Genomic DNA, 56,373 nt, shown 5'->3' on the forward strand with positions numbered 1-56,373 from the left:
GCGGAAAGAGGTCTTCGGACACGGCCGCGCAACGCGCATTGCCGACACAGCCTGACTTTTCGATCCGGATTTTCATGGCGCCTCTCCAGCGATGCTTGGTCTTGTTAGAAAGGAGAATGGGGCGGCGATCAACACGGTGTGGCGCTCAATCGCCGCCACGATGCTGGCGCTTCCTGCCGCCGCAGTACAATCGTCCGTGCGTTATCTGGGGGGGGGCGGGCGCGCGAACATTTGCCTTTGCCATGAGTGCGGGCGAAACCGGCCTGAACCCTTGTAGCCGGTGTTGCCCCAAGGGAGCGGATGATAAGCCAAGACACCCGGAGAATCCCATGGTCCACGCCATCTTGAGTCCCGCCGCCGACAAGCCGGCCCATGTCCCCGATGCGCTGGTCTATGATTTCGATATTCATGCCGATCCGGGCCTGCTGACCGATCCCCATGCGCGCATCCTGGATCTGGTGCACAATGCGCCGCCGGTCTTCTGGACCCCGCGCAATGGCGGGGGCTGGGTCGCACTCAGTCACGCGGCCAATTATGAGGCGTCGCGCGATACAGAGGTCTTTTCCAGCGAGTTCGTGCCGCAGGCGCAGATGAAGGCGATGCTGGCGTCGCTGCCGCCGGGCGCGCCGCACATCCCCCAGCCGATCCCCATCACCCTCGACCCGCCCGAGCACACCAAATATCGCCAGCCGCTGCAAAAGGTCTTCTCGCCCAAGACGATCGCTGCGCTGAAAGACGGTATCCGCGAACTGGCGGGCGAACTGATCGATGCGATCAGGCCGCAGGGCGGCTGTGAATATATGGCGGCGGTGGCCGAGCCGCTGCCGGTTCAGGTGTTCCTCAAGATGCTGGGCCTGCCGCTTGATCGCCTGCCCGAATATCGGGCGATCGTGAAGGAGCATATGGAAGCGATCGACAGCGATCGGGCGGGCGCCATGCGGCGGCTCCAGACGATCGCGGCGGCCATGCGCGACACGATGCTGGACCGGAAAGATAACCCGCAGGACGACATCATCTCCATGCTGTGGAAGCTGGAAATTGACGGTCAGCCGACCACGCTGGCCGATATGGAAAATTACGGCGTCCTGCTGTTCATCGCCGGGCTGGACACGGTGATGAACGGGATTGGCCTGGCTATGCGGGGACTGGCGCTGGACCCGGCGCTTCAGGCCAAATTGCGCGCTGATCCCAAGCTGGTGGCCGAGGCATCGGAAGAGATGCTGCGCCGTTACACCTTCACCGTGCCGATGCGGGTCATCCGCAAGGAAACCGTGCTGGCGGGCGCCCGGATGATGCCGGGGGACATGCTCAAACTGTTCCTGCCCGCGGCGGATCTGGACGCGCAGGAATTTCCGCAGCCTGACAGCTATGATCTCGACCGCGAGAATAATGTCCACATCGCCTTTGGCGTCGGGCCACATCGCTGCCTGGGGTCGCATCTTGCCCGTGTCGAGTTGCAGGTGCTGTATGAGGAAATGCTGGCGCGGCTGCCGCAATTCCGGCTCGACCCCGCGCATCCGACCGTCTTCCATGGCGGCCATGTAATCGGCATTGAATCGATGCATCTGGTCTGGGAGGTTTGAAGATGGTGTGGCAACGCTCGCGGCCTCGGCTGGACAATGACAACCGTGCCTTCTGGACTGGCGGGGCGGAGGGGAAGCTCAATATCGCCCAATGTGGGGATTGTGTTGGCTTCATCCATCCGCCGCGCGAAATCTGCCGCCATTGCCAGTCGGAAAATGTCGCGCCGCATGCGGTCGCAGGGACCGGGGTGATCGACAGCTATACGATCAATCACCAGGCCTGGGCCAAGGATATGGAGGTGCCCTTCGTCATCGCGCGGGTGAAGCTGGACGATGCGCCGGGCGTGTATCTGACGACCAACATCGTCAATTGCGCGGTCGATGCTGTGGATATCGACGACAAGGTGCGGGTGGTGTTCGAGGAACAGGATGGCATCTGGTTCCCGCTGTTCGAGAAGGTGGACGCAGCATGACGGGTGAAGCCTATATTACGGGCATCGGCATGTCGGAGGTCGGCGTGCGCCTGACCCGATCGGCGCTGGGGCTGACGCTGGATGCGGTCAGGGAGGCGATCGCCGACGCGGGGTTGACGCTCGATCAGATTGACGGCGTTGCGACCTATCCGGGCAAAATGCCGTCGTTTCTTGGTTTTTCGCCCGTCAGTTCCGACGATCTGATCGAGGTGCTGGGCCTCAAGACCCGCTGGCATATCGGCGCGGCGGAGGCGACGGCGCAACTGGGCGCGATCGTAGAGGCGGCCAATGCGGTGAAGGCGGGGCTGGCGCGCCATGTCCTGTGTTTCCGCACCGTCTATGAGGCGGCGGCGCTGGCCCGGCCCGAGGAGTTTCCACCGCTTGAACGGCGCAAGGATGTGACGGGCAATTCGCAATGGGTTTCCCCCTTTGGCGCATTTTCCGCTGCCAACTGGACCGCGCAGTTCGCGATGCGGCACATGAAACGCTATGGCCTGACGCGTGAGCAACTGGCGCAGGTGGCGCTGAACGACCATGCCAATGCGGCGATCAATCCGCGCGCACTGGTCAAGAAACCGCTGACGATGGATGACTATATGTCCGCGCGGCTGATCAGCACGCCTTTTTGCCTCTATGATTGCGACCGGTTCACCGACGCATCAACCGTGGTGATCGTGTCGGCGGGCGATGCGCTGGGTGAGGTGAAGACGACGCCCATCCGTATCGCCGCGAGCGCCGGATCGGTGGAACGCTATAGCTGGGATCAGGCGGAATGGGCAGGTGCCTATCCCACCGGCCGGGATCTGTGGAAGAATACGGATTACCAGCCCAAGGATGTGGATACCGTTCAGTTCTATGATGGTTTCGCCTTTCAGCCGATCACCTGGCTGGAAGGATTGGGCTTTTGCGATGTCGGCGAAGGCGGGCAGTTTCTGGAGGGCGGCAAGCGCATCGCTCGCGACGGCGACCTGCCGATGAACACAGGCGGCGGCCAGCTTGGCTGGGGGCGGCTACACGGCTTTGGCTTTGCCTATGAGGCGGTGGTTCAGTTGCGCGGGGAAGGCGGCGCGCGGCAGATTGGTGGCGATCCCACGGTCGCCATCGCCACGTCGGGCGGCGGGCCAATGGCGGCGGCGCTGCTGCTGGCGAAGGACTAGCGATGATGGCGGTGTTCGACGCGTTGCCGGGGTTCCGGCGTCGCTTCGTCGTTTCGCCCGCGCCGGACCGGGTGACGGCGGCGGTCGAGGACGACTATCACTGCATGGCCGTCACGCTGCATCATGACGGCGCAATCGTCACCGCAGTCGATGCGGTGATGGATCGCGCGCCGTGGACCACCTGTCCCGGCGCGCCTGCGGTGCTTGGCGCGACGTTCACCGGCGTTGCGCTGACGGAAGTTGCCAAGCGCGGGGAAAAGCAGGCCAACTGCACGCATCTGCATGATCTGGCGGTGCTGGCCGCAGCGCATGCGGGTGACGCGGCGCCGATGCGTTATGACATATTGGTATGCGATCCTGTGGAGGGGCTTGTCACGGCCGAGATCCGCCGCGACGGGCAGCCGATCCACCGGATCGTCCATCGGGGCGACATCGTCATGGACCCTGCGGCGATCACCGGCCTTTCGCTGTTCAAGCTGCGCGACTGGATCGGCGGGTTGAACGGCCCGGAGCGGGAGGCTGCGCGCTTGCTGCAATGGGGCGCGATCCTGGCGCATGGACGCCTCATTTCCATGGAACGGCAGTCTGATGCCAACCGTATGCCGCCAAATTGCTACACCTTCCAGCCCGAGAGGAAGGTTCATGCCCAACGAGTGGGTGAGGTGATCGACTTCACCGCTGCCGATCGCCAACCGTTGGATCATTTCGACGGTGCGGGTTTTTCCATGGTGCGTTGAGATGTTTGCATGAAAGAAGGCCCGACAATTTCTTGTCGGGCCTTCTTTCATGTGCGTTGCCGTTCGGCTCAGAGGGTCAGGTTGTAGAGCTTGCAGGCGTTATCCTGGAGGACCTTCTTCTTGGTGGCGAAGTCATAGCCGCCCAGCGTGTCGATGACATGCGCCTGGACGCCGGGATAGAGCGAGGTGGGATGCGGGAAGTCGGTTTCGAACATCACATTGTCGACGCCGATCGTCTCCAGCAACTGCTTGGGACCGACCTTCTCGAACCAGTAGGTCACCCAGAAATGGTCGCGGAAATATTCCCATGGCCGCTTGTGGAGTAGATGCGCCTTGCTGGGCAGCATTTCGTTGAACTGATGCTCCAGCGCCTCGACCGCGAAGGGCACCCAGCCCATGCCGCTTTCAATGAGGCCGATCTTGAGCCTGGGATGCTGGTCGAGCCGGCCCGACACCATCCAGTTGCCCAGCGTCGCGGCATTGCCGATCGAGAACATCGTCGCCACCACTGACAGCGTCTGTTCAAAGCCAAAGCCATCCCAGGTCAGCGTGTTGGGGTCGATCGCCGCATTGAGGTGGAAGTTGAGCGGCATGCCAGTCGCTTCACACATTTCCAGGAACGGGGTCCAGTAATCGCTCAGGAAGCTGGGCACGCCGACGCGCTCGGGCGTGTCGGGCAGGACAAAGCCCTTGAGGCCCATGTCATGGCAACGGCGGGCTTCCTTCTCCAACTCGGCCTGATCCCAGAAGGGCAGATGGGCCATGTTGAAGATGCGGTTGCCCGACACCTGCTGATATTCGGCGGAGGCGTCATTGTAGATCTGGATGATCGCAAGGGCGAGGGCGGGATCGCCCAGCGACATCAGCGATCCGGCCTGGGTGACGCCCGAATTCTGGAAGCCGATCTGGGCATGCACACCCATATCGTCCATCGCCTGGAGGCGTTCCTTGATCCTGTGCCCGCCCGGATGGGCCTGTTCCAGCTTTGGGAAGGCCAGGCGGCCCAGCAGCTTGTTATTGTCGGCGCGAATGACGTTGCCGCCCATCGAACCGAAATTACGATCGCCCACATACCAGCGCTCCACGCCATCGGCGTCGAGCTTCACATAAGGCACCTTGTCCTTGTATTTGGCGGGCGCGCGTGAGGTGAACAGGTCGGGCGCTTCGGTGATATGCGTGTCGGTATCGACGATCTTGATCCCCGCCAGCGAAGGGTGAAGCCCCCCCGACTGGGTGGCATAATCCACCTCCCGGATCACGCCGCCCGGCGTATAGCCCTCCGCCGACCAATATTTGCGCGCGTTCGACGCAATCTCCGGTTCCTTCGTCTCACCCATGCGCCTGCTCCAGACGCGGATGCCAGGCGGCGTCGAACAGCGGCTGCACGGTATCGGCGACCGACGCCTTGCCATTCAGGCAGCGGCCGACGGCGTCGTCGAGGGTGCGCATGAGGTTGGCGGCGTCGATCTGGTCGGATGGCTCATAGACGAAGCCGATCGCCAGCGGCTGGTTCTCCGGCATGTCGGGCAGCAGCACCGCGCTGACATCGGCAATGGAACCAAAACCCACGATACCCGTGATCCGCCCTTCTTCGCGGCACTGTTGGACGCGTGCCGACATGTCGGTGAAGCAGAATTTGCGTTCTGCGGATGCTTCCGCGTTCAGGCGGCGGATCATGCCGTCGCGACGCGGCTGGGCGACGGTGGACAGCAGCAGTTGGCCGACAGCGGAATCAGACAGATGCTCCTGCTGGCCGCCGCAGAAACCGGCGTGACCCGAGGTGCGGAAGGTCCGCTTGCCTGCCCGCCAGGTGAAGACCTGAGTCTTGAGGCCGACCATGCCGAACACGGCGACGCCAAGGCCCGTCTGGGCCGAGAGCCGGTCGATGAGGTCGGTCAGGCGACCGTCACGAACCAGCTGCGGCTGGACCGATGCACCGAGCATCGCGGCGCGGGGCGTGGGCGAATAGGAGCGCGAGCAGGGGTCCTTGTGCAGCAGGCCAAGGTCCACGAGGCTCGACAGAAGTTCTGAGGTGCTGGACTGCGGGCGGTCGAAGCGGCGGACGATGTCCATCACCGTGGCCTGGGGATGCTCTTCATCGAAGAATTCCAGCACTTCGATGACGCGCTTGGCGATCTTTGCCTTGTTGGACTCCACGTGAGCCATGATGCCTCTCCTCTTCTTTATGAACACAGTTGTTCACTAAGAGAGGGGGTGTTGTCAATAAAAAATGAGGCATTCTCGTTTTCTGATGTTTTCAGGGCTATGAGCCGCCTTCCAATGCCGTTGAATCGCAGGATTGGCGCAGAGCCGACGGCGTCAATATGAGTGCTGGAGTTTGTATAAAAACATTTTAAAACATACAGTTGCATGATTTTCTCTGTCAGTCCATGTTCGCGCAGAGGCGATCTTCAATGTGGAGAGCGCTAGACGAATTGTATCCAGTTCCAGTTGAAAGGCGGTGGCGGGCACTTGACCTGGATGGTAGTCTGGCCCGTCTGTTGCGGGGCAATCAACGCCAGCGGATCCGTCAGCGCACGTGCAATCGACTCGGGTGGATCGGAAAGGCCAGACGTTTCCCTGCAACGCACGGGCGATGAATAAATTGGGTCATGGCCGACAATTCACGGCGGTTCTAGGTGTGGGACATGATATCGCCGCCATGCCTGATGATCGACCCGCGCGATCTGACCCTGCCGTGGATGCAGGGTGATGCGTCCATGGGCGTCGTTGATCTGGATGCTGCGCGAGGCGATGAGAATGACGTGCTGGTCCTGCCACCTTTCCCCTTGATTGGGATCGGCAATCCATCGCATCCGCTTGCGCCGCGCATGGACGTTTTGGTCGAGTCGCCAGTCACGCTGGAGTCGCTGACGGCGGCGATCATGGCGCAGCGGCCAGCCGCGCTGGTGCTGGTACAATTGCTGCGCGCGATCGAGGGCATGGATATGCAGGCAGCGCTGGTCGCCGAATCGATGGCCTATGGGCTGTTGCAGGGAAGCGAGGGGCATGGCCGCTGGCTGGCGGGGCAGTCGCCCGCGCCGCCGATGCCAGCGGGGCGCGTCCTGATGGAGCGCGACGGTGATCGGCTGGACATCATCCTTGACCGCGCCGTGGCGGACAACGCGATCGACCGGCCGATGCGCGATGGCCTGCGCGAAGCGTTCGAGCTGGCGGCGCTCGACCCGGAGATCGAGCGGATCATGTTGCGGAGCGAAGGCCGCGCCTTTTCGCTGGGCGCGGACCTGGCCGAGTTCGGCACCACGCGCGATCCGGCGACGGCTCATGCCATAAGAATGCATACCCTGCCCGCTCAAGCGATCGCGCGATGCTGCGACAGGTTGACGGCGCATGTTCAGGGGGCATGCGTGGGATCGGGGCTGGAAATGGCGGCCTTTGCCGGGCGCATCACGGCCAGTCCATCCGCCTGGTTCCACTTGCCGGAACTGGCGATGGGCGTGATGCCGGGGGCTGGCGGCTGCGTGTCCGTTTCACGCCGGATCGGTCGGCAACGGGCGGCGCTGATGATCCTGTCGGGCAAGCGGATCAGTGCGCGGACGGCGCTAGGCTGGGGCCTGATCGACGCCATCATGGACGATTGATCCGCCAATCAGCGTCAGCTGCACGTCGTGCGCCAGCAAACGGTCGCGCGCCTGCGCCCAGGGGCGGTTGAGGAGGCAGAGGTCAGCGCGCGCGCCGACAGCGATGCGCCGCTCAACCATCAAATCCTGCGGGTCGGCGAGATAGAGCGCCAAGGCTTGTTCGGGCGTGGATGTTTCGTCTGGACCGATGATAGTGCCCGATGCGGTTTGGCGCACGACCGCCGCGCGCATCGCGGCCCAGGGATCGCAACTGCCGAAGGGCGCGTCGCTGCCCGCCGCCACGACCAGCCCCGCCCGGCGCAATGCGTCGAGACGGTAGAGAAAGGGGGGGTCGCGTGGCTCCACATCTTTCAGATACTGGTCGCCGCGCTCTGCAATGAAATGCGGCTGGGTGACGACCTGAACCTTGAGGCGCAGCATCTCCGCGATCAGGGGATCGGGCACAACCCCTGCATGTTCGATCCGGTCGCCTGCCAATGGTCCCGCCGCGTCAAGCGCCGCCAGCGCGAAGACAAGCTCCGTCTCAGTCGTGCAATGGATCGCGACGCCGCGTTGCTGCTCATGCGCGGCGCGCATGAAGTCCACGCTGTCGTCGAAGGCGGGCAGGGCGTTTTCGTGGAGATGCAGTTTGGCGGGGCCAAGGGTCAGGGTCGGGCCGAAGGGCGCCTTGGCCAGACCCAGCGTTCCGGCGAGCATGACGCGTTGCGACAGAGCGCCCGATGCCTGTTCGCGGGCGAAATGGCGGGCCATGTCCACATCGTTCGCGGGGGACATGTCGGTCAGGCCAGTGATGCCCATTGCCGCCAGTTCCCGGCTGATCGCGGCAAAGGAAGGGGGCGTGCCACCCAGCGTCTCGCGCAGCCAGCGATCCTCGTCGAACAGGCGGCCGGTCCAGCGACCGTCCTGCTGCTCAAGGCCGGGGGGCGGGGGCGCGGCGGCCAGCAACAGGTCCAGTCCTGCGCTGTTGAAGAACCACATCCGGCCCGATCGATGCTGGATGCGGACAGGCCGGTGTGGCGCCATAGTGTCGAGCATCTCCGCGTCGAGCATCCCCGCGACACTGTCATGATAGCCGATGCCGCGTAGCCAGCCTTCGCCGGGGCGGGTCAGTGCTTGCGCCAGTTCCGTGGCATCGTTGGCGCCGGGTGGTCCGCAGGCGACCGACGACCGCGCCACGGCGAGCGCGGCCAAGTGGATATGATGATCGTGCAGGCCGGGTAGCAATGCGCCGCCATGGGCGTCATGCACGACCTCGCCCGCCAGCGTCGACAGCGTTCCGATGGCGGTGATGACGTCTTTGGCAATCCGCACATCTGCCCGGCCATGGCCTCGGATTTCTGCGTCGCGGATCAGCATGGCGCGTGCTGGGGGAACCAGAGGGCGTTGTCTGCGCCAAGTGATGCGACTGGCCCTGTGGGGCGCAGCGCGATGGCAGGAAAGAGGTGGCCCTGCGCCGCTTTCCAGTGCGTGAGAGTCGCGATCAGGGTCGCTTCGTCCTGCGCGCGCTCCTCGGCGAGCGCTTGCGCGACGACGCCGGACATGGACAGGATCAGGCGCGCGCCGACACCTTGGGCGCGTTTGTCGAGCGCCGCACGGGCGGCGACTATGCCGGTCAGTGGGTCCGCGCAGGCGTCTCCGCCAAAGCCGATGGCGCTGGTCGCGTCTCGCAACGCTGCGCTGAGGCCGCCTGCTACGCTGCAATCATCGCCGAACCCAATCCATTCGGCCGCGTCACCCACCATGCCGTGCCCGGTGATCGTCACCCACACTAGCCCGGACGTCTCGCGCACCAGTTGATCGGCGTCGATGCCCAACTGCCGCAGCGCGCGGGGGCGCGCCGCCTCCAGCACGATGTCGGCGCGCCGGATCAGGGCGATCAGGGAGTCGCGATCGGTTGGCTCCCGCAGGTCCAGCGCAATGTTGGCCTTGCCTTGATTGAGACGAGCGAACAGTGCTGGATCGCCCTCTCGCATCCGGTCGGGCCGGTTGCGGCTTTCTACCTTGATGACCTGCGCGCCGGTGAGGCCAAGCAGATGCCCAGCGAGCGGCCCGGCCCAAAGGGCGGTGAGGTCGATCACCAGCGGCGCTCGGTCGGTCACTGGTGCCGCGCCGCCTTTCGCCATGATCGTCAGCGCGGGATTGCTCGGAGCTTCGTCCAGCGCGGCGATGGCAAGGCCCAGCATCCGGCCACGCGCCACAAGGTCGCAGGCATGGGCGCGGGCCATGCGCTCCGCAATCACGGCATCGCCGCTGTCATCGGCCGTGGCATCGCCGAACAGCGCCGGGAGCAGGGCGCGATCATCCGCACGGGCGAGGGTGAGCGCAACCGGCGTGTCGAGCGTGTCATAGAGACGGCACCCGCCGCCTGCCGAACGGCGACCGGGAACGGCAAAGCCATTGGCAACCGCTCTTTCGCCCAGCAACGTGCCACCGCGCAGCGCGGCGATGGCGTCGGATCCCGTCCTCATCGCCATCGCCTCCAACTGGGCGTCGGCCCAGCGAGAGAGGGGGATGGCGGGGGGTGCGGTCATATCAACCTGCGAATAGGGCTTTTATCTCACGGCGCAACAGCTTGCCCATTTCATTATAGGGCAGGGTATCGGCGAACAATATGCGTTCGGGCACGCGGGACGATCGCAATCGGTCGCGCACGACCGTCTTCAGTTCATCTTCTGCGGGCCGGTCATGGCCGTCGCGAACCACGACGATCAGGCCGACCGCCTCGCCCCATTCCAGTGACGGCATTGCTATTGCTGCGGCGTCAGCGATCGCGGGATGCGTCAGGACGACATCCTCAATCTCGCCCGGCGAGATATTCTCGCCCCCGCGCACGATGACATCGTCCGCCCGGCCCGACAGGAAGAGATAGCCCTCCGCGTCGATATAGCCCGCGTCGCGGGTAGGGAACCAGCCATCGGCGTCGAGTGCGCTGCGTTCCTTATATTCGCCAGACACCTGATCGCCCCGGACATAGATTTCGCCCGCCTCGCCGGTTGGCACGATTTTGCCATTCTCGTCGCGTATCTCGATCTCGACCGTTGGCAGCGGACGGCCGACCGACGCCAGCCGCGCCCGTACTGCCGGATCGTCGGACGCGTGGGCCGCGCGATGCTCGTCCGGTCCCAGCAGGGCGACGGTCGAACTGGTTTCCGTCAAGCCATAGGCGTTGGTGAAACCGGTGGTCGGGAACAGGTCGAGCGCCTGGAAGATCAGTTCCAGCGGCATCTTGCCACCGCCATAGGCGATCGCCCGGAGTGAGCTGAGGTCGGGCTGATGTCCCCCCCCTTCGACAATCTTGTTCATGGCGTTGATAATGCGCGTCAGCATGGTGGGCACGACGAAGGCGTTGCTGGCGCGTTCGGCCGCAACCAGATCGAGCCATGCCTTCGGATCGAAGGCGGGCAGCATCAGGATGCGGCGCTGGGCATAGATGGAACTGAGCAACGCGGCGATGCCCGCGATATGATAGGGCGGTACGCTGACCAGCGCGGCATCTTCTTCCGGCGCCGACGCGAACTCGACCGTGCCCAATATGTAGGAGACAAGATTGGCGTGTCGCAGGATCGCGGCCTTGGGTGCGGCGGTCGTACCGCTGGTGAACAACTGGATGGCGATGTCGTCGTCGCCATCGGCGCCTTCGGTCGGGGCGTCGTTGGCGCGATCCAGTGCTGACGTCACGAAATCGGATCGGGACAGGACGTGATTATCCGGTGACGGGCACAGCCGTTGCACCCGCGCGACATCGCCGACGATCAGCGCTGGGGTGATGCGGCCCAGCAGGGCGGCAAGGTCGGCATCGGCCAGCCGGTAGTTGAGCGGCACATAGGGCACGCCCGCCAGCGCCGCGCCGAACAGCGCCATCGCCGCCGCCTCGCTGCTTTCGTCCAGCAGAGCGACATGCGCGCAGCCCGTTTCGCGGATGAGCGCGGCAGCACCACGCGCACCGGCGAGCAACTGGGCATAGCTCCACCGCTTGCCGTCGCAGACAAGGGCCGTGCGATCGGCGGCGGCATCGGCCGCCATTTCCAGAAACAGGGCAATGTTCATCGGATGGGATCAGTCGGAGGCGGGCAGGGGTTTGGCGTCCTTGGTGCTCAGTGCGACACCATCGACCGACAGCGAGCCTTTGCCCGGCTTGACGCACAGCAGTTCGAACGTACCCGCCGCATCGACGTAGCGCTTGCCCATCAACGTACCATTGGCATGGGCTTCGCTCGGCGTTCCCGGCGTCTCCGGCTTGGCCTCTCCCATCGGCGCGCCGCCGCATTCGATGCCGCCTTCACCTGCGCGGATCACCATCACTTCGGTGTCGCACACCGCGCTCTTCAATTTCGTACCGGGCTTCATGTCATAATTCCTTTTGGCCATCAGGCCTTTGGACGGTCAGGCGATCGCGCCACTGGATTTTAACGATTCGATCCGGTCCCACTCAAGGCCCAGTTCCATCAGCACGATCTCGGTATGTTCGGATGCTTGCGGCGACCGGCTCGTCTCCACCGCCTTGCCGTCAAACTGGACCGGCCCACGCACCAGCCGCAGCGGATCGCCGCCATCGGCGCCCTCAACCTCGATGATCATATCATTGGCCAGCGCCTGTTCGTCGGTCAGCAGATCCTGGAAGCTCTGGATCGGCGCCCACTGGCCCTTCATGCTTTTCAGATGCTCGCGCCAATAGGCGAAGGGCTTCTGGGCGAAGGCCTTGACCAATATGTCGCTGGCCGCGCCCGCATTCTCGATCAGGGCGTGGACATCCTTGAAGCGCGGGTCGTCCCCGGCCTCGGGCACGCCCATATGTTCGAACGTGTCGCGGATCAGGCCCGTGGGGCTGACCATGCACAGGTTGATGGTGCCGCCGTCCGAGGTGTGGAAATTGCCCATGAACGGATTGCGCAACGATCCGCCAGACGTGGGCATGCCGTTGCGGGTGAGGATGCCGGTTTCCATGACCTGAGAGATCAGGGCGCCCGAGGACCACCAGGCCGCGCTGAGCAACGACACGTCCATCTCGACGCCTTCGCCCGTTTTCTCGCGGTGGAGCAGCGCCCCGGCTATGCCGCCGGCGATGAACATGCCGCCGATCGAGTCGCCAAAGGCGGGAATGCCCTGGGTCAATGGACCGGGCAGGGGTTCGGGCGTCATGGCGTGGGCGATGCCGCTGCGCGACCAGAAGCAGGTGCCGTCGAACCCGCCGACCTCGCGCTCTGGCCCCTTGTTGCCCAGCGCGCTGCCGCGGGCATAGATGATGTTCGGGTTGGCCGCGCGAATATGCTCGACATCGAATTTGTTCTTCTGCCGGACCTGGGGCAAATAGTTGGTCAGGAACACGTCGGCGGTCTTGGCCAGTTCGTACAGGACTTCCTGTCCCTCGGGTGTGGAGACGTCGATGCCGACGCTGCGCTTGCCCCGGTTGGGATGTTCGAACAGCGTGTGGCGCAGTGGGTCCAGCGTGACGCCGCCCATGTTGAGAAAACCGCGTTGCGTGTCGCCGCGCACGGGATGCTCGATCTTGATGACGTCCGCGCCCCAGTCGGCAAGAATGCCGCCCGCAGCGGGGACGAAGGTGAACTGCGCCACTTCCAGTACGCGCACACCTTGCATGACCTGGGTCATAAAATCGAAATCCCCTAAGCTCGCCGCATTGCTCGGCATGATGGGCCGGCATGATGGGCGCGACCTGTTGGGGTAAAGCGTAAAAGCTATGGAAAACGCCGCAAGCCCCCAACGCGTTCCTGGCCTTGGCTATCGCTAGCACGATGCTCCTGAGCGCCCTAACGCCGTGGCGATATCGGGGGTAAAGGGACATGCGCATCTTGAGATAGGCGGCGTCTGTACCGATAGCCGAAACCATATATTCCAGGAGACATGCTGTGAAAATCGACTCTTCGCTCTCCGCCGTGGTTACAGGTGGCGCATCGGGACTGGGGTTGGCGACCGTCAGGACGCTGCGCGAGGCGGGCGTGAAGGTCGCCATATTCGATTTGAACGAAGAGGCCGGCGAGGCCATCGCCGCCGAAATCGGCGCGATCTTCTGCAAGGTGGACATATTGTCGGAAGAGAGCGCCCTTGCCGGGTTCGAGAAGGCGCGCGCCGCCAACGGGCAGGAGCGTATCCTGGTCCACTGCGCAGTCGTGTCGAAGGGCGGCAAGACGGTGTCGAAGAATAAGGAGACGGGCGGCTTCAGGCGGATGTCGACCGAGGACTATGCTTTCTCGGCACTGGGCGTGCTGGTCGCCAGCTATCGCATGGCTTCCATCTCGGCGATGGGCATGGCAAGTCTGAACCCGCTGGAGGATGGCGAGCGGGGGACGGTCGTGCTCACCTCCAGTTGTGCAGCGCAGGATGGACAGGTGGGACAGGTGGCCTATGGCTCGCTCAAGGCGGGCGTGAATGGCATGGTGCTGCCAATGGCGCGCGACCTGATGGACCTGGGCATCCGGGTAAATTCGGTCATGCCCGGCATATTCGCGACGCCGCCCATGCTGCGCTTCAAGGAGATGAACCCGGCCATGTGGGACGCGCTTAACGAATCGGTGCCTTTCCCCAAACGTCTTGGAAAGCCCGAGGAATTTGCGAGTCTGGTGATGGAGTTGGTGCGCAACAGCTATCTGAACGGGCAGATGTTTCGTGTCGATGGCGCGATCCGCATGCCACCGCGTTGACGCAAGCTCCGATTTCTAAAAGAGAAAATAGGCCTCTGTCGAAGTGGCGCGCGCAGCCCGTTTGCTCACAGTTTCGTGGCGGGCAATCCGTTCGCGCCTGCAAAAACTAATACTAAGCTAGCTTGACATTAAGGGATGAAATAACTAAGCTACGTTAGTGTTTTAGAGAGTGCGCGTATCAACCCTTCATTGTCCAAGAGGCCTAAGATGAACTTTTTTGCCCCGATCCTGCTTGCTGCTGCCGCTCTTGCGCCGCAGGCTGCTGCCGCCAATGACGCTGTCCAGCTGACGGCGGCCACCGCAAACGCCAATGATTTCAAGGGCAAGATGCTCTTTGGTCCCAAGGGCGAACGTCTGGCTGCCGTGTACAAGGCTGGCGCCGATGGCTCGGCCCAGATCATCCTCAACGGCAAGATGGTGGTTGTGCCTGCCTCGTCGCTCGTTGCTGCGGACGGCAAGCTGAGCACCAGCCTCAGCAAGCGCGATCTGACCACTGCTCACTAAGACGGACGGCGGGTCGCCCCGCCACCGATGAGGATAAAAAGGGGCTGCCTTCCGGGTGGCCCCTTTTGCCGTTCGATGTCGGCGGTTTGCTTAGGGCTTGCTGATATTATCGGAAATCATGTCCAGCAGGACGTTGAGCCGGGCCATGTCTTCGATCTCAAAACCGGCAAAGGCGACCTCTTCATTCGCGCGCGCGATGGCGGAAAGCTTTGAGGTGATGCTCTGACCCGCATCCGTCAGGAAGACGGCGTGGGCGCGTCGGTCATCATCGCGGGGGCGTCGTTCGACCAGTCCGTCGGCGCACAGGCGGTCGATCAGGCGACCGGCCGAAACCTCTGTGATTTCCAGCATATCGGCGACCATCCGCTGCGTCGCGCCCGGATAGCGTGCAACCGCTGCGATGACCGTCCATTGCGACCGGGTCACGCCCAGCCGAACCACGCTCTGGTCGAAATGCGATCGAAGCTGGCGGGCGATGATCGCCAGCTTCATGGATGCATTACGCATCAGGTCGACGGGTTCCTTGACCGAAATATCGCTGCCCGCATTACCCATCACGCCGCCATCATAGCGACGCCGCCGTGAAACGAAAGCGGCATCGTCCTGCGGACAGGTGAACGGGTCAGACACGTTCGATGATGATGGCAGGCGCCATCCCGCCCGCCGCGCACATGGTGATGAGGCCATGGCGGCCACCGGTCCGCTCCAGTTCGTCGAGCGCAGTGCCGATCAGGATCGCGCCGGTAGCGCCGATCGGATGGCCCAGCGCGATCGCGCCGCCATTGGGGTTAAGCTTCGTGCGGTCGATCTCCATGTCGCGGATGAACTTTTCGGTGACCACGGCAAAGGCCTCATTCACCTCCCACACGTCGATGTCGTCCTTGGTGAGACCAGCCCGCGCCAGCACCTTGCGCGCGGCCGGGACGGGGGCGTTCAGCATCAGCGTCGGGCAATCGCCGATATTGGCGGTGGCGACGATGCGGGCGCGGGGCTTGAGGCCCGCCTTGCGTGCATAGGCTTCGGACGCCAGCAGGATCGCGGCTGCGCCATCGACCACGCCCGACGAGGTGCCCGCATGATGCAAAGGTTCGATTTGCAGATCGGGATAGACTTGGTTGATGAGCTGGCGGAAGGTGGGACCATCGGGGCGCGAGGGCATGTCGGCGAACATTCCGAAGGCAGGCTTCAGTTCCGCCAACTGCTCCAATGTGGTGCCGGGGCGGGGATATTCTTCCCGATCCAGGATCAGGCCGCCGTTATCGTCCAGCACGGGCACGGTCGACCGGGCAAAGCGCCCTTCGGTCAGTGCAATGGCGGCGCGACGCTGGCTTTCCGCGCCGAACGCGTCCAGTTGCGCGCGGGTGATGCCCTCCATCGCCGCGATGGCGTCGGCAGAAACGCCCTGGTTGGATTGCGGGTGCTTTGCCTGAAGCCGCATATTGCCGGTGCCAAGCCCGCCGGCTGATTTGACCCCCGCCTCACGCAGGGACTGGCCATACCAGTTGACGTAAGACATCATCTCGGCGCCGCCCGCGACCACCAGATCCTCCATGCCCGCCATGATCTGTCCTGCGGCGAGGTTGGTGGCGGTCAGGCCGCTGCCACAAAAGCGATCGAGCGTGACGCCCGAGGCCCGGATATCATAGCCCGCGTCCAGCGCCGCCATCCGGCCCATGTCACCTCCCTGAAGGCCCATCTGCGCGCTGGTGCCCCAGATGATGTCATCAACATCGGCGGTGTCGAGGGCATTGCGATCCTTGATCGCCCGCAGCGCGGTGGCGGCGACATGCTGGGGATGCATGTGCGAGAGGGCGCCCTTGCCCATCTTGCCGATGCTGCGGGGGGTCCGGACCGCGTCGATGATGTAGGCGTCGGCCAATGCTCGTCTCCTGATCGCATGAAATATTTGCCAGCGGGTATCGCATGGATGATCCGGGGGGCGCCACTCTCCAGCCAATCGCATGGGCGATTGATGGCCCTTGCTTACGCTACAGAATCTGGCCATCGGGAATGGGGGTGATGGGAGGAGTGGACAGGATGGGGATAGCGCAGGCCGGTGGGGGCGGGAAACAGGGCGGGGCCTTTGAACCGCTGCGCGAACCGGTCTTTCGGCGCATCTGGACGGCCAGTGTCCTTTCCAACTTCGGTCAGTTGATTTTGGGCGTGGGCGCAGCGTGGGAGATGACCCGGCTGACGACCTCGCCCAGCATGGTCGCTTTGGTCCAGTCAGCGCTGATGCTGCCACTGATGCTGGTCGCGCTGCCCGCAGGGGCGGTGGCCGACATGTTCGACCGGCGGCGCATCGCCATGACGGGCCTCGCCTTTTCGATGCTGTGCGCTGCGCTGCTGACGACGCTCGCCTGGGCGGGCTATACGTCGCCCTGGATGCTGCTTGCCTTCTGTTCGCTGATCGGGGCGGGCGTCGCGCTCTATTCACCGGCCTGGCAGGCGTCGATCAGCGAGCAGGTGGGTCCGGTCCAATTGCCCGCTGCCGTCGCGCTTGGCACTATCAGCTACAATGTCGCGCGCAGCTTTGGCCCTGCGGTCGGTGGTGTCATCGTGCTGGCGCTGGGCGCGCAGGCCGCTTTCGCGATCAACGCGGTCTGTTATCTGCCGCTGTTCCTGGCCTTCTTTCTGTGGAAGCGGCGGCATGTCCCCTCACGTCTGCCGCCTGAGCAGATGCACCGCGCGATCGTGTCGGGCGCGCGCTATGCCTTTCATGCCGGGCCGATCCGCACGGTATTGTTGCGCGCCTTCATCTTTGGGCTGTCGGGCGCGACGGCGACGGCGCTTGCGCCACTGGTGGCGAAGGACCTGCTGGGCGGGAACGCCAGCACCTATGGCCTGCTGCTGGGCGCCAGCGGGGTCGGCGCGGTTGTCGGCGCGCTGATGGTCAGCCCCTGCCGCGAGCGTTTCGGGACGCAGTGGACGACGGGCGTGATGGCGGTCGTCGGCGGGCTGGCGTTGGTGCTGACGGGGATCAGCAGGTCGGTGCCACTCACCTGTTTCGCGATGTTCATCGCCGGTGGCGCTAATATCCTGACGATCGCGCTGTTCAACGTTTCGGTTCAGTTGTCGGCCCCGCGCTGGGTGACGGCGCGTGCGCTCTCGCTTTTCTCCTCCGCGCTGACGGGGGGTATCGCGATCGGTGCGTGGATGTGGGGCATGGTGGCGGGCCAATGGTCGGTCGATGTCGCGATGATCGCATCGGGCGTCGCGCTGGGGCTGATGCCGCTGCTGGGCTTCATCCTGCCCCTGCCCGAAGCGACCGAAGCCGATGTCGCGCCGTTCGAACTGGCCAATGAACCCGAGGTCGCGCTCGCCCTTACCCAAAGGTCGGGACCGGTGGTGATCGAGATCGACTATGATGTCGACCCCGGACGGGCGCGCGATTTCTACGATGCGATGCTGAAAGTGCAGCGTACTCGCCTGCGCAATGGCGGTTTCAACTGGTCGCTGTCGCGCGACATCGCCGATCCGGCGCTGTGGACCGAGCGCTATCAGTGCCCGACATGGGGCGATTATCTGCATATGCGGACCCGTTTCACCCGGGCAGACAAGGACGCACAGGAACAGGCCCGATCCTATAATCGCGAGGGCAGCGAATTGCGCGTGCGTCGCCGGCTGGAACGGCCGTTCGGATCGGTGCGCTGGCGCGCGGATTCGCCCGATCCGCAACAGGTGCCGATCGGCTATATGGCGCCGTAAAAGCAACGCCACAGCGATTGATCGCGATTTCGAATGAATGCCAAAGAAAATCGCAATCGGCTGCGGCTGCGATCAGTTTAAGACACCCTTTTTCAGCTGAGCGCCCGGCACAGGGCGGCGGCATCAGGGGGCACTATGGCTGACATCAAATGGACAATCGGAACATCGGGCATTGGTTTGGCGGTGGCTCTTTCCCTGGCGCCGCAGTGCGCCATGGCTCAGGTCGCTCAGTCGGCGGATCAGGATGATGGCAATGCGATCATCGTGACCGCGCAGCGCCGGGCGGAGCTGTCGCGCGACGTGCCGATCAGCATCACCAGCATCAGCGGCGATCAACTGGCGACGTCTGGCGCCAACCAGCTTTCCGACATCTCCAATGTCACGCCTGCGCTGCGCTTCGACAGCGCCGCAACCTTCGTTCAGCCGACCATCCGCGGCGTCGGCACCGCCGTCACCACCTCGGGCGGCGGTGCCAATGTCGGCATCTATGTCGATGGCTTCTATTCGCCCAATTCGCTGGCCGCCGATTTCCAGCTGATGAGCCTGCGGAGCGTGCAGGTGCTCAAGGGGCCGCAAGGCACCTTGTTCGGTCGCAACACCACCGGCGGCGCGATCCTGCTGACCACCGCCGAGCCCAGTTCGACCCCGACGGGCGAAATGAAGGTCAGCTATGGCCGCTTCAACGCGATCGCACTTCAGGGCTATTCGACCTTTGGCGTGGTCGAGAATGTGGCAATGGACATTGAAGGCATGTTCCGGCGCGGCGACGGCTTCGTCCGCAATATCACGACCGGCAGCAAAAAGGATGGCGCCTACAGCAACTGGGCGCTGCGGACCGGGATAAAGGCGGACATCTCCGACTCCGTCTCGCTGCTGCTACGTTATACCCACAGCGACAATGACGATCCGACGCTGATGAACACCAACATCTATGTCGGCGATGACATTGGCGGCGCGGGCACGAACCTGCCGGCCAGTCTCTATGCGACCAGGCCGAACGAGGTCGCGACGTCCGGTCCGTCGCTATTCCGGTTCAATGGCGATGTGATCCAGGCGACGCTGAAGGCCGATCTGGGCTTTGCGGACCTGGCTTCCTATACCCAGTATCGCGATGAAAAATCGCTGATCGTCGAGGATATGGACCATACGGCGGCCAACATCTTCCTGCTGCACATCCCGGTCGTCTCAAAGACTGTTTCGCAGGAATTCCTGCTGACGTCGAAGCCGGGCGGCAGCCTGCAGTGGACAGCGGGCCTTTTCTACTTCCGCAACAAGGATACATGGTCGCCGCGGGTCGGCACGCCGACGCCCGGCAATCCGCTGGCAAGCATCCTCTATGGCGGGTCAGGCACCAACAGCAAAACCTATGCGGCCTTTGTTGACGCCACTTACCAGATCAGCCCGCAACTGTTCCTGACGGCAGGCGCGCGCTATAGCCACGATGTCGTTGGCGATCCCTATTATGTCGCGCCTTTCTCCGGCGTGCGGACCTATGTGCCGGAACTCAAGGGCGACAAGGTGACGCCGCGCGTCGTGCTGCGCTTCAAGCCCAGCGAGGAGTCCAGCGTCTATGCCTCCTTCACCAAAGGGTACAAGTCCGGCATTCTCGACGTTGGTGGCAACACCGGCAACAGGGTGAAGCCCGAAGACATCAACGCCTATGAGCTTGGCTACAAGTTCCAGGACAGGCGCCTGTCGTTCGACCTGTCAGCTTATTATTATGACTATAAGAATCTTCAGGTGTCGCTGTTCCGCGGCGTTCCGCCATCAGCCGCGATCCTCAATGCGGCGACCTCTGAAATCTACGGGTTGGAAGGGCAGGTCGCCTATCAGCTTGGGGATCATTTCCAGTTCAACGCGGGCGCGGCCTATACGCATGGGCGCTACAAGGAATTCGGTGAGGCGCCGGTCTATACCCGCTGTACGTTGCCCGCCTGCGCCGCGCAGGGCGTTTCCTTCACCGTGGTGCCAACGGCGCTCAAGAATGTGGACATGCAGCGCACGCCGGAATTCACGGGCAATATCGGCGCGCGCTACACGACCGATCTGGCCGGTGGTGAAATCGCGCTGTCGGGCAACCTCTATTACACGTCGAGTATCCGTCTTGGTCAAGGTCGTTTTGGCTGCCAATCACGCCCTTCACGCAGCAGCGTGTTTGCCAGAACGATGATGCGACGCATGACGGCGGTGATGGCGACCTTTTTCGCCTTTCCTGCATTTACGAGCTGCTGATATTTGTCGCGGAGATCGTGATTAAAGCGAATGGCGACCAACGCAGGCATGTAGATTGCCCGCCGGAGTGACGCCCGGCCACCAATAATCCGCTCTTTGCCCTGCCACTTGCCTGACTGTTGCGTCATGGGCGCAAGTCCAGCCAGAGCGGCAATCTTTTTGCTGTCGAGATGCCCAAGTTCCGGCATGTCGATCACCAAGATGGTCGCGGTTAATCTGCCGACCCCCGGAATGGTCATCAGACGCCTGATGCGCTCATCAAGGGTTCCACGCTGTTTGGCGATCTGGGCAACGACTTCATCCAAGGCTTTGATGTCGGTGTCGATGTCATTGATCCGGCGGCAGAGTTGGTCTTTCACCAAAGGGTTGGTTACTGTAGCAAGGCGTGTCTTTGCCGTGATCTGATCTTTGACCAAGGCACGCCGTGCTGTCAGCAACTCCCTGAGATCATGAACATCTTCACCTTCTATGCCTTGAGGGGTCAAATCCAGAACAATCCCCATGCGAGCCAGCATTTTGGCGTCAACGCTATCGGTTTTGGCCAGTCGGCCGATAGCCTGTGCAAATCGTCGCGCTTGTTTCGGATTGACCTTGATGAAGGGGTGCCCCGCCAAACTGAGATATCGCTCAAGCCCACGATGATAGGCACCGGTCGCCTCGAAAACGAACAGTACCCCATCATTCTCGCCCAGCCAGGCGCATAGCTGAGCGAAACCTTCAGCCGTATTAGGCAGGCTGAGCGCTACGTCATGGGAGTGCCAGAAAGCGTCCAGACGGTCTTTCGACACATCGATTCCGATGGTATCCTTTGCCATCTTTTCTATCCACCTTTGCTTGTCGTTCGGGCCCGGAGCCCACGTATCCGTTCAGGTCGTAAGAAAAGACAGGGGCTCGCCAAACTCGACCGCGGTCCTGCAAGACCAAGCTCCGCACGGCGCCGCCCCCGCCACTACCCGGCACCGCAGCTGCGGTGCCGGGTAGTGGCTCCCTTTTGCCTCAGGAGCCAGGGATTCTCATAAGACAAGCTTCTTCTTTGGTCCGTCCGGCACCCAGTTCAAGGAAAAGGCCTATGAAGTGTTGGCCCTGCGCGCGCAGTGGACCGATGCTGAGGACCGTTTCTCGCTGGCACTCTATGGCGATAATGTCACCAACAACCGGTACCGCACGCAGGTCCAGTATAATAATTTCGGCATCGGCAATGTCTGGAGTGCGCCCACCAGCTGGGGGGTGCAGGCCGGCATAAAGTTCTAAACAAGAAACGGCCATGATGCCGTTCTGCCAGGAGAGGCGAAATGACGGGCGAACGATCCTATAAGGTCATCCAGTGGGCGACCGGCAATATCGGCACAAAGGCGTTGCGGGCGGTGATCGATCACCCGATACTCGACCTCGCCGGACTATGGGTGAGTTCGCCTGACAAGGTAGGCAAGGACGCCGGAACTTTGTCCGGCGGCCAGCCTTGCGGCATCAGCGCGACCAGTTCGGTCGAACAGATGATCGCCACGCCCGCCGATTGCGTCCTCTACATGCGGCAGGGGACCGACATTGGCGAGATTTGCGCCTTGCTGGCATCGGGCAAGAATATCGTCACGACGCGCGGTGACTTTCATCATCCGTCCTCGATGGACCCGGACATAAGAGCGCAGGTGGAGCAAGCCTGCCGCACCGGCAACAGTTCGATCTACAGCACCGGGTCCAGCCCCGGTTTCGTGACGGAGGCGCTGCCGATTGCGCTCTTGTCGCTGTCGCGGCGGCTCGATTGCCTGACCATCGAGGAATTTGCGGATATGTCCTCGCGCAATTCACCCGATCTGCTGTTCGGGATCATGGGCTACGGCGTCGCGCCGGGCGCTTTCGACCAGCGCAAGATCGACCATGTGAAGCAGGATTTTGCCGGATCGCTGGCGCAACTGGCTGACGCGGCCGGCATTACGATCGACAGTTGGGAGGGGGCGGGCGAAATGTCCGCCGCGCGTGACCGCGTGGAGATCGCCGCTGGAACGATCGAGGCGGGGCAGGTCGCCGCCCAGCGCATCACCATCAGCGGAATGCGCGCGGGCAAGCCGGTGCTGCGCTTCCGGGCCAACTGGTATTGCTCCAGTAATATTGTCGATAGTGATTGGGAATTGCGCGAGTCCGGCTGGCGGATTCGGGTTGAGGGGGACACGCCGCTCGACGTGCATATCACCTTCCCGGTCAAGCCGGAAGATTATGCCGCCTTTACGCCGGGCCTGACAGGGCATCGGGCGGTGAACGCGGTGGCGGCCGTCTGTGATGCCCCGCCGGGTATCCGCACGACGGCGGATTTGCCGCAGATCATCGCGCGCCTCTGACCGGTAAAGCATCGTGCGAAAAACGGGGCCGTTTTCCGCACGATGCGACATTCTCAATAGTCCGCCACCAGTGCCTCGCTCACTGCCCAGAGGCGGCGGGCTGCTTCATCGTCCTGGGCGGCGGCGGACGGGGTGAGCGTCTGCCGTTGATGATAATAGCCGCCCGATGACTGACCCGCTTCCCTGGCTGTAGCCAGCCAGACGAGGGTGTCGGCGGCGGCTTCTGGTGTCATGGAACGATCTTTGATCGATTCCATATAGGCCTGCATCGGCCCGTCGCAGTGGCTGGCGAAATTGCTGTCGACCACGCCCGGATGCATGGCGTGGGAGAGGATGCCGTCCCCCGCCACCCGGCGCGCCAGTTCACGCGCGAACAGGATATTGGCAAGCTTCGCATGGCAATAAGCGGACCCGCCGACAAAGCCGTCGGCAAAGGTCAGGTCGTCCCAGTTGATCCCCGTGCTTTGTTCATGGCCGGTGGAGGAGACGGCGACGACGCGCACATTTCTCGATTCGGCCCCTGGCTCGGCCAGCGCGGCGGCGGCCTTCAACTGCGGCATCAACTTTTGCGTCAGCAGGAAGGGCGCGAGGTGGTTGGAGGCAAAGGTCGCCTCATGCCCCTCTGGCGTCATAATGCGTTCGGCATAGACTCCGCCCGCATTGTTGAGCAGCGCGTCGATGACCGGGGTCATCCGACCGATCTCCTCGGCCACGCGGGCGGTTTCGGAGAGAAGGGACAGGTCTGCACGCATCATCGTAAAATCCGCGCCCGGCACCGTCCGCAATTCGGCCTTCGCCGCCGCGCAGCGCGCCGGGTCACGACCGACGCCGATGACGCGCCAGCCCTGCGCCAGCAGCGCGCGTGCCGCCGCCTTGCCGATGCCCGCGCTGGTCCCGGTGAGGATAGCGACCTTCTGTCTTGTGGTCCGATTCATGCGATGACTTCCTTCATCCTTGGGGGGCTGCGCCCGAGCGTCAGGAACAGCGCCGCGCCCGCCAGCGTCACCCCGGCACTGAGCCACAGGAACGGTGCATAGGTGCCATAGGCTTTCAGCGTCAGGCTGAGCACCATCGCGCCCAGTGCAGACCCGCCGGCAATCGACGCGCCCACCAGTCCCATGACCAAACTAAAGACGCCCAGGCCGAAACGGCGTGAGACGAGATAGGCGGCGATGTCGCCCTCTGCCCCCTGCGCCATGCCCATCAGCGCGACCGCCAGCCCCAGCAGGACCGTTGCGTCCAGCGGCGAGGCCATCAGCGCCATGCCGATCGCGGGCATCCCCAGCGCCAGAGCGGCGACATGGTGCGGCTGCATCCGGTCGAGGGACAGGCCGCAGGCGAAGCGCCCGGCAATCACTCCCATCGCGTAGATGGACACCAGCCAGGTCGCGGTCTGAGACGGTGCGCCGCTATCCATCAGCACCAGCTTCATCTGGGCGGAGACCAGTCCTGCCGGAAAGTTCACCATTATCATGCCCACGATCAGCACCCAGAAAGCGGGATTATTCAGGATCAGGCGATAGTCACCCTTCGTCTGTACATGCTGCGGCCGATCGGGATGCTCGCCGATATGCGGTGGGGTCAGCAGGACCGCGATCAGCCCGAAAACCAGCGTGAGGCCACCCAGAAACAGATAGGTGGTGCGCCAGCCCTGCGCCGCGATGAGGCTGCCGATCAGCGGCGCCAGCACCGCGCCCACCAGTGGCGGTCCGGTCATCACGATGGAAAAGGCCAGACCCCGCGCCCGCTCGAACCGCTCCGCGACTATCCGCGTATAGACCGGCGACGTGGTGAGCGTACCGACGATGATCTGGAGTACCGCGACGGCAAAGAAGAAGCGGATGTCGCCCGACTGTATCGCAAAACCGATATAGGCAAGTGGTCCCGCCAGCACGCCGATCGCCGAAACCGTCCGCACGCCGAACCTGTCGGTCAGGCGACCCGTGATCGGCTGCACGACCAGCATCAGCAGGCCAAAGCTGCTCAGCAGCGCGAATTGCGATCTGGACCAGCCGAACGCGCCGAGCAATTCGGGCGCGAACACGCTCATCGTATAGGCGCTAAGGCCGATACCGAAGCCAAGGCCGATGGTGGCGGCCATCAGGGGCCGCCAGTGCGTTCGGAATTCTCCCCAATAGGCCGAAGCCATCCTCTTCTCCTTTTTATAGTTTTAGCGGGGCCTTATGCCTTCCTGGAACAGCGCGACGGCGGCGCTGGACCAATCTTCTATCTCGTCGCGCGTCATGGCATGGCTCGACAGCAGATTGCGCGCCCGCCGACCATCATGCTCATGACGACATTGGCTGCCATGTCCGGTCGGTCCACGCAAACCGCCCCGGCGCTATCGCGATGGCGCAGCAGGTCAGGCAGGAGGTCGATCACCGGCTTTGCTCTCCGCCTGATTTTGTGCACCACCATAATGAAACGTATTGGGTGCCATTAAAGCGATCCCGCGATTAGAGCAATAAGCAGCTTGTCCGGCATCGCGCGCGCGATCGTTTTAGTTGTCTCGCCGCCGCCCGTGTGAACGCCTGCCAGATACTGATACGTCCCACCAACGATAGGGTCCCGATGATGGGGCATGAGGTCGCAACCGGCGCGCAACGACGCGCACATATATGGTGAGGATGAGCGCATGGCAGAGAGCGATCCGCATTTAGATACGGGCCAGCCTGTTACAGCCCCGCCTGTTGCGGCAGCGGACAGGTTACCAAGCATGGCCTATCGCGCTTATTTCCTGTTCATCATGGTGCTGGTCTCTGCCTCGGTCCAGGGCGAGCGTTACCTGATGGTGGTGATGGTCGAACCGATCCGCCACGAACTGCATCTGAGCGATGCGGCGATCGGCATGGTCAAGGACATGATCATCGCCATCGTCTATATCCTCGCGATCATTCCGTTGGCGCGGCTGGCCGATGGCTGGTCGAAACGCAAGATCGTGGCGATCGCCGCGACTGTGTGGAGCGCCGCGGTCATCGTCTGCGGTGCGGCGAAAAGCTTCTGGGTGCTGCTGATCGGCCGCGCAGGCATCGGCCTTGGCGAAGGCGGCTATACCGCGCCCTCGCAGGCATGGATCGCCGACCTGTTCCCGGTCCGGCAGCGCGCGACCGCGCTGTCGATCTTTCTGCTTGGCGCCTCGCTCGGCACTTTTCTCGGCCCGGCAATCGGCGGCTGGGCGGTACATGAATATGGCTGGCGCAACACCTTGATCTTCGCATCCATCCCCGGCTTCATCCTCGCCCCCATCGTCTGGTTCACCCTGCGCGACACTCGCTCGGGCCTCGCCGACGGCGCGACGGCAGAGCAGTCCGCGCCGGTGTCCTTCGTCCAGACCGCGCGCGAATTGTTGGCGATCAAGACCCTGCCGCCGCTGATCCTGGCCGCCTCGCTCAATGCGTTGCTGACCATGGGCTTCATCAGCTGGGCGCCCGCCTTCATGGAGCGTAGTCATGGGATGCCAGCGAATGAGGCGGGTCTCCAGATGGGCGGGGCGCTCTTCTTCGGATCGGCGATCGGCCATACGCTGGGCGGCCCGATTGCCGACTTTCTCGGCCGCCGCGATATGCGCTGGTATATCTGGATGCTGATGATCAGCGGGGCCTGCGCCGCCGGTATCGGCTGGATGATCCTGACCGGGCCTGGCGAGCGCGTCTTTCCGCTCTATGGCCTTAACATGCTGCTTGGCGGCCTGTCCGCCGCGCCGCTGATGGCGGTGGTTGCGGGGCTGGTGCCGTCCCGCTCGCGCGCGACCGCGATCGCGGTGCTGATGGTGACGATCCAGGTCGTGGGTCTGGGCGGCGGTCCGGTGCTGGTCGGCTGGTTGAGTGACCTGTTGCGGCCAACCTATGGCGAAGACTCGCTGGGGATGGCCATGCGCTGGGCGCTGCTGGTTGGCGTTCCCAGCACGTTCCTCGCCTGGATCGCGAGCACGACATGCCGGAAGGATTTTGCCTCCGCTGGCGGCTGGGGCGGCGCTGCGGTCAATCATGCGGTGCATTGACGATAAGGAGACGGAGCGATGGCAGCCTATATGATCTTCACGCGCGAAGGGCCGGTGGTCGATCAGGCGGCGCTGGATGCCTATAGTGGCATGAACCGCAGCAATGCTGGTGGCTTCATGCAGGATTATGGCATCAAGCCGCTTGCCGTCTACGGTGCGCTGGAAACATTGGAAGGGGAAGCACCGGAAGGCGTCGTCCTCCTGGAGTTCCCGACCGCAGAGAAGGCCCGGGCCTGGTACAGCAGCCCGGAATATCAGGCGTCGGCAGAATTCCGCAAGAAGGGCGCGCCTTATCGCGCGCTGCTGGTCGAGGGGTTGTAAGGGGAAAGGCATGAAATATCTGATCGCAGCCTGCCTGCTTGGCATCAGCGCGCCCGGCTTCGCGACCGATCAGCCGGGAACCAAAATGCCCGCCTCCCGGCTGGGCCAAGGTTATTTGAAGAATGCAGCCCCGCCCGAAAGCATCGTTCTGTCCCCGGCGCCGCCAGTCGCCGGATCTGTGGCACAGGCGCGGGACGATGAAGCTTCGCGCGCAGGCCTCGCGCTCAAGGATGGCCCGCGCTGGGCGCTGGCAACGCAGGACGCGGATTTGTTCGGTCCTCGCGCCACCGCGACCATGTCCTGCGCGCTGGGCACCGACATCGGGCCGCACACGACACCACGGCTCGATCGCTTGCTGCACAAGGTGATGGCCGATTTCGGCATGTCCACCTCGGTCATCAAGCGCGCCTATAATCGTCCCCGTCCCTTCATGGTGAACGGCCGACCGACCTGCACGCCCGACTGGGAGCCGATGCTGAGGAAGGATGGTTCCTATCCGTCGGGCCATAGCGCGATCGGTTATGGCTGGGGCTTGGTTCTTGCCGAACTGCGGCCCGAATATGCATCGCAGATCGTTGCGCGTGGGCGCGCCTTTGGCGACAGCCGCCGTGTCTGCAACGTGCATTGGCTGAGCGATGTGGAAGAAGGCCGCATCGCCGCGACGATGATCTTTGCGCGGTTGAATGCCGAGCCTGCCTTTCAAAAGGATATGAAAGCCGCCCGCGCCGAATTGAAGCGGGCCAAGGCGGCGCCTCAAAATTGTGAGAGCGAGGCCGCAGCTCTGCGCCTTGCATCCTGACCACTCTATTTCTTTGTTTTCCGCGATTTCTTAACCAGCGATCGCTTGGAAATCGCTCTAGGGAGTTTCCAGACCATGACAGAGATCACACCCCGCATCCCGCCGCTGCCGCGTGCGGAATGGACGGACGATGCCCGCGAGGTTTTCGCCTATTGGGGCGAACCCAATGCGTGGGAAGAGGGGTCCAAGACCAATATCCTGATGACCATGGGTAATCACCCGGATCTGGGCAAGGTCTATAATATCTGGGGCAAGCATCTGTTGATGTCGAACACCCTGTCCACGCGCCATCTGGAGATATTGATCCTGCGCGTCGCCTGGTTGGTGAAGTCCGCCTATGAGTGGCACAATCATGTCGGCTACGGCCTGAACGCTGGCCTGACGCTGGAAGAGATTGGCGCGATCCGCGATTTTCCGGCGGGCGACGACTGGAACGAGCAGGACGAGGCGGTGCTGCGCTCGGTCGATGAACTGAAAAATGATGGCGTCATCAGCGATGCGACCTGGGCGATACTAGGTCAGTATTTCGACATGCGGCAGAAGATGGATCTGGTTTTTTCCATCGGCCATTATGTGATGACTAGCTGGGCGATCTCCTCCTTTGGCGTGGGGATTGAGGGCGGGGCCGACCAGATCGGCTTCGACCTGCGGACCGCTTCGGGCAAGATCCCCGGCAAGACCTACAAGCCCGGCGAGGTCGAGGATTGGACCGACACGCGCGGCTATTGAGCCGCCGGGCGTCAGGCCTATCGCGCCAACGATATCAGGGATGGGGGCGTCGCTTTCCGCGTTGCCCTGCCTTCGATGCGCGATAGGCACTGACGCAAGAATGCGGTTTCGACTTTGCAATAGGGATTGATGACATGGCTACCGAAATATTGCTGCCCAAGATCGGCTTTTCGATGACGGAGGCGCAGATCGCCGAATGGCTGGCCGAGGATGGAGCGGCTGTGACCGAAGGACAGCCGCTATTCCTGCTGGAAGCCGACAAATCGGCCAATGAGGTTGAGGCGCCCGCCAGCGGTACGCTGCGTATTCACGCCGAAGCGGGCCAGACCTATGAAGTCGGCACCATCCTTGGCATCATCGAATAAGATGACCCTGCGCGTCGGCATCGTCAGCGCCGCCTGGGGCGGTTTTGCCCACCTTCCCGCATGGCGCGCCATTCCGGGTGTGGAGGTGACGGCGATCTGCACCTCGCGGCAGGAAACGGCGGACGCGGCGGCGGTCCGGCTGGGCCTGCCACGCGCCTTCTGGGATGCAGAGGCGATGTGCGCAGACCCGGACATCGACATCGTCGATCTGGGCACGCGGCCCAGCGTGCGTTTGTCAATGGTGTTGGCGGCGCTGGCGAACGGCAAGCATGTCTATAACGCCAGTCCCCATGCGCCCGACTGGACCGCCGCAAAGGCGATCGACAGCGCGTGGCGGACCAGCGGATCGGTTGGCGTGGTCGATGCCTTTTCGCAGTGGATTCCCGCGCATCGGCAGATGAAGCACATGCTGGACGATGGCTATGTGGGCGCGCCGTTGGGCGGCACCTGCCATTTCAACCTGTCGCTGTTCAACCGGCCGATCAAGCAGTTCCCCTATAACTGGTTCGCGTTGCCGGGGCAGGGGGTGTCGGCGGTTCGCAACAATGGCAGCCATGCGCTGTATATGCTGCTGCACCTGTTCGGGCCGATCGCGGAACTGGTGGCCGACGACCGTCAGATACTGAAGCGCTGGGTCTTCCCGGATGGTGACAGCATCACGCCAGAAACCAACGATCTTGCCAATGTCATCCTGCGCTTTGCCAGCGGCCTCGTCATGCAGATGCAGATCAGCTGGAGCATGGCGCTGCATGATGGCTGGTCGCTGGACGTCTTTGGCGACAAGGGGCGACTGGTCGCGTCTTCGCCGACCTTCCCGACCGCGCGCGATTGCGTGCTGCATGGCGGGCGATTGGGCGGTGCGCTAGCGCCGGTCGAAATTCCGGCGGCCTTCAACAATGTCACGGGTATAGCGCTCGACTGGCAAAGCGAGCCGCAGCCAAGCTTCCCAATGGCCTTGTCCATGGCCGCTATGGTCGATGCGATCGAGGGCAAGGGCGGGGCTGCTGGCCCCGACTTCGCCCAGGCGCTGGAGGTCGAGCGGATACAGGAGGCGATCCGCCTGTCGAGTCAGGAGCGCCGCTGGATCAGGATCGCCGACATCGTCTGACGCCCGGAGGGGGATCAGCGCCCGGTGAAGCGGGGTGCGCGCTTTTCCTTGAGCGCGGCGATCCCCTCCCGATGGTCGGCGCTGCGGACGCTCAGCGATTCATAGGCGATCCCTGCCTCCATCACGGCACCGGCGATGCGCTTCAATTCGATATTGGTCAGTATCTTGGTCCAGCGGATCGCGTTGGATGCGCCGTTCAGCAGCCGCTGGCAGAAGGCATCGACCGCTTCATCCAGCTCTGCTGCGGGGAGGCTGTAGTTGATGAGGCCGATCTCGACCGCTTTCGGGGCGGTCAATAATTCCCCCGTCAGCAGATATTCCTTCGCCTTGGCCAGCCCGATCCGCTGCGTCCAGACGACCGCGCCGCCGTCGCCCGCCACCAGACCGATGCCAACATGGGGATCGCCGATCTTCGCGGTATCGGCCGCGAAGATAATATCGCACAACAGGGCCACGCTGGCGCCCAGCCCGACCGCATGACCGTTCATCCGGCAGACGACCGGCTTTTCGATGTCCAGCAGGGCAAAGACAATCCGCTTGGCCTGCCGGGCCTCATGGTCGAAAAGGTGCGGATTGGCGGCATTATGCTCCATATGGGCGATGTCCCCGCCCGCCGAGAAGGCTCGGCCCGCGCCGGTCAGCAGCACAACGTCCGACCCCCGATCCCGCCCGGCAAAGGCCAGCGCCTCGGGCAGTTCGTCATGCAGTTCCAGATTGACCGCATTGAGCGCATCAGGCCGATTGAGCGTCAGGACGAGCAGGCGCTCGCGCCGTTCAAGCAATATCGTGGCAAAGCGCGGCAGGTCATGGCTCATCGACAGTATCTCCTTGTCTGCCCCTTATCACGGGCAGGCTTGTCAGGGGCAGGGGCCGTGCAAACGTCGCCCCGGCGATAAACGCGACTATGGCGCGGCAGGCGGGTGCCATTCTGTGTCGCTGCGATATACCCCGAACACAGAAAATGGGAGAGCGGAGCATGAGCGGGTATGACGAGACGTTCGATTGGGTGGTCGTAGGCAACGGCGCCGGGTCGATGAGTTCCGCCCTTGTCATGCGCCATGCGGACAAGTCCGTCGTCATCCTTGAAAAATCGCCATGGGCGGGCGGCACCACGTCGAAATCGGGTGGTGTGATGTGGATCCCCAACAACCGCTATATGAAGGCGGCGGGCGATGCAGACAGCCCGGAAGCGGCGGTCACCTATCTTGACGCGGTGGCGGCGACCGATTCCGGTGACGCACCGGGCACCTCGCCCGAAAGGCGTCGCGCCTATGCCGCGCACGCGCCCCGCATGCTCGATTTTCTCGTCGATCGGGGGGTAAAGTTCGAACGCTCGTCCGACTTCTGGCCCGATTATTATGATGAGCTGCCCGGCGGGTGCAAGACGACGCGTTGCGTCTCTGCACAGTTGTTCAATACCAACGAACTGGGCGCATGGCGCGAGAAGTTGCGCCCCGGCTTCCTGCCGGTGCCCGCCAAGCTGGATGAGGGCATGAAGCTGCCCTATTACAAGAAAAGCTGGCTTGGTCGAAAGATGTTCCTGAAGGTCATCCTACGAACGGCATGCGCGCGGCTGACCGGGCAGAAGGTCGTGTCGGCGGGCGCGGCGTTGCAGGGGCGGATGCTCCAGGCCGCGCTCAAGGCCGGGGTGGACATTCGCCTGCAATCGCCGGTTGCGGAACTGGTGGTCGAGGAGGGCAAGGTGACGGGCGTTGTCACCGTCAGGGACGGCAAGCCCTGGCGCATCGGTGCGCGGCTGGGCGTGCTGGTGAACGCCGGGGGCTTTGCCCGGAATCAGGCGATGCGCGACAAATATATGCCGGGCACCAAGGCAGAATGGTCGCAGACCAGTGAGAGCGACACCGGCGACATGCATGTCGAGATGGAGCGGATCGGCGGCGTGCTGGCGCAGATGGATCAGATGGTCGGCTATCAGTGCACGCTCGTCCCCGGCTGGGAAAAGATGTTCCCGGTCCCGCCCGCGCAGAGCCTGACCGGCAAGCCTCATGCCATATTGGTCGACCAGTCGGGCGTTCGCTATATGAACGAAGGCGGCTCCTACGAACTGTTTTGCGAGACGATGATAAAGCGAAACCGCACGGTGCCCGCCGTGCCCAGTTGGGCCATTTTCGATACTGACTATATCGACCAATATATGCTGGCCGGGACGATGCCGGGGCGCAACAAGCCCGCTGCATGGACGAGCGAAGGCTATCTCAAGAAGGCCGACAGCATCGAAGAACTGGCCGCGCTGATCAACGTCGATCCCGTGACGCTCAGGGCCACGGTTGATCGCTGGAATGGCTTCGTCGATGCAGGCGTGGACGCGGATTTTCATCGGGGCGAGCGCGCCTATGATAGCTGGCTGGGCGATCCCTATCATGGTCCCAACAAGGCGCTGGGCCGGATCAAGCAGGGGCCTTTTTATGCCGTCAACGTCGTGCCCGGCGACGTATCGACCTATGGCGGCGCGGTGACGGATGCGGACGGGCGCGTGGTTAAGGCGGATGGCGCTGTGATCGAGGGGCTGTATGCCACCGGCGTCTCGACCGCGTCTGCCATGGGTAATGTCTATCCGGGCGCGGGGGCCAGCATCGGCCCGTCGATGACCTTTGGCTATATCGCGGCCCGCCATGCCGCGGGCCTTGGCAACCAGTAAAGAAACGTCAGTCGTTGGAATCGGGGAAAGACACCGGGCGGGATAGAAGGAAGGGCAGGCTGGGCGAGGCGATCTTGGATTCATGCCCGTTCTGATGGATCAGCGTGACCCGGCCAACGCCGGGGGACGCGACTACGCCCACTACACTGTCTACCCACTCGTGCAGCGCGGCGCGTGCGAAGGCGAGTTGATCGCCGCCGGTGCTGGCGTCGCCTGCGGCTTCCAGTTCGGCCTCAAGTTCGACGATGCGCTCGGCGGCCTTCTGTACTGCGTCATTCCTGTCCATGCCGGTTCCTTTCGTCGCTGCTTCGCCCAGCATAAAGCCTTTTCAAGCCGGGCGGCACCCTGTCGCCAGCAGGTCATCGCGGGGGCGAAATGGCGATCACAAAAGCGTGATGTGCTCTCCTTTATCGCCAAGAAGGTGCCGCCGGACGGGTGTTGCAAGGGCGGCTTGCCACATATCGCCGGGGCGAGTTGACCTGTGACCCCTGACGGCCAATGCAGAGGGCAGTCCACGCCACATGAGGAACCCCATGGCAGAGCTGAGCAACGCCCCGGCGCCGAGCGCGGAAACGCTGGTAGATATCTACCGGCGCATGATCCGTATCGAGCGCAACGACGACGCCATTCGCAAAACCATCCGCCTCGGGCGGCTGGTCATGCCCTATTATTCGGCACGCGGGCAGGAAGTGATCCCGTCGACCATTTCCGCGCTGCTGAACAATGAGGACACCATCTGCACCATCTATCGTGGCATCCACGATATGGTCGCGAAGGACATGCCGCTGCGCCCACTCTGGGCGGAAATTGCGGGCCGTGTCGACGGCACCTGCAAGGGCAAGGGCGGCCCCATGCACCTTACGCACCCGGAGACGGGCGTGATGGTGACGACGGGTATCGTCGGCTCGTCGATGCCGATCGCCAATGGCCTCGCCTGGGCGGCGAAGCTGGACGGCAGCAAGCGCGTCTCGGTCGCCTATTTCGGTGATGGCGCGTCCAACATCGGCGCCTTCCATGAATCGCTGAACCTTGCATCGGTCTGGAAGCTGCCGGTGATCTTCGTCTGCCAGAATAACGGCTTTGCCGAACATACCCGGTATGAGAATGGCACGTCGGTCGATTTCATCGCCAAGCGTGCGATCGGCTACGGCATGCCGGGCCATACGGTGGACGGCAACGACCCGCTCGCCATGTATGCCGCCGCGCATGAGGCGATCACCCGCGCGCGGGAAGGCGAGGGGCCGACCCTGCTGGAATGCAAGACCTTCCGTTTCCACGGCCATGTGCTGGGTGACGACGACAAATATATGACCAAGGAAGAAAAGGCCGCGGCGATCGAAAAGGACCCGTTGCCCGCATTCAAGGCGTGGCTGATTGCACAGGGCCATGCGACCGAAGACAGCCTGTCCGCCATGCAGGCGCAGATCGAGGCCGAGGTCGAGGACGCGCTGGAGTTCGGGCTGGCCAGCCCGCCGCCGTCGGTCGATGAACTGCGCCGCGATGTGTTTGCCGAGGAGTTGCCCGCATGACGGTCACGAAGATGAATGCCCTCCAGGCCGTGAACGCCGCGCTGATGCAGGCGATGGCGGAGGATCCCAAGGTTATCGTGCTGGGCGAGGATATCGCCGATCGTGAAGGCGGCGGCGTGACCGGCGCGACCAGGGGGCTGTCGACCAAATATGGCGACGATCGGGTCAAGTCCACGCCGATTTCCGAACAGGCGATCATCGGCGCGGCCATTGGCGCGGCGCTGTCAGGCTACAAGCCCGTGGCAGAGATCATGCTGATGAACTTCACGGCGGTCTGCATGGACATGATCTTCAACCATGCCGCCAAGCTGCGCTTCATGTCGGGTGGACAGAGCACGGTGCCGATCACCATCCGCACGCTGACCGGCGCTGGCTGGCAGACGGCCGGGCAGCATGCCGACCATCTGGAAGGCTGGTTCGCGCATACGGCTGGGATCAAGGTCGTCGCACCGTCCAGCCCGGCGGACTATAAGGGGCTGTTGCTGTCCTGTATTCAGGATCCCGATCCCTGCATCTTCATCGAGTCCGCAGGCACGGTGTTCATTCCGGGCGACGTGCCCGACGATCAGCCGCCGATCCCACTGGGCAAGGCGCGGATCGTGCAGGAAGGGACGGACGTCACCATCATCTCCTGGTCCTCGCAGATCATCCGTTGCCAACAGGCGCTGCCCGCACTGGCCGAGGCCGGAATTTCGGTCGAACTGGTCGACCTGCGGACGGTGTCGCCATGGGACAAGGAAACCGTGCTGGCGTCAGTCGCCAAGACTGGCCGCGCCGTGATCGCGCATGAAGCGGTGCGCCATTTCGGACCGGGCGGCGAGATTGCATCGACCATCAGCGAAGAACTGTTCGGCCAGTTGAAGGCGCCGGTTCGTCGTCTGGGCGCACCCTATTCGCCGGTGCCGTTCGCCAAGGTATTGGAGGACGCCTATATCGTCTCGCCAGAGCGTGTGGTGGAAACGGTAAAGGCTCTGATGGGTTGATTTGAACGCCATAGGGGCAAAAGAAAGGGCGCGGGAAGATGAGCTTCCCGCGCCTTTTTTTCGATCGTGTTCTTGTAAACCCGCTCCCTAAGCGTCGGCTAAGGGTGGTTAGCGGAATGTCGGCTTTTGGTATGCACAGCGCAAAAGTCTTCCATTTCCGATCAGGCGGAATAGCTATCTTCCAAGCGGCAGCGGGGCGAGAATGAACGCAAGCACCTTATGTCCGCGTGGATTGGTCTGTTCTGAAACGAGAAGATATTTCCTCTCCTTCGGTGCGCTCCACGCCTTAACCGGCGCGCCGTCTGGCCCCCTATTCGTCGGGCTTTTGACCGCACCAGGATGGCGTGAAGCCCACCGATCAACCAACGCTATCCCTTGGGCGAATGTCATGGCCGCTGAAGCTTGCACCGTACATACTCGAGGTGCGTCGGATACCATCACAATGACCTCACCTTTAATAAGGGCAGGGTAATTTCCAACCTTATCGTCCCTAAAGCCATCTTTGTGTGCAATTTGGCTCGTTTTCGCAGCGGATTCACCTGACACGGGTGGCTCGCAGTATCGGGTGAGCGCGGTTTCCGCGTCAATGGACGGAGCGGCCAGCACCGGACACGCGCATGTGGCGGCCACACTTGCAGCGGCAATCTTCCAGATTAAATGCATGTTGGCTCCGTTTGACATCCTTTCATCCGCGTAACGCTCCAACGCTAAAACCACGTTAAAATCCAACCGCCTGATTCTGTTATCAGCTAGCGTCCGCTATCGGAGAGCAATGTCTGGTCAGCGAACGACAAAAACTGGTCGCTGGCAGACGCCCGCACCAGTGGGTGTGCAACTACATAATCACCTTTCTTTTGCCCGGTCGTTCTCGATCGGATCTGGCCTATTCCACCACCACCCTGACGCGGCCCAGATTCTGGATGCGGGCATAGGGGGAGGCGGTGTCGCCCTTGCGCTCCGACGCGACGCGCAGCGCCGGGAAATAAGTGCCGGGCTTGACGAAGACATGGCTGGTTTTGAGCACCACCCTGGCATTTGGTCCAGCAGGCAGCTTCGCCTTGACCGGGAAAGAACCGCTGCCGTCGAAATCCCATTCCGCCGAAACGACCTTGCCCGCGCCGGGCGGCACCGCGATGGCGGCGGTGAATGTCACGCTGGTCTGGGGCTTTACCACCGCTTTTGCGCTGCCATTGGCCGTTACCGCGACGACGGGCTGGATGCCCTTGCGCGTGGTCGCATCGCTGGGGGCGATGACCTGCCCATTGTCGATGCGATAGGCGGTGCTGGCGGGCGGGGCGCCGCCCTTTTCTACCCAGGCCGACAGGTCGCGCAGCGCCTGCTGGAGTACGCCCAGATAACTGACGGTGCGGGTCGGATCTTCCTGTTTGGCGCTGTCGCCGTGCAGCGCATGATCAGTGAACCAGATGCGGAAATTACTATCCGTGGCGGCCCCCAGATTGGCCGCGACCTGACGGCGATACCAGTCGCCTTGCCACGGCATGGCTTCCCGATCCCACAGGTTTTCGACCAGGATCATCTTGCCCTGAAACTTTCCGGTCATGGGCGGCTGTCCCATTGGCTTGCCCGTGGTGGCGGCGGTGAACAATGGGCCAAGCAGGAAGGCGCGTTGCGGATAGAGGGGCGTGCCGTCCGGCTTTCGGAACTGGTCCCATTCGGGATAGCCCGCATCGGCTGGCGGCACCTGATGCCAGTGATAGGTTTCGGCGGCGAGGAAATTGCTGTTGTCGACCCGGACGGAGTCGCCCGCCCTGATCTTTGCCGCGACCGCATCATCGACGACGCCCAGCACGACGACATCGCCGACGATCCGGCTGATGGTAAGCCGCTGTTTTACGGCCTCTCCCGAACCGACGATCAGGTCGCCGCCGACGAAATAGATGGCGGGCGGCGCGCTCGACAGGCGGAAGGCGACGATTCGGCGCGCGGCTTTCCCCTGAAGCGCGGCAAAGGCGTTGTCGACATTGGCGGCGCCATTGGTGATCCGGGTGTCGAGGTTCAGCGTCGCGGCTTCCTGCGCGGTGATGGGGGCTGCGACCTTGGCATCAAATTGCAGGCGATAGCCCTCGAACGCCTTCGGGTCGTCATGGCCAAGATAGCCGGGTTTGGTCCAGAAATCGGTGAAGTAGGACGGGTCGGCCATCTGCATCCCGCCATAAAGGGCAGCGAAGCCATGAATGCCCATCGTGCGCCAGCCGAACCAGGAAGGCGTGGGAAAGCCCATCGCCGTCACTTCCCGCAAAACCGACGCCTGATCGGGTGTCAGCCCGGCATAGGGATCGCCGCTGCCGCCCGGCTCGACCGCATCCAGGATCTGGGGAAACCTGTCGTTCAGCACGCGCATTGCCCGCATCCGCACCGAGAACATATTGGGCGGCGCCATCGGCGATCCCAACACATAGGGGACGACGCCGTCCCACACGCCATTGGTATTTTCGATCGACCCTACCGTGCGGAACCCGCCGCCGCTACCGCCAAAAGCATAGCCATAGGGCCGTTTGCCGCCATATATCTGCTGCGCGACGACGCGCGAATAGCGGGCGGCGGCGGCATTGGCGCGATAGGCGGCGATGGTGGCATCGTTGGGCTTGCCGGGCATCCCGACTTGATCGCGCCCGCCGCCATTCGTCTCAACGAAATAGGCGCCCGAGGCGATCGAAAAGCCGATCTTATTCTCCTCGCCGACCGGGCTTTTCTGCGCCAGATTTTCATCGTCCGGAACGGGGGTGATGTGCTGGAAGAAACGGCCCTGATAGTGCACCTTTTCGGGGAAGTAGAAGGAGAAGCGCGTTTCCGTGTCCTTGAAGCCGCCATGAACATAGCGGTGGCGCACCGGTGCATCGCGCCATTCGTCCTTGTCGATATAGGGCTGGGTGAAGAGGGGGTCTGCCTGTGCAGATGCCGACACCGGACCAGCCGCCTGATCAGCGCCGGCGGGCGTCGCCAGTAAAAGCGATAGTGTCGCGAAGCTTTTGGCCGTTCCTAAACCCTTCATGCTCCATCCTCTCCTGTTGTGCGGGTCAGGCGATCGCTTGTCCCAGCGCCTGTCTGCCCGTTTCTTCTTCCCAATGATCGGCGTCCCCGCCCAGCGCGGCGTTCAGCATCGCGCGCTTGAGGAACAGGTGGCAATGATGCTCCATGGTGAGGCCGATGCCGCCGTGCAGTTGCACCGCTTCCTCCGTCACCATGCGATAGACGTTGCACGCATGGGCCTTCAGCGCGCCCATGGTGATCGCGTCCATCGCTCTGTCGCTCGCCCGCTCCCACAGCAGCGCCTCTGCCGCGACGATCGCGGTCTTGAGGTCGGCAACGCGGTGCTTCAGGGCCTGGAACAGCGCCAACGGCCTGTCGAATTGATGGCGGGTTTCCAGATAGTCGATGGTCAGCCGCAGGGTCGCATTCGCGCCGCCCAGCGAATCGGCCGCCAGCGCAAAGGAGCGTTGCATCGACAATCGCTGTGCAAGCGCAGTCGAGGCGTTCCCCTCCGCCAATATGATCTGCGGGGTGGAGCCATCGACCGACACATCGAAAAGGCGGCGGGTCTTATCCCATGTGTCGCGGGGTGTGATCGTCAGCCCGTCCATCGGCAATAAAGCGATGCGCGCCTCCTCCACCAGCAGGACATGGCTGGCGCGATCGGCGTTGGGCACACAGGTCAGAAGCGTGGCGCTGTTGCGGAGGGCCAGCGACGCGGTCATCACCTCGCCGCCCACGGCGCGTTCGATCAGGGAATCCCGATCGGCCAGCGTGTCCGCTGCGTTCAGCGCCTCGATCACCAGCATCTGCGCGATGGCGGGACCGGGTACCAATACGCGGCCCAAGGCGTCATGGACGACGCCTGCCGCCTCCAGCCCCAGGCCCAGGCCGCCCTGTGCCTCGGGCACGGCCATCATCAAAAAGCCCATTTCGGCGATCAGGCCCCACGCCTTTTCGGCATCGGGCGCCAGGTCGCTCTGGCCGAATGCCTTGTCGGCGGCATCCTGCAATTCGGCGCGGGTCATGCTCATGCCACGGCCTCCTTCAGCGTCCAGCTTTTGGGTTCGCGCGGCATTCCCAGCAGGCGCTCGGCAATGATATTGCGCTGTACCTCGTCACTGCCGCCCGCGATCGTCCAGGCATAGCTGTTCATGAAATCGGCCATCCAGTTGCCCGTCTCCATGCCTCCGCCAAAGGTGATGGGGTCATGATATTGCGTGTCCATCCCACCGATCCGCAGGCCCAGCGAGGTAAAGCCGCGCAACGTGCGCGAATAGGAGAGCTTGACGATGGAGGCGTCACCGACGCGCTCTTCCCCGGCGATGCGGTTGGCCAGAAACTGGTCGGCGACCGCGCAGGCCGCATCGACCTTCGTCGCCAGCCGCCCAAAGTCACGCAGGATGCCGCTGTCATTGTCGCGTCCATTGGCGCGGATCAGGTCGCCGATCCGCCACAGCGCCCCGCGCATCCGGGCGCTCAGTTCCAGCAGGGTGAGGCCGCGTTCGGACGACAAAGTGGACTGAGCGACGGCCCATCCCTGACCCTCTTTGCCAAGACGATCCGTCACTGGTATCTCGACATTGTCGAGGAAGACTTCGGCAAATTCCTCGTCGCCGTGAATCTGGTGGATTGGGCGCACGGTCACGCCCTTCGCTTTCAGGTCCAGTAACAGGTAGGTCAGACCGGCCTGCTTGGCGCCCTCGCTGCTGGTGCGGACCAGCAGCAGGCATTTGTCGGCGAACTGGCCCATGGTCGACCAGAGCTTTTGCCCGTTGACGATATAGACGTCCCCCTGCCGCTCGGCGCGGGTCTTGAGCGAGGCGAGGTCGGACCCGGCATTTGGCTCGGAAAAGCCCTGACACCAGATTTCGCCGTCCAATATGCGGGGGATATAATATTGCCGCTGCGCCTCGCTGCCCCATTCGAACAGGGTGGAGGCGGCATGATAAGTGGACATGAAGGAGAGCAGCAGGCGCGGCGTATCGGCGCGGGCGAACTCCTCATAGATGACCTTCTGTTCGGCCAGGCCGCGTCCGCCACCTGGCCATCCGGCGGGCCAGTGAGGAACCGCATAGCCGCCCTTCGCCAGTGTCGCGAACCAACTGCGCTGGAGGTCCACAAACGCCTCCTCCGTGGTGCAGTGGTCGCGCCAGTCCTGCGGCGCGTTCCCCTCCAGCCAGAGGCGCACCTCCTGTCGCAGAGTGTCGAGCGCGTCGGTCAAACCACCAGTCTCCCTTGAATCTGTGATCCCTCTGTGCGCTCGCTAGGCAGCATTTGCGATGCATGTCGCAAGCCGGTGGCTGCAATATCGGGAAGGCGATGCGGTCAGAGCGCGACTTCGATCATCTCGCCCGCGATCCTGACCGGATAGGTGGCGATCGGCGCGCTGGCGGGGCCGGTCAGCGGTTCGCCGGTTTCCAGGTCGAAGCGCGCGCCATGCGCGGGACAGGCGATCCAGCCCAATCGCATCCGCCCGCAGGCCAACGGTTCCTGCGCGTGCGAGCACATATTCTCCAGCGCATAGATCTGTCCTTCGAAATGGCACAGCATGATCGCGCGGCCATTCGCCTCTATGGCCACCACCGTGCCGTCCGGCACATCCTCTGCGCGGGCCACGGCGATAAACTGCGCTTCGCTCATTCCATCCTGCATTCGTTCATGATCGGACCCCTTGTTGTCCGCCGTGCGAGAGAGTGAAAGGCCGTTGCGGATCATATCACCGGGGCGTTCTCTTGAATGGACGACGCCTGCACGTCTGTTCCCGGTCCGCGCACTCCAGTATCGCTCTGTCCGATGAACTTTGAATGGACCGAGGAAGAGGCGGCGTTCCGCCAGCGGCTACGCGATTTGCTGGCAGAGACGTTGCCTGATGACTGGGAGCGCTTTTCCCAGCATGGCCCGGCCTCGCCCGCGCTGACCGATTATGCCCGCACCTTTTGCGGCATGCTGGCGGCTCAGGGATTGTTGACGCCGCACTGGCCGGTGGAGATTGGCGGGCAGGGGTTGGACCCGTGGCACCAGACCATATTGGCCGAGGAAATGTGGATCGCGGGTGAGCCGCGTGGCGGGCAATATATGAACGTCAACTGGATCGGCCCGACGCTGATCCGCTATGGCTCGCCCGATCAGCAGGCGCGCTATTTGCCGCCGATCGCGGAGGGACAAGCGCTCTGGTGTCAGGGCTTTTCCGAACCCGGTTCCGGCTCCGACCTTGCCTCGCTCCGCACCCGCGCGGTGCTGGATGGCGACAGCTATCGCGTGTCGGGGCAGAAGATCTGGACCAGCTATGCGAGACTCGCTGACACCTGTTTCCTTGTCTGCCGCACCAGCGACGATCGCAAGAAGGGCATCTCCATCCTGTTGGTGCCGATGGACACGCCGGGCATCACCGTGCGGCAAATCCCCTCGCTGATCGGTGAGGGCGACATTCATGAGGTGTTTTTCGATGAGATCGTCGTGCCCGTGTCCGCGCGGCTTGGGGATGAGGGGCAGGCGTGGGAGATCATCGCCTATTCGCTGACCAACGAACGGCTGGGCATCCCGCGCTATGCGCTGGCTTGCGCGGCGCTCGACCGGGCGGTTACTGTGCTGAAGGCGCAGGGCGAGTTTGAGGGCGAGGCCGTGAAGATCGAGGCCGCGCACGCCGCCGCCCTGTGCGAAGCGGCGCGGATGGCGAGCTATGCGATCGTCGACCGGCGCTGCAAGGGGCAGGCGATCGGCGCGGAGTCCAGTTCCGCCCGCTTCGCCACCGTCATGGCGGAGCGGCGGGTCGCCGAATATGTGGTCGAGTATCTGCCGCAAGCGCTGGCCGACGCGCATCCCTATCTCAAAATGCATCACCAACGCGGGATCGTTGCGGGCATCGCGGCGGGCGCTGCGGAAATCCAGCTCAACATCATCGCCTCCGATGTGCTCAAACTGCCACGGGAGCCGCGCTGATGGACCTTTCGCTTTCCGACGATCAGGTCGCGATCCTCGACGCGATCGACTCATTGGCCAAACCCTATGCCGGGGCGTCGCTGCACGAGGCTGGCTTTGCGTTCAGCAGCGACGCGCTCGACCGCGAACTGGCGGAGGGCGGGTTCCTTGATGTCGCCTTCGACCCCGATCTGGGCGCGGTATCCGCCGCGCTGATCGTCGAGCGGCTGGCGCGGCTGCCCCAAGCGGTGGAAGCCGCTGCGAGTGCGCTCGTTCGACCATTGCTGGGCGATGACCTGCCCCGCCCGCTATGCCTGATGGAAGAGGGGAAGGCGCATCGCCCGATCCGCTTTCTGGCCCCCGGCGCGACCGTGCTGGTCGTAGGCAAGGACCGGGTATCTACCTTCGCGACCGCGGACCAAGTGCGGGCCGAGCCGGAGGCGCTATATGGCTATCCTATGGGCACATTGCTTGAGCTGCCGTCGGAACGAACCGATCACGCTGTTTCTGCCAATGAAGTGCGCGTTCGCTGGCGTGTGGGACTGGCGGCGGAAGCGGCGGGATTGCTGGCCGCCTCGCTGGAAAGCACATCGGTCCACGTGACCGACCGCCAGCAGTTCGGTCGTCCACTCGCAACCTTTCAGGCGCTGCGTCACCGGCTGGCGGAAGCGCAGGTGCGCACCAACGGTGTCTACTGGCTGGCGATGAAGGCGGCGGGCACGCTCGATGCCGGAGACGCGGCACTGGCCGCGCTGCACGCGCAGGAATCGGCGCGCGCGACCGTGTATGATTTTCACCAGTTTCTCGGTGCGATGGGGATGACGCTGGAGCATCCGCTGCACCTGTGGACCTATCGCCTCAAAGCGTTGATCGGTGAATTGGGCGGGCGCGGCGGGCAGGGGCTGGCGGCGGCGGATGTCCTCTGGGGCTAGGCCAGCTTGGGCTTGATCTCCTCCATCACCCACTGCGCATAATCCTCATATTCCGCGACGCTGCGCACGGCGGGGATGGGGACAGAACTCATCGTTACGCCCAGCGTCCCGAACCAGCCCAGCCGGTCGATAATCTCTGGCGCGGTCATGCCGGGGCGGGCACGGGGGTCGTCCATCACCTTGTGCCCCTCCCCGACGCGGCTCGTCGCAAAGCCATACATCACGTCGAAGGGCCGCCCGTCATAGCCGGGCTGCGACTTGATGAAGTCGATCTTTGCCGGGATATCTTCGGGCTTGGTAAGATAGGGCCACCAGCCGCTGGCAAAACGCGCCGCCCGCTTCAGCACTGCCTCCGCTTCGCCACCCATCCAGATCGGGAGATGGGGTGTCTGCACCGGGCGCGGCGCGAAGGCGACGTCGCGGAAGGAAACAAATTCCCCCTCGAACACCGGATCGTCACTCGTCCATAACTCCACGATCGCCCCAAGATATTCGTCACACATCCGCCCGCGCTGTTGGAACGGCACGCCAAGCAGGTCGAATTCCTCCGCCAGCCAGCCCGCGCCGAATGTCACCATCGCCCGCCCGTCCGACATCCAGTCGAGCGTGGACAGCGCCTTGGCGGCGATCGCCGGATGCTGGAGCGGCAGGATCGCGATCGAGCTGTTGATGCGAATGCGATCCGTTGCGCCGGCATAATAGCCCATCGCGGCATAGGCGTGGAAATGATGAGGCCCGGACAGGTCGACATGGCTTTTGGGGATCAGAAAATGCTCGGGCACGCTGATCATGTCATAGCCCAGCCGATCGGCCAGCTTCGCAAGCCGCGTCTGGTCCGCACCCGTGACCGACAATTCCCAGGGCTGCATCGTCGCCTTGAGTTCGATCAGGCGCGGCATACCGAAAGCGAATTTCATGGAGCCTCTCCTCGGGTGACAGGTCGGCGCGGCGTTTGAGCAGAATGATCTGCTTGTGTTCCGCCGCGCCCTCCGGTCAGAAGCCCAGATCCAGGATCGGGCCGTCGAAATTGCCGGCCAGTTTCTGCGTAGCCTGTGCCAGCTTGTCCTGCGGCACGCCCTTCAGATAGCCGTCGATGATCCGCTGATAATTGCTGATCAGCCCCTCAATGTCCTTCGACAGCCGCATGAAATCGAAACCGGCCGCATGGGTGCCCTTTTGCTGGAGCGGAATATTGGAATAATCCTGGCGCGGGATCTGCGGGAACTGATCGCTGTCATAGGGCAGGACGACCGGCTCCATCACTGGCTCTGGCTCCTGACCTTCGGGGAAGTGGGTCAGCGACCATAGTTCGAACAGGCAGCTTTCCGGTCCCAGCGGGCGGATGCGATAGGCGGCCATGCTGGAAAGGAAGGGCAGCAGGAAATAATTGGGGAAGATGAATTCCACTGCCTTGACCGGCGTTTCCACCGCGATCTTGTTGAGGTCTGGGGTCGGCTCGCCGCGTGCCTGTCCCGCCTGCGTGACGAAATGATTGACCATGCCGAACCATTGCATGATCGCCTGGCCGGGGTCTTCGGGTAGATCGACATCGATCAGGGTGCGGGCGACGGCCACGTCCTTGGCGTGGCACATGCCGGCCATGCCATCGCTCAGCAACTGCATATGCTCGACCTGATCCTCGATATTCTCCTTCATGGTGCGGTTCGGGTTGATCGGCACGCCGATGCCGCCCGTGTCCATGCCGTACATCATGTTATAGAGGATCGGCACCTTCTGCTGAAGCTGCGGATGGGTCCGCATGACATGATAGCCTTCCATGAAGGCTTCCATGGCGATCTTCCAGTTGGCGGGGAGGACGGTGGCATAGCACCATTCGGCCCGCATCGAGTCGGCATTATAGGCCTCCAGGCCAATGGCAAGTGGACCCAGATTGTCGCGGAGCGGCGGGGCATCATCATCGAAATTGATGAACACGCAGCCCATCTCGATTTCGGTGCGGCAGGGACGCAGCGCCAGATCCGCCTCGTCCAACTGACCCTCGCTGAACATATGGCGGCCATAGACGAAGGTGTTCTTGCCCTCGATATTCCAGCGCCAACCGTGGAAGGGGCAGATAAAGCCTTTGCCCTTGCAGTTGCCGTGGCTGCCCTCGGTCAGCGGGACGCCGCGATGGCGGCAGGCATTGTGGAACGCCTTGATACCGTCCGTGGTGCGGACGATGATGACTGATTGGCCAAGGTTGCTATATTCGATCCAGTCGCCGACATTGGGAATCTGCTCCACGCGGCAGGCCATCTGCCAGACATGGGGCCACAGTTCCTCGCATTCGCGCTGGTAGAAAGCCTCGTCATGATAGCGTTTGGTCGGGATGCGCTCGGGATGGGTGATCTCGAAAGGGACCGACTTGCGCGCCGCCAACATATCCTCTGCCATTCCCTACCCTATTCCTAGTCTGCTTTGGGATCGAAAGGTAAAGGCTGGGGAGGGGTGTTCAAGGATGATCGCATGGCAGGGGTGTATCATCGCCGTGCCGATACAATGCGTCTATTCCGCAGGCGCCGGACTGTCGATTTCGGCCAGCACCGCCTGCGTGTCGGCGCCCAGCGATGGCGCGCCGCCCGCGACCTTGCCGGGGGTGTGCGAGAACCATGTCGGTACGCCGGGAAAGCGCACCGGCCCCTGCGCTGTTTCCACCGTCTCAAAGAAGCCGACGGCATTCAGATGCTCGTTTTCGAACAGCTCGTCGGTCGTCCGCAGCGGCGCGGCGGGGATGTGAAGCTGTTCCAGCAGATCGAGCCATTCCCGCGTCGTGCGTTCGGCAAAGGTTTCGCCCAGCAGGCCATAAACCCGCTCAATCTGTCCCGCGCGCTTGGCCAGCGTGTCGAATTCCGCCGTTGCCCAGGCTGGCTGCACCGCCTCGACAAAGGCGTTCCAATGTTTGTCATTATAGACGAGCGCGGCGATGTGGCCGTCCTTCGTCTGATAGGGCTTGCGGTTGCGCGCGACGACGCGATGATAATGGGCGTTGCCCAGCGGCGGGTCGAACAGCATGCCGCTCGCATGTTCGGTGAGCATGAAGGAGGCCATCGTCTCGAACATGCCGATCTCCACTTCCTGCCCCTCACCCGTGCGTTCGCGGTGGAACAGGGCCATCATCGTCGCATAAAGGGCGGTGAGGCCCGCCACCTTGTCGGCGATGATCGTCGCGAAATAATCGGGCTTGCCGGTCATCAACTGTTGCAGATGGGGGATGCCGCATTCGGCCTGGATCGTGTCGTCATAGGCGGGCTTGTCACCGTCCGGGCCGCGGCGGCTATAGCCGTAGCAATTGGTATAGACGATGTTGGGATTGATCGCCTTTACCGCTTCATAGTCGAAGCCGAGCTTGCCGATCGCCTTGCTGCGCATCGAATGGATGAACACATCGGCGGTGGCGATCAGGGCGCGCAACGCCGCCTTGTCCGCTTCCTGCCGCAGGTCCAGCACGACGCTGCGCTTGCCGCGATTCACGTTCATGAACACGCCGCCCAGGTCCGGCGCGGGGCCTGCGTTGATGAAGCGGGTATTGTCGCCCGCCGGCGGCTCGATCTTGATGACGTCCGCACCCATGTCGGCCATGATCTGGGTGGCATAGGGGCCAAAGACCATGGCGGTAAGGTCGATAACCCTTACGCCGGTCAGTGGACCGCCATGCGCCGTCATCCCGTCCATCAGCTTCTCCTGTTCCATAATCTTGGGCTAGGGCAAGGGCGTGGCGAAATCCACGCGCAACCCCTTCGCCCCACCGATATGTGGGGTCGCGTAATTGTGCCGCCTGGACCCGGCTGATACCCCGCAATGAAGTGGAACAGCCCCAATCAAGGCCAAAAATCTTGGATTTTGCTTTTACCGAAGACCAGCGGAACATCCGCGATGCGGTGCTCAATCACTGTAGCCAGTTTTCCGACGATTATTGGCTGGAACGGGACCGGGAGGGGGCCTTCTGCGACGACTTCTATGCGTCGATGGCGGACGCTGGATGGCTGGGCATCGCCATGCCGGAGTCGGTCGGCGGCGCGGGGCTTGGCATCACCGAGGCGGCGATCATGATGCAGGCCGTGGCGGAAGCGGGCGGCGGCATGACCGCGGCCTCGACCATCCACGGGCCGGTGTTCAGTCTGGAGCCGATCGACCTGTTCGGCACCGAGGAACAGAAGCAGCGGATGATCCCGCCGGTCCTGTCGGGCGTGGAAAAAATCTGCTTTGCGGTGACAGAGCCGAACACCGGCCTCGACACCACCAAGCTCAAGACTCGCGCTGAAAAGGTCGAAGGCGGCTATCGCGTCAATGGCGAGAAAATCTGGATCACCAACGCGCATGTCGCGGACCGGATGATGCTGCTCGCGCGCACCACGCCGCTGGACGAGGTGAAGAACAAGACGCATGGCCTGTCGCTCTTTTTCACGAAGCTGGACCGGGAGAAGGTCGCGCATCAGCTGATCCCCAAAATGGGCCGTCATGCGGTCGGATCGAACATGCTGTTCATCACTGACCTGTTCATCCCCGACGAGGATTTGATCGGGGAGGAGGGTCAGGGGTTCAAGATCATCCTGAAAGGCCTTAATCCCGAGCGCATCCTGCTGGGGGCGGAGGCGATTGGCATCGGCCGCAATGCGATCCAGCGAGCGGCGCGCTATGCCCGCGAACGGATCGTGTTCGACCGGCCGATCGGGATGAATCAAGGCATCCAGCACCCCCTCGCCAAATGCTGGATGCAATTGGAGGCGGCGAACCTGATGGTGATGCAGGCCGCGATCAAGTTCGACAAAGGCGAGGATTGCGGGGTGGAGGCGAATGCCGGAAAATACCTCGCCGCCGAATGTGCGTTCGAGGCGTGCCATACGGCCATGCTGACGCTGGGCGGCATGGGCTATGCACAAGAATATCATGTCGAACGGCTGCTGCGCGAGGTATTGATACCGCGCACCGCGCCGGTTAGCCCGCACATGATCCTGAACTTCATCGCGGAAAAAGTGCTGGATCTGCCCAAATCCTACTGATGCCAAAGGATGAGATATTTCAATGCCGAATGCCCCTCTCCAGAAAATGCGCTCCTGGCTGTTCGCACCGGGCGACAGCGAGAAGAAAATGGCCAAGGCCGCCGAGGGGTCGGCCGACATTGCCCTGTTCGACCTGGAGGATGCGGTCGCGACGGAGAATAAGCCGCTCGCACGGACAATCGTCCATGATTTCCTGGCGAGCCATGCCGTGGGGCGTGAGCGGCTGTGGGTGCGCGTCAACCCGCTCGACGGGCCGCATACGCTGGACGATCTGGTCGCGATCATGCCCGCGCGACCCGGCGGGATCATGCTGCCCAAAGTCTATGGGCGGCAGGATGTCGAGTTGCTGGACCATTATCTGACGGCGTTGGAGGTGGCGAACGGAATCGAACGCGGATCGACCCCGGTGATTGTGCTGGTGACGGAAACGGCAGAGGCCATGTTCCATACCGGCGACTATAAGGGCGCGCCGCGTGTCGTCGCGCTGACCTGGGGGGCGGAGGATCTGGCGGATTCGATCGGGGCCAGTTCCAATCGCAATGCCGATGGCAGCTATGGCTTCACCTATGAACTGGCGCGGTCGATGTGCCTGCTGGGCGCGGCCACCGCGGGCGTCACGGCGATCGAGACGATCCAGGGCGATTTCCGCGATCTAGACAGCCTGAAGGCCCGCGCCGAAAAGGTACGGCGCGACGGTTATCGCGGGATGCTGGCCATCCACCCGGCGCAGGTCGACGTCATCAACGCGGCGTTCACCCCCACGGAGGAGGAAATCGCCGAGGCGCAGGCGATCGTCGATATTTTCGCCGCCAATCCGGGTGTCGGCGCGATCGGCTATAAGGGCGGGATGCTCGACCGGCCCTATCTGTCGCGGGCCGAGCAATTGCTGAAACAGGCCGGTCGCGGATGATCCAGACCGACGCCACCGGGCTGGACCTCAGCCAATATCTGCGCCGGGGCGACCGCATCGTCTTCGGTCAGGCGTGCGGTGAGCCGGTGGCATTGGTCGAGGCGCTGATTGCGCAGGGGCGGGACATTGGCGACCTGTCGGCCTTCATCGCCACCAGTTTTTCCGGTGCCTTCACGCCCGATAGCGCCGACAGCTTCGCGCTTTCCAGCATGGGGGCGATCGGTGCCCTGCGGTCGATGACGAAAGTGGGCAAGCTGTCGGTCATCCCAGTCCATGTCAGTCAGGTTGGCCCGATGATAAGCGCCGGGATCATCGGTTGCGATGTGGCGATGATCCAGGTCAGCCCCGCAGATGCCGATGGCAATCATAGTTGCGGCCTCATCAGCGACTATGTGCGAGCTGCCGTCGACAAGGCGCGAGTGGTGATCGCCGAAGTGAATGCGGCTGTGCCCTTCACTCCCGGCGAAATAATCCCATCCTCCATCATCGACGTGGCTATCCATGTGTCCCGTCCGCCGGTCGCGGTATCGCCTGCCGTTATCAGCGCGACCGACGAAACGATCGCGCGGCATTGCGCCGCCTATATCGGTGACGGATCGGTGATTCAGACGGGCGTTGGCGCGGTGCCCGACGCGATCCTGCGCCTGCTGGGCGACCGCAAGGATCTGGGCGTCCATTCGGGGATGCTGGGCGATGGCCTTGCCGATCTGACGCAAGCGGGTGTTCTCACCAATGCGCGCAAGGAAATCGACACCGGCGTGTCGATCAACGGCGCGCTGATCGGCACACAACGGCTGTACGATTGGGCCGATCGCAACCCCGCCATCCGCATGTGCGCCACCAGCTACACTCATGATGCGGCGGTGTTGGCGCGGCTGTCGCGGCTCGTCACCATCAACTCTGCGCTCGAAGTCGACCTCACCGGGCAGGTCAATGCCGAACAGTCCGGCGCCGCCTATCTGGGCGGAACCGGCGGGCAGGTGGATTTCGTGCGCGCGGGTAGCCGTTCACCCGGTGGCCGCTCGATCATCGCGCTGTCCGCTACGGCAAAGGGCGGGACGATCAGCAAGATCGTGCCCACGCTCTCCGGTCCGGTCACGACTGCGCGCAGCGACGTGGACGTGATCGTCACCGAATATGGCGCGGCGGAGTTGAAGGGGCAGACACTGGCCGAGCGGACCCGTCGCCTGATCGCTATCGCCCATCCCGACTTTCGCGAAGCCCTCGACCGCGCGGCCCATGTCATCCAGCAGAGGGGCTATTAATGACCGACGCGGTTCTCTTCGAGGCGCGGGACGATGGCATCGCCATCCTCACCATCAACCGGCCCGAGCAGCGCAATGCCCTGACCCGCGAGGTGCGGGAGGGATTGCGCGTTGCGTGGGAGCGGTTCGAGCATGACCCGGCTCTGCGCGTCGCGATCCTGACCGCTGCGGGCGACAAGGCCTTCTGCGCGGGTGGCGACCTGAAAGAGATGGTCGAGACGGGGATGCAGGTGCCGCCGCGCGATATGTTCGCACTGCCCTATGACACGATCGAGCTGTCCAAGCCGACGATCGCGGCGGTCAATGGCGTCGCCTTTGCGGGCGGGTGGATGATCGCGCAGGCCTGCGACCTGTGCGTCGCCAGCACGGCGGCGCGCTTTGCGATTACCGAGGTGAAGGTGGGGCGCAGTTCGCCCTGGGCCGCGCCGCTGATCCATATGATCCCGCAGCGGATCATGATGGAAATCATCCTGACCGGAAAGCCGATCACCGCCCAGCGTGCCTATGAGATCGGCCTGGTCAATCGGCTCGCCGAGCCAGAGGCGCTGATGCAGACGGCGCTGGAACTGGCGGGCGAGATACTCGACGGCGCGCCGTTGTCGGTAAAGGCCGGGCGCGACATGGTGATGCTGGCGACCGAAATGGGACGCGCCGCCGCGTTGCAGGCGGCCCGCCACGCATCGGAATATCTCTATCGGAGCGACGACGCGCAGGAAGGGCCAAGCGCCTTTGCGGAGAAACGTCGACCGGAATGGAAGGGGCGCTGAGCGCCCGGCCGGAATGGAAAGGGGCGCTGAGCGCCCGGAAAGTGAGGATGTGATGAACGAACTGAGCAAGGTCGCCGAACCCGGCGGTGATCTGGTCGAACCCGTCACCGTGCCTGCCGAAGCCTATGTGTCGAAAGACTATGCGCAGGCCGAGCGCGACCGGCTGTGGCGCAAGGTCTGGCTTCAGGCGGCACGGCTGGAGGATATCCCCGAGGTCGGCAATTATGTGACCTACGATATCCTCGACGACTCGATCATCATCATGCGGACGGGGCCAGACGAGATTCGCGCCTATCACAATGTCTGTCCGCATCGGGGCCGTCGCCTGATCGACACGCCAGCGGGCGCCCGCGACGCGCGCGGCAGCAAGACGAACATCGTCTGCGGCTTCCATGGCTGGACCTTTGACCGGCAGGGGCAATGCACCTTCGTCAACCATCAGCAGGATTGGCAGGGCGTGTTGACGGCGGAGCGCACGGCGCTGGGCAAGGTCAGCGTCGACACATGGGGCGGCTGGGCGTGGGTCAATCTCGACCCCGATTGCGGATCGCTGGCCGACTATCTGGATACGGTCCCCGCCATGCTCGACCCGTTCGGGCTGGAGAATATGCGCTATCGCTGGCGCAAGTGGGTCATCTTCGATTGTAACTGGAAAGTCGCGCTGGAGGCGTTCAGCGAAACCTATCATGTCCAGACCACCCATCCCGAATTCAACGCCTTTGGCGAGTTTCGCGGCTGGGCGCGCAAACATGGCCTGCACACCAATATCGGTTATGACGCGCCCAAGAATATGGACGAGAATCAGGCCAAGCTGCGGATCGGTTCTGGCGAGGACCCGCGCCTCTCCACGGCGGAGATGCAGGTCTTCACCTGGGAAAATGCCAACACCAACACGACGATGACGCTGGTCAACGCGGCCAAGCGGTTGAAGGACGAGCTGCCCGTGGGCACGCCCGCGCCGCAGGTGCTCCAGCACTGGCTCGCGTCCGCTCGCGCGGATGACGAGAAGCGCGGCGTGATCTGGCCGGTGGTTGATCCGGCGCATACGGCCAAGAGCGGCACGGCGTGGCAGATCTTCCCGAATTTCCAGATCGGCCATGCCGTTAATAATATGCTCTGTTATTCCGCGCGCCCCTATGGCGCGGACCCGGACAAGTGCATCTTCGAGGCGGCAGTCTATGAACTGTTCCCGCAAGGGGAGGAGCCGCAGACCGAGTGGGACTATACGCAGCCGCAGGATTGGCCACCGGTGCTCCAGCAGGATTTCACCAATATGGCGGCGGTGCAGCAGGGCATGAAGAATGTCGGCTTCCGCGGTACCCAGCCCAATCCCTATATGGAGCGGTCGGTTGCCAGCCTGCACTATAATCTGGCGCGCTATATGGGCATGGGGATGCCAAGCCCGATCAAGTGACGAGCCAGCAAAAAGCCCGCCGCATGTCGACCATGCGGCGGGCTTTTGTATGCCGGTGAGAGGCGTCCGACCTTATTCGAACGGTTCTTCGCCCCTCAGCTTGGTGCGGTGCATCATGCGGTTGCAGTTCGGGTCATAGGCTTCGGCGCGGTGCATGGTGCCGGTATTGTCCCAGATCACCAGGTCACCGACGCTCCAGTCATGGCTGTAGCTGAACTCTTCGCGGGTCGCCCATTCGCGCAGGCCGACCAGGATCTGGGCGCTCTCCATCGGCTCAACGTCGAGGACGCGGTGCGCGGTGCAGCCCAGCACCAGCGACTTGCGTCCCGATTTGTGGTTCCACACCAGCGGCAGCTCATTCTCGCCGATCGCCTGCATGCCCTTCAGCTTGGCGAGGCTCGTCTCCGGCTCATAATAGCCGACGGTCGCCCAGACCGAGTGGATGACCCGCAGCTTTTCATATTCGGCCTTCTGCTCATCGCTCAGCGCCTCATAGGCGGCGTAGGTGTTGCAGAAGCCGGTATTGCCGCCCCATGTGGCCTTGACCTTGCACGACAGCAGCGAGGCGAGGATCGGCGTGGCATTCATCGTGCCGTCGATATGCCAGTAGAGCGACCCTTTGAGATATTCGGCGCTCTGGGGATTTTCCTTCACGTCGAGCGTGATCTTGTGGATCTTGTGGCTGTCGTGGCCGTCCTGCATCTCCGGCGCGAACTCGCCCAGCGTCTCTGTGAAGGCGACCTGTTCTTCATCGGTGAAATCGATCTTCGGGAACACCAGAACGCCGCGCTGTTCCAGCAGTTCGCGGATCTGCGGGCCAAGGTCGCCGGCCAGCAGTTCTTCTTTGCTGTTCAGGATGCGGCTGCCGATCGTCGGCTTGACCTCTTCATGGTTGAAACGGGTGATGGTGGCGCTTGCCGACATGGGCGAACTCTCCTGTGAGTCTGCTGAAGTTTGAACACATGTTCAACATAAATGCCCAAAAAGTCAATATGCCTCATTTTTTGGAGGCAGGAGTTGATCGAGCCAGGCCTCCACGCTCGATCGCGCCTCGTCATGGCCCGCGCTCACACCCAGACCCTGTTCCATCACCAGCGTCCGGCCCACGCCCGCCAGCAGCAGGCTGAGACCCGCCGGGGTCAGGCCAAGCGCTGCAAGCCGGTCGCCCAGCAGCCGGTCCAGCAACTCCGCCTGACGCGCGCGCATCGCCTCGCTATGCCGGGCGATTTCGGCCTGGATCGCCTTGCGGTGATTGGCGAGCGCCACGAACTCCATCGCCAGCGCGGTTCGGCTGGCATCGGCGAAGAAATGCCAGAGCGCCCGCACCGGATCGTCGCTCCCCAGCGCCTGATCGATCATTGCGTCGCTCTGCTCTGCCCCGCGCCGGAAGACGGCCATCAGCAGGTCGTCCGTGGTCGGGAAATAATAATGGACCAGTGAGGGCGGCAACTCTGCGCACAGCGCTACACGCCGCGAACTGGCGGCGGCATAGCCCTCATCGCGGATTACCTGTTCGGCGGCCTCCACGATCCGGGCACGGGTTTCGGAGCTTTGCGCGCCCACACGGCGTTTCTGGACCATTGCCCAAGCATAAATGGCAATGGAGCGGGCGCAAGCTCATTGGATCATGGCGGGCCGGGATGGCGGCCTGTTATCCGTCACCGCTACGGCGATGTCCATATGCGCCGGGGCATTGGCGGCCCCCGTCAACAGCCGCTGGAGCATGGTGACAAGCCGCGCCGCGATCGGCGACAGCCTTTGTCCTTTCATCGTGATGATGCCGATTTCGCGCGATAGCGGCGGATCGACGATCGGCACCACCACCAGCCGCGGATCGGGCAGGGCAGGGACGGCGATGCGGGGCACGATCGCCGCCCCCAGTCCCGCCGCCGCCATCGCGATCTGGGTCTGCACCTGCCGCACTTCATATTTGATGTTGAGCGTCACGCCCGCCACCTGTTGCGCCTCGTCCAGCACGGACTGGATCGCGCTGCTATCGGTGACGACCAGCAGCGGCAACCGCGCCAGTTCGGCAAAGCTGATCTCGCGTGCGGTGGCAAAGCCCATGGGCCGGGGAATGAGGGCGCAGATCTCATCCACCATGATCGGATGAAAGTGGAATTCCGGCGCATTGGGCACACGGGGGCCAAGGCCGAAATCCACCGCATGCGCGCGGATCGCGTCCAGCATCTCGATCGAGGCGATCTCGCGGATGTCGGCGGTGACGCTGGGGAAGCTTTGCTGAAAGGTGGTCAGGATGGCGGGCAGGCGGGTGGAGGCGATGGTGGGCGCGCAGGCCAGCGACAGATGGCCGCGCTGCATGTCGGCCATGTCCTTGAGCTTGCGCAACCCGGTCTCCAGTTCCCGCACGGCCTTGCGCGCGGTGTCGCGTAGAATCTCGCCCTCTCGGGTCAGTTGTACGGTGCGGGTTGTCCGGTGGAACAGCGCGACGCCCAGTTGCAGTTCCAGTTGTCGCACCTGCATGCTGACGGCTGATTGCGACCGGTTCGATTCCTCGGCCGCGCGCCTGAAGCTGCAATGATCCGCCACCAGCAGGAAGCTGTGGAGCAGCTTCAGGTTGATGTTCATGTGGCGACAGTCTGACCCATGCCGCGCGCCTCGCCGGTGATGATGGCGATCTCGTTCGCGAGCAGCATGGGTTTCATCTCTATTCTACCAAGGTTCAATGCGAGCCCATGTAGCGCCCGCCATTGGTGCTGATCGTCTGGCCGGTGATGTAGCTGGCTTCCTCCGACGCCAGATAGGCGCAGGCGGCTGCGATATCCTCCGGCTTGCCGATGCGCTTCATCGGCAGGGTCTGGGCGAAGGCATCGGCGTCGATCGGCGCGGCGCGCAGCATCGGCGTGTCGATGAAACCGGGCGGCACCATGTTGAAGGTGATGCCGGTCGGCGCGAATTCCAGCGCCAGTGCCTTGGTCATGCCCATCAGGCCGCCCTTGGACGAGACATAATGGCCCTGCATGGGCGAGCCGGTCTGCACCGAGGAGGAGGTGATGTTGATGACGCGGCCCCATCCAGCGGCCAGCATGTCGGGCAGGATTTCCTTGGTGAGGAGGTAAGGCCCGCGCAGGTTGATGCGGATGACCTTGTCGAACAGATCATCCTCCGTCTCCATGAACGGGGTGAAGGGGGCGATGCCCGCATTGTTCACCAGGATCGCGACCGGTCCCAGTCTGGCGCGGGTTTCTTCCGCCGCGGCGTGGATCGCGGCCTTGTCCGAACAGTCGGCGTCGAGGGCAATGGCGGTGCCGCCCGCATCCTCGATCATCTTCGCCGTTTCGGCAGCGCCAGCGGCATTAATGTCCCAGATGGCGATCTTGGCCGTATCCTCGGCCAGACGGATGGCGATGGCGCGGCCAATGCCCGACCCTGCGCCCGTCACTACCGCTACTCTACCGTTCAAAGACCTCGACATGATATTCCTTCCTGTACGTTCCTGTGCCAGCATCGGGCGCCGACTAATTGCTTGATCGCTTCGATTGTATTGCGGTGCATGGCGATCTTGATCCGGCCCCCGCACAGCCTGCCAGCAAGGTCGCGGCGTCGGCCTTGATTTCCGTGTCGATCCGGGGTGTCGGGTCGATGCTATGCAGGGTCATGAGGCCTCTCCGGGGCGCGCATCATGCGCCCTCTATGCCGGTCATGAACAGTATCGTTGATTAGGAAGTCAAGCGAGGGGCACGCATGATCGCCTCGGCGAACCCTCCTGGCCCGATGCGGTGTCGCAGGTC

General features: G+C 63.2%; 53 protein-coding genes and 1 pseudogene (2 of these 54 running past the window's edge). 27 read left to right on the plus strand and 27 right to left on the minus strand.

Going from position 1 to position 56,373, the window contains the following annotated elements:
* Nucleotides 1-76, minus strand: the 5' end (the start) of a protein-coding gene (locus WFR25_RS03640; RefSeq protein ID WP_336968612.1) for a ferredoxin. Its footprint begins 155 nt before the window's first position; only the first 76 of its 231 coding nucleotides appear in the window; its start codon is at nt 74-76; its stop codon lies off the left edge, out of view.
* Nucleotides 77-329: 253 nt separating this feature from the next.
* Between WFR25_RS03640 and WFR25_RS03645 the strand changes: the two genes are divergently transcribed.
* From WFR25_RS03645 to WFR25_RS03660, 4 genes are read left to right on the plus strand one after another with little or no spacing between them, the layout of a single operon-like run.
* Nucleotides 330-1,583 carry a cytochrome P450 gene (locus WFR25_RS03645; protein ID WP_336968615.1) on the plus strand — a complete coding sequence of 418 codons (1,254 nt, stop codon included), beginning with the start codon at nt 330-332 and terminating at the stop codon, nt 1,581-1,583.
* A 2-nt stretch (nt 1,584-1,585) separates the two neighbouring features.
* A complete protein-coding gene (locus tag WFR25_RS03650) occupies nt 1,586-1,996 on the plus strand; it encodes a Zn-ribbon domain-containing OB-fold protein (RefSeq protein WP_336968618.1) in 411 nt (136 codons plus the stop codon).
* On the plus strand, nt 1,993-3,153 hold the full coding sequence (locus WFR25_RS03655; protein WP_336968619.1) for a thiolase family protein: 1,161 nt from the start codon (nt 1,993-1,995) through the stop codon (nt 3,151-3,153). Before WFR25_RS03650 ends, WFR25_RS03655 begins: the two co-directional genes overlap by 4 nt.
* A 2-nt stretch (nt 3,154-3,155) precedes the next feature.
* Nucleotides 3,156-3,890: a DUF2889 domain-containing protein gene (locus WFR25_RS03660; RefSeq protein ID WP_336968621.1), complete on the plus strand. Its 735-nt coding sequence runs from the start codon at nt 3,156-3,158 to the stop codon at nt 3,888-3,890.
* 68 nt (nt 3,891-3,958) lie between these two features.
* On the opposite strand, the gene WFR25_RS03665 is transcribed toward WFR25_RS03660, so the two are convergent.
* Both WFR25_RS03665 and WFR25_RS03670 read right to left on the minus strand, forming a co-directional pair.
* The gene (locus tag WFR25_RS03665) at nt 3,959-5,227 is read right to left on the minus strand and encodes an amidohydrolase family protein (RefSeq protein WP_336968623.1); all 1,269 of its coding nucleotides are present in this window, start codon (nt 5,225-5,227) and stop codon (nt 3,959-3,961) included.
* A complete protein-coding gene (locus WFR25_RS03670; RefSeq protein ID WP_336968626.1) occupies nt 5,220-6,056 on the minus strand; it encodes a helix-turn-helix domain-containing protein in 837 nt (278 codons plus the stop codon). Before WFR25_RS03670 ends, WFR25_RS03665 begins: the two co-directional genes overlap by 8 nt.
* A gap of 482 nt (nt 6,057-6,538) precedes the next feature.
* On the opposite strand from WFR25_RS03670, the gene WFR25_RS03675 reads away from it, so the two are divergent.
* The gene (locus WFR25_RS03675; protein ID WP_336968628.1) at nt 6,539-7,492 is read left to right on the plus strand and encodes an enoyl-CoA hydratase/isomerase family protein; all 954 of its coding nucleotides are present in this window, start codon (nt 6,539-6,541) and stop codon (nt 7,490-7,492) included.
* Here WFR25_RS03675 and WFR25_RS03680 read toward each other — a convergent pair.
* The 5 genes from WFR25_RS03680 to WFR25_RS03700 are packed head-to-tail and all read right to left on the minus strand — an operon-like array spanning nt 7,454 to nt 13,102.
* Nucleotides 7,454-8,848 (minus strand): amidohydrolase family protein, encoded by a 1,395-nt coding sequence (locus tag WFR25_RS03680; protein ID WP_336968631.1) that lies wholly within the window; start codon nt 8,846-8,848, stop codon nt 7,454-7,456. The genes WFR25_RS03675 and WFR25_RS03680 overlap by 39 nt on opposite strands.
* The gene (locus tag WFR25_RS03685) at nt 8,842-10,023 is read right to left on the minus strand and encodes a CoA transferase (RefSeq protein WP_336968633.1); all 1,182 of its coding nucleotides are present in this window, start codon (nt 10,021-10,023) and stop codon (nt 8,842-8,844) included. Before WFR25_RS03685 ends, WFR25_RS03680 begins: the two co-directional genes overlap by 7 nt.
* 1 nt (nt 10,024) lies before the next feature.
* Nucleotides 10,025-11,539 carry a class I adenylate-forming enzyme family protein gene (locus WFR25_RS03690; RefSeq protein ID WP_336968635.1) on the minus strand — a complete coding sequence of 505 codons (1,515 nt, stop codon included), beginning with the start codon at nt 11,537-11,539 and terminating at the stop codon, nt 10,025-10,027.
* Between the two features lie 9 nt (nt 11,540-11,548).
* Nucleotides 11,549-11,839, minus strand: coding sequence for a hypothetical protein (locus tag WFR25_RS03695; protein ID WP_336968637.1), 291 nt, complete (start codon nt 11,837-11,839; stop codon nt 11,549-11,551).
* Between the two features lie 36 nt (nt 11,840-11,875).
* A complete protein-coding gene (locus WFR25_RS03700) occupies nt 11,876-13,102 on the minus strand; it encodes a CaiB/BaiF CoA transferase family protein (protein ID WP_336968638.1) in 1,227 nt (408 codons plus the stop codon).
* 257 nt (nt 13,103-13,359) lie between these two features.
* Here WFR25_RS03700 and WFR25_RS03705 point away from each other — a divergent pair, with 257 nt between their 5' ends.
* Nucleotides 13,360-14,151: an SDR family oxidoreductase gene (locus WFR25_RS03705; RefSeq protein WP_336968640.1), complete on the plus strand. Its 792-nt coding sequence runs from the start codon at nt 13,360-13,362 to the stop codon at nt 14,149-14,151.
* A 207-nt stretch (nt 14,152-14,358) separates the two neighbouring features.
* Entirely contained in the window at nt 14,359-14,655 is a 297-nt protein-coding gene (locus tag WFR25_RS03710; RefSeq protein ID WP_336968642.1) for a hypothetical protein, read from the plus strand.
* 90 nt (nt 14,656-14,745) lie between these two features.
* On the opposite strand, the gene WFR25_RS03715 is transcribed toward WFR25_RS03710, so the two are convergent.
* Nucleotides 14,746-15,285: a MarR family winged helix-turn-helix transcriptional regulator gene (locus tag WFR25_RS03715; protein WP_336968645.1), complete on the minus strand. Its 540-nt coding sequence runs from the start codon at nt 15,283-15,285 to the stop codon at nt 14,746-14,748.
* Nucleotides 15,278-16,534 carry an acetyl-CoA C-acetyltransferase gene (locus WFR25_RS03720; protein WP_336968648.1) on the minus strand — a complete coding sequence of 419 codons (1,257 nt, stop codon included), beginning with the start codon at nt 16,532-16,534 and terminating at the stop codon, nt 15,278-15,280. The genes WFR25_RS03715 and WFR25_RS03720 overlap by 8 nt, the downstream gene beginning before the upstream one ends.
* 158 nt (nt 16,535-16,692) lie before the next feature.
* On the opposite strand from WFR25_RS03720, the gene WFR25_RS03725 reads away from it, so the two are divergent.
* A complete protein-coding gene (locus WFR25_RS03725) occupies nt 16,693-18,363 on the plus strand; it encodes an MFS transporter (protein WP_336968649.1) in 1,671 nt (556 codons plus the stop codon).
* A 135-nt stretch (nt 18,364-18,498) separates the two neighbouring features.
* A complete protein-coding gene (locus WFR25_RS03730) occupies nt 18,499-20,595 on the plus strand; it encodes a TonB-dependent receptor (RefSeq protein WP_336968651.1) in 2,097 nt (698 codons plus the stop codon).
* Here the strand turns inward: WFR25_RS03730 and WFR25_RS03735 are convergent.
* Nucleotides 20,556-21,410: pseudogene (locus WFR25_RS03735) on the minus strand (IS110 family RNA-guided transposase); the annotation flags it as partial. The gene WFR25_RS03730 and the pseudogene WFR25_RS03735 sit on opposite strands and share 40 nt — an antisense overlap.
* Nucleotides 21,411-21,669: 259 nt before the next feature.
* On the opposite strand from WFR25_RS03735, the gene WFR25_RS03740 reads away from it, so the two are divergent.
* Entirely contained in the window at nt 21,670-21,846 is a 177-nt protein-coding gene (locus WFR25_RS03740) for a hypothetical protein (RefSeq protein WP_336968653.1), read from the plus strand.
* A 41-nt stretch (nt 21,847-21,887) separates the two neighbouring features.
* Nucleotides 21,888-22,928 carry an NAD(P)H-dependent amine dehydrogenase family protein gene (locus WFR25_RS03745; protein WP_336968655.1) on the plus strand — a complete coding sequence of 347 codons (1,041 nt, stop codon included), beginning with the start codon at nt 21,888-21,890 and terminating at the stop codon, nt 22,926-22,928.
* Between the two features lie 53 nt (nt 22,929-22,981).
* Here WFR25_RS03745 and WFR25_RS03750 read toward each other — a convergent pair whose 3' ends face one another.
* Nucleotides 22,982-23,863 (minus strand): SDR family NAD(P)-dependent oxidoreductase, encoded by an 882-nt coding sequence (locus WFR25_RS03750; protein WP_336968657.1) that lies wholly within the window; start codon nt 23,861-23,863, stop codon nt 22,982-22,984.
* Nucleotides 23,860-25,077, minus strand: a complete 1,218-nt coding sequence (locus WFR25_RS03755; protein ID WP_336968659.1) for an MFS transporter — start codon at nt 25,075-25,077, stop codon at nt 23,860-23,862. Before WFR25_RS03755 ends, WFR25_RS03750 begins: the two co-directional genes overlap by 4 nt.
* A 432-nt stretch (nt 25,078-25,509) precedes the next feature.
* On the opposite strand from WFR25_RS03755, the gene WFR25_RS03760 reads away from it, so the two are divergent.
* The 6 genes from WFR25_RS03760 (at nt 25,510) to WFR25_RS03785 (ending at nt 30,250) form a co-directional block, all read left to right on the plus strand.
* Entirely contained in the window at nt 25,510-26,928 is a 1,419-nt protein-coding gene (locus WFR25_RS03760) for an MFS transporter (protein WP_336968660.1), read from the plus strand.
* A gap of 18 nt (nt 26,929-26,946) precedes the next feature.
* Nucleotides 26,947-27,249: a DUF1330 domain-containing protein gene (locus WFR25_RS03765; RefSeq protein ID WP_336968662.1), complete on the plus strand. Its 303-nt coding sequence runs from the start codon at nt 26,947-26,949 to the stop codon at nt 27,247-27,249.
* Between the two features lie 10 nt (nt 27,250-27,259).
* A complete protein-coding gene (locus tag WFR25_RS03770) occupies nt 27,260-28,048 on the plus strand; it encodes an acid phosphatase (RefSeq protein ID WP_336968663.1) in 789 nt (262 codons plus the stop codon).
* 75 nt (nt 28,049-28,123) lie between these two features.
* Nucleotides 28,124-28,777, plus strand: coding sequence for a carboxymuconolactone decarboxylase family protein (locus WFR25_RS03775; RefSeq protein ID WP_336968665.1), 654 nt, complete (start codon nt 28,124-28,126; stop codon nt 28,775-28,777).
* 134 nt (nt 28,778-28,911) lie between these two features.
* Complete coding sequence (locus WFR25_RS03780) at nt 28,912-29,142, plus strand: lipoyl domain-containing protein (protein WP_336968667.1); 231 nt, start codon at nt 28,912-28,914, stop codon at nt 29,140-29,142.
* A gap of 1 nt (nt 29,143) precedes the next feature.
* The gene (locus WFR25_RS03785; protein ID WP_336968668.1) at nt 29,144-30,250 is read left to right on the plus strand and encodes a Gfo/Idh/MocA family protein; all 1,107 of its coding nucleotides are present in this window, start codon (nt 29,144-29,146) and stop codon (nt 30,248-30,250) included.
* A gap of 14 nt (nt 30,251-30,264) precedes the next feature.
* Here the strand turns inward: WFR25_RS03785 and WFR25_RS03790 are convergent, their stop codons facing one another.
* Nucleotides 30,265-31,065 (minus strand): enoyl-CoA hydratase/isomerase family protein, encoded by an 801-nt coding sequence (locus tag WFR25_RS03790; protein ID WP_336968671.1) that lies wholly within the window; start codon nt 31,063-31,065, stop codon nt 30,265-30,267.
* 161 nt (nt 31,066-31,226) lie between these two features.
* Between WFR25_RS03790 and WFR25_RS03795 the strand changes: the two genes are divergently transcribed.
* Nucleotides 31,227-32,909, plus strand: coding sequence for an FAD-dependent oxidoreductase (locus tag WFR25_RS03795; RefSeq protein WP_336968673.1), 1,683 nt, complete (start codon nt 31,227-31,229; stop codon nt 32,907-32,909).
* Between the two features lie 7 nt (nt 32,910-32,916).
* Here the strand turns inward: WFR25_RS03795 and WFR25_RS03800 are convergent, their stop codons facing one another.
* The gene (locus WFR25_RS03800; protein WP_336968675.1) at nt 32,917-33,195 is read right to left on the minus strand and encodes a hypothetical protein; all 279 of its coding nucleotides are present in this window, start codon (nt 33,193-33,195) and stop codon (nt 32,917-32,919) included.
* 247 nt (nt 33,196-33,442) lie between these two features.
* Between WFR25_RS03800 and WFR25_RS03805 the strand changes: the two genes are divergently transcribed.
* Together WFR25_RS03805 and WFR25_RS03810 are read left to right on the plus strand one after the other, a co-directional pair.
* Entirely contained in the window at nt 33,443-34,438 is a 996-nt protein-coding gene (locus tag WFR25_RS03805; protein ID WP_336968676.1) for a thiamine pyrophosphate-dependent dehydrogenase E1 component subunit alpha, read from the plus strand.
* Entirely contained in the window at nt 34,435-35,421 is a 987-nt protein-coding gene (locus WFR25_RS03810) for an alpha-ketoacid dehydrogenase subunit beta (protein WP_336968677.1), read from the plus strand. Before WFR25_RS03805 ends, WFR25_RS03810 begins: the two co-directional genes overlap by 4 nt.
* A gap of 883 nt (nt 35,422-36,304) precedes the next feature.
* On the opposite strand, the gene WFR25_RS03815 is transcribed toward WFR25_RS03810, so the two are convergent.
* The 4 genes from WFR25_RS03815 to WFR25_RS03830 form a co-directional block, all read right to left on the minus strand.
* A complete protein-coding gene (locus WFR25_RS03815; protein WP_336968679.1) occupies nt 36,305-38,434 on the minus strand; it encodes a PKD domain-containing protein in 2,130 nt (709 codons plus the stop codon).
* 25 nt (nt 38,435-38,459) lie between these two features.
* Nucleotides 38,460-39,446, minus strand: coding sequence for an acyl-CoA dehydrogenase family protein (locus WFR25_RS03820; RefSeq protein ID WP_336968682.1), 987 nt, complete (start codon nt 39,444-39,446; stop codon nt 38,460-38,462).
* Nucleotides 39,443-40,636 carry an acyl-CoA dehydrogenase family protein gene (locus WFR25_RS03825; RefSeq protein WP_336968684.1) on the minus strand — a complete coding sequence of 398 codons (1,194 nt, stop codon included), beginning with the start codon at nt 40,634-40,636 and terminating at the stop codon, nt 39,443-39,445. The genes WFR25_RS03820 and WFR25_RS03825 overlap by 4 nt, the downstream gene beginning before the upstream one ends.
* A gap of 104 nt (nt 40,637-40,740) precedes the next feature.
* Nucleotides 40,741-41,055 carry a Rieske (2Fe-2S) protein gene (locus tag WFR25_RS03830; RefSeq protein WP_336974652.1) on the minus strand — a complete coding sequence of 105 codons (315 nt, stop codon included), beginning with the start codon at nt 41,053-41,055 and terminating at the stop codon, nt 40,741-40,743.
* A 96-nt stretch (nt 41,056-41,151) separates the two neighbouring features.
* Between WFR25_RS03830 and WFR25_RS03835 the strand changes: the two genes are divergently transcribed.
* Nucleotides 41,152-42,354, plus strand: a complete 1,203-nt coding sequence (locus tag WFR25_RS03835) for an acyl-CoA dehydrogenase family protein (protein WP_336968686.1) — start codon at nt 41,152-41,154, stop codon at nt 42,352-42,354.
* A complete protein-coding gene (locus WFR25_RS03840; RefSeq protein ID WP_336968689.1) occupies nt 42,354-43,265 on the plus strand; it encodes an acyl-CoA dehydrogenase family protein in 912 nt (303 codons plus the stop codon). The genes WFR25_RS03835 and WFR25_RS03840 overlap by 1 nt, the downstream gene beginning before the upstream one ends.
* Here the strand turns inward: WFR25_RS03840 and WFR25_RS03845 are convergent.
* From WFR25_RS03845 to WFR25_RS03855, 3 genes are all read right to left on the minus strand, one after another.
* Nucleotides 43,262-44,182 carry a TIGR03619 family F420-dependent LLM class oxidoreductase gene (locus WFR25_RS03845; protein WP_336968692.1) on the minus strand — a complete coding sequence of 307 codons (921 nt, stop codon included), beginning with the start codon at nt 44,180-44,182 and terminating at the stop codon, nt 43,262-43,264. The two genes, WFR25_RS03840 and WFR25_RS03845, sit on opposite strands and share 4 nt — an antisense overlap.
* Before the next feature lie 76 nt (nt 44,183-44,258).
* Nucleotides 44,259-45,659 (minus strand): aromatic ring-hydroxylating oxygenase subunit alpha, encoded by a 1,401-nt coding sequence (locus WFR25_RS03850; RefSeq protein ID WP_336968694.1) that lies wholly within the window; start codon nt 45,657-45,659, stop codon nt 44,259-44,261.
* Nucleotides 45,660-45,770: 111 nt separating this feature from the next.
* Nucleotides 45,771-46,937 carry a CaiB/BaiF CoA transferase family protein gene (locus tag WFR25_RS03855; protein WP_336968697.1) on the minus strand — a complete coding sequence of 389 codons (1,167 nt, stop codon included), beginning with the start codon at nt 46,935-46,937 and terminating at the stop codon, nt 45,771-45,773.
* Between the two features lie 161 nt (nt 46,938-47,098).
* Here WFR25_RS03855 and WFR25_RS03860 point away from each other — a divergent pair, with 161 nt between their 5' ends.
* From WFR25_RS03860 to WFR25_RS03880, 5 genes are read left to right on the plus strand one after another with little or no spacing between them, the layout of a single operon-like run.
* Entirely contained in the window at nt 47,099-48,265 is a 1,167-nt protein-coding gene (locus WFR25_RS03860; protein WP_336968699.1) for an acyl-CoA dehydrogenase family protein, read from the plus strand.
* Between the two features lie 22 nt (nt 48,266-48,287).
* Nucleotides 48,288-49,175 (plus strand): HpcH/HpaI aldolase/citrate lyase family protein, encoded by an 888-nt coding sequence (locus tag WFR25_RS03865; RefSeq protein ID WP_336968700.1) that lies wholly within the window; start codon nt 48,288-48,290, stop codon nt 49,173-49,175.
* Nucleotides 49,172-50,440 (plus strand): acetyl-CoA hydrolase/transferase family protein, encoded by a 1,269-nt coding sequence (locus WFR25_RS03870; protein WP_336968701.1) that lies wholly within the window; start codon nt 49,172-49,174, stop codon nt 50,438-50,440. The genes WFR25_RS03865 and WFR25_RS03870 overlap by 4 nt, the downstream gene beginning before the upstream one ends.
* The gene (locus WFR25_RS03875; RefSeq protein WP_336968703.1) at nt 50,440-51,207 is read left to right on the plus strand and encodes an enoyl-CoA hydratase/isomerase family protein; all 768 of its coding nucleotides are present in this window, start codon (nt 50,440-50,442) and stop codon (nt 51,205-51,207) included. Before WFR25_RS03870 ends, WFR25_RS03875 begins: the two co-directional genes overlap by 1 nt.
* A 52-nt stretch (nt 51,208-51,259) precedes the next feature.
* Nucleotides 51,260-52,621, plus strand: coding sequence for an aromatic ring-hydroxylating oxygenase subunit alpha (locus WFR25_RS03880; RefSeq protein ID WP_336968704.1), 1,362 nt, complete (start codon nt 51,260-51,262; stop codon nt 52,619-52,621).
* Between the two features lie 72 nt (nt 52,622-52,693).
* On the opposite strand, the gene WFR25_RS03885 is transcribed toward WFR25_RS03880, so the two are convergent.
* The 5 genes from WFR25_RS03885 to WFR25_RS03905 form a co-directional block, all read right to left on the minus strand.
* Nucleotides 52,694-53,545 carry a TauD/TfdA dioxygenase family protein gene (locus WFR25_RS03885; RefSeq protein ID WP_336968705.1) on the minus strand — a complete coding sequence of 284 codons (852 nt, stop codon included), beginning with the start codon at nt 53,543-53,545 and terminating at the stop codon, nt 52,694-52,696.
* 63 nt (nt 53,546-53,608) lie between these two features.
* Nucleotides 53,609-54,202, minus strand: coding sequence for a TetR/AcrR family transcriptional regulator (locus WFR25_RS03890; RefSeq protein ID WP_336968708.1), 594 nt, complete (start codon nt 54,200-54,202; stop codon nt 53,609-53,611).
* A gap of 36 nt (nt 54,203-54,238) precedes the next feature.
* Nucleotides 54,239-55,210: a LysR family transcriptional regulator gene (locus WFR25_RS03895; protein ID WP_336968710.1), complete on the minus strand. Its 972-nt coding sequence runs from the start codon at nt 55,208-55,210 to the stop codon at nt 54,239-54,241.
* 94 nt (nt 55,211-55,304) lie between these two features.
* Entirely contained in the window at nt 55,305-56,057 is a 753-nt protein-coding gene (locus WFR25_RS03900) for an SDR family NAD(P)-dependent oxidoreductase (RefSeq protein WP_336968713.1), read from the minus strand.
* A 252-nt stretch (nt 56,058-56,309) separates the two neighbouring features.
* A protein-coding gene (locus WFR25_RS03905) for a cytochrome P450 (protein ID WP_336968716.1) crosses the window boundary here: on the minus strand, nt 56,310-56,373 show its final stretch. It continues 1,133 nt past the right edge of the window; only the last 64 of its 1,197 coding nucleotides appear in the window; its start codon lies beyond the right edge, outside the window; it ends in the stop codon at nt 56,310-56,312.

This window comes from Sphingobium aromaticiconvertens (assembly GCF_037154075.1).
GTDB classification, from domain to species: domain Bacteria; phylum Pseudomonadota; class Alphaproteobacteria; order Sphingomonadales; family Sphingomonadaceae; genus Sphingobium; species Sphingobium aromaticiconvertens.

Coding starts and splice junctions, on each gene's coding strand:
- WFR25_RS03765 (WP_336968662.1), top strand. CDS start 26,947: ATGGCAGCCTATATGATCTTCACGCGCGAAGGGCCGGTGGTCGATCAG.
- WFR25_RS03845 (WP_336968692.1), bottom strand. CDS start 44,182: ATGAAATTCGCTTTCGGTATGCCGCGCCTGATCGAACTCAAGGCGACG.
- WFR25_RS03785 (WP_336968668.1), top strand. CDS start 29,144: ATGACCCTGCGCGTCGGCATCGTCAGCGCCGCCTGGGGCGGTTTTGCC.
- WFR25_RS03805 (WP_336968676.1), top strand. CDS start 33,443: ATGGCAGAGCTGAGCAACGCCCCGGCGCCGAGCGCGGAAACGCTGGTA.
- WFR25_RS03760 (WP_336968660.1), top strand. CDS start 25,510: ATGAGGTCGCAACCGGCGCGCAACGACGCGCACATATATGGTGAGGAT.
- WFR25_RS03885 (WP_336968705.1), bottom strand. CDS start 53,545: ATGTCGGCAAGCGCCACCATCACCCGTTTCAACCATGAAGAGGTCAAG.
- WFR25_RS03695 (WP_336968637.1), bottom strand. CDS start 11,839: ATGAAGCCCGGTACGAAATTGAAGAGCGCGGTGTGCGACACCGAAGTG.
- WFR25_RS03690 (WP_336968635.1), bottom strand. CDS start 11,539: ATGAACATTGCCCTGTTTCTGGAAATGGCGGCCGATGCCGCCGCCGAT.
- WFR25_RS03890 (WP_336968708.1), bottom strand. CDS start 54,202: ATGGTCCAGAAACGCCGTGTGGGCGCGCAAAGCTCCGAAACCCGTGCC.
- WFR25_RS03870 (WP_336968701.1), top strand. CDS start 49,172: ATGATCCAGACCGACGCCACCGGGCTGGACCTCAGCCAATATCTGCGC.
- WFR25_RS03855 (WP_336968697.1), bottom strand. CDS start 46,937: ATGGACGGGATGACGGCGCATGGCGGTCCACTGACCGGCGTAAGGGTT.
- WFR25_RS03745 (WP_336968655.1), top strand. CDS start 21,888: ATGACGGGCGAACGATCCTATAAGGTCATCCAGTGGGCGACCGGCAAT.
- WFR25_RS03665 (WP_336968623.1), bottom strand. CDS start 5,227: ATGGGTGAGACGAAGGAACCGGAGATTGCGTCGAACGCGCGCAAATAT.
- WFR25_RS03670 (WP_336968626.1), bottom strand. CDS start 6,056: ATGGCTCACGTGGAGTCCAACAAGGCAAAGATCGCCAAGCGCGTCATC.
- WFR25_RS03865 (WP_336968700.1), top strand. CDS start 48,288: ATGCCGAATGCCCCTCTCCAGAAAATGCGCTCCTGGCTGTTCGCACCG.
- WFR25_RS03780 (WP_336968667.1), top strand. CDS start 28,912: ATGGCTACCGAAATATTGCTGCCCAAGATCGGCTTTTCGATGACGGAG.
- WFR25_RS03655 (WP_336968619.1), top strand. CDS start 1,993: ATGACGGGTGAAGCCTATATTACGGGCATCGGCATGTCGGAGGTCGGC.
- WFR25_RS03815 (WP_336968679.1), bottom strand. CDS start 38,434: ATGAAGGGTTTAGGAACGGCCAAAAGCTTCGCGACACTATCGCTTTTA.
- WFR25_RS03880 (WP_336968704.1), top strand. CDS start 51,260: ATGAACGAACTGAGCAAGGTCGCCGAACCCGGCGGTGATCTGGTCGAA.
- WFR25_RS03710 (WP_336968642.1), top strand. CDS start 14,359: ATGAACTTTTTTGCCCCGATCCTGCTTGCTGCTGCCGCTCTTGCGCCG.
- WFR25_RS03750 (WP_336968657.1), bottom strand. CDS start 23,863: ATGAATCGGACCACAAGACAGAAGGTCGCTATCCTCACCGGGACCAGC.
- WFR25_RS03895 (WP_336968710.1), bottom strand. CDS start 55,210: ATGAACATCAACCTGAAGCTGCTCCACAGCTTCCTGCTGGTGGCGGAT.
- WFR25_RS03755 (WP_336968659.1), bottom strand. CDS start 25,077: ATGGCTTCGGCCTATTGGGGAGAATTCCGAACGCACTGGCGGCCCCTG.
- WFR25_RS03875 (WP_336968703.1), top strand. CDS start 50,440: ATGACCGACGCGGTTCTCTTCGAGGCGCGGGACGATGGCATCGCCATC.
- WFR25_RS03900 (WP_336968713.1), bottom strand. CDS start 56,057: ATGTCGAGGTCTTTGAACGGTAGAGTAGCGGTAGTGACGGGCGCAGGG.
- WFR25_RS03650 (WP_336968618.1), top strand. CDS start 1,586: ATGGTGTGGCAACGCTCGCGGCCTCGGCTGGACAATGACAACCGTGCC.
- WFR25_RS03730 (WP_336968651.1), top strand. CDS start 18,499: ATGGCTGACATCAAATGGACAATCGGAACATCGGGCATTGGTTTGGCG.
- WFR25_RS03660 (WP_336968621.1), top strand. CDS start 3,156: ATGATGGCGGTGTTCGACGCGTTGCCGGGGTTCCGGCGTCGCTTCGTC.
- WFR25_RS03820 (WP_336968682.1), bottom strand. CDS start 39,446: ATGAGCATGACCCGCGCCGAATTGCAGGATGCCGCCGACAAGGCATTC.
- WFR25_RS03680 (WP_336968631.1), bottom strand. CDS start 8,848: ATGCTGATCCGCGACGCAGAAATCCGAGGCCATGGCCGGGCAGATGTG.
- WFR25_RS03700 (WP_336968638.1), bottom strand. CDS start 13,102: ATGACCCAGGTCATGCAAGGTGTGCGCGTACTGGAAGTGGCGCAGTTC.
- WFR25_RS03725 (WP_336968649.1), top strand. CDS start 16,693: ATGGGGATAGCGCAGGCCGGTGGGGGCGGGAAACAGGGCGGGGCCTTT.
- WFR25_RS03770 (WP_336968663.1), top strand. CDS start 27,260: ATGAAATATCTGATCGCAGCCTGCCTGCTTGGCATCAGCGCGCCCGGC.
- WFR25_RS03795 (WP_336968673.1), top strand. CDS start 31,227: ATGAGCGGGTATGACGAGACGTTCGATTGGGTGGTCGTAGGCAACGGC.
- WFR25_RS03675 (WP_336968628.1), top strand. CDS start 6,539: ATGATATCGCCGCCATGCCTGATGATCGACCCGCGCGATCTGACCCTG.
- WFR25_RS03775 (WP_336968665.1), top strand. CDS start 28,124: ATGACAGAGATCACACCCCGCATCCCGCCGCTGCCGCGTGCGGAATGG.
- WFR25_RS03810 (WP_336968677.1), top strand. CDS start 34,435: ATGACGGTCACGAAGATGAATGCCCTCCAGGCCGTGAACGCCGCGCTG.
- WFR25_RS03645 (WP_336968615.1), top strand. CDS start 330: ATGGTCCACGCCATCTTGAGTCCCGCCGCCGACAAGCCGGCCCATGTC.
- WFR25_RS03850 (WP_336968694.1), bottom strand. CDS start 45,659: ATGGCAGAGGATATGTTGGCGGCGCGCAAGTCGGTCCCTTTCGAGATC.
- WFR25_RS03800 (WP_336968675.1), bottom strand. CDS start 33,195: ATGGACAGGAATGACGCAGTACAGAAGGCCGCCGAGCGCATCGTCGAA.
- WFR25_RS03685 (WP_336968633.1), bottom strand. CDS start 10,023: ATGACCGCACCCCCCGCCATCCCCCTCTCTCGCTGGGCCGACGCCCAG.
- WFR25_RS03835 (WP_336968686.1), top strand. CDS start 41,152: ATGGACGACGCCTGCACGTCTGTTCCCGGTCCGCGCACTCCAGTATCG.
- WFR25_RS03790 (WP_336968671.1), bottom strand. CDS start 31,065: ATGAGCCATGACCTGCCGCGCTTTGCCACGATATTGCTTGAACGGCGC.
- WFR25_RS03840 (WP_336968689.1), top strand. CDS start 42,354: ATGGACCTTTCGCTTTCCGACGATCAGGTCGCGATCCTCGACGCGATC.
- WFR25_RS03830 (WP_336974652.1), bottom strand. CDS start 41,055: ATGAGCGAAGCGCAGTTTATCGCCGTGGCCCGCGCAGAGGATGTGCCG.